The sequence below is a fragment of the Dongshaea marina genome (genome assembly GCF_003072645.1).
GTDB lineage: Bacteria > Pseudomonadota > Gammaproteobacteria > Enterobacterales > Aeromonadaceae > Dongshaea > Dongshaea marina.
The window spans coordinates 2,203,557-2,261,227 of record NZ_CP028897.1; the positions used below are offsets into that span (position 1 = coordinate 2,203,557).

At 49.7% G+C, this 57,671-nt stretch carries 49 protein-coding genes, 6 tRNA genes, 2 pseudogenes and 1 riboswitch (2 of these 58 cut by a window edge); of the genes and pseudogenes, 29 read left to right on the top strand and 28 right to left on the bottom strand.

Annotated elements, in window-relative coordinates; genetic code table 11:
- Positions 1 to 275: the 5' end (the start) of a TetR/AcrR family transcriptional regulator gene (locus DB847_RS10560; RefSeq protein WP_108650645.1), read on the bottom strand. 349 nt of this gene lie to the left of the window's left edge; only the first 275 of its 624 coding nucleotides appear in the window; its start codon is at positions 273 to 275; the stop codon falls past the left edge of the window.
- A gap of 305 nt (positions 276 to 580) precedes the next feature.
- On the opposite strand from DB847_RS10560, the gene DB847_RS10565 reads away from it, so the two are divergent.
- Positions 581 to 1,807 (top strand): multidrug effflux MFS transporter, encoded by a 1,227-nt coding sequence (locus tag DB847_RS10565; protein ID WP_108650646.1) that lies wholly within the window; start codon positions 581 to 583, stop codon positions 1,805 to 1,807.
- A gap of 292 nt (positions 1,808 to 2,099) precedes the next feature.
- On the opposite strand, the gene DB847_RS10570 is transcribed toward DB847_RS10565, so the two are convergent.
- Positions 2,100 to 2,489, bottom strand: coding sequence for a hemerythrin domain-containing protein (locus tag DB847_RS10570; RefSeq protein ID WP_108650647.1), 390 nt, complete (start codon positions 2,487 to 2,489; stop codon positions 2,100 to 2,102).
- Between the two features lie 186 nt (positions 2,490 to 2,675).
- Here DB847_RS10570 and DB847_RS10575 point away from each other — a divergent pair, with 186 nt between their 5' ends.
- From DB847_RS10575 to DB847_RS10585, 3 genes are all read left to right on the top strand, one after another.
- Positions 2,676 to 2,858 carry a hypothetical protein gene (locus DB847_RS10575; RefSeq protein ID WP_108650648.1) on the top strand — a complete coding sequence of 61 codons (183 nt, stop codon included), beginning with the start codon at positions 2,676 to 2,678 and terminating at the stop codon, positions 2,856 to 2,858.
- Complete coding sequence (locus DB847_RS10580) at positions 2,848 to 4,440, top strand: SgrR family transcriptional regulator (protein WP_108650649.1); 1,593 nt, start codon at positions 2,848 to 2,850, stop codon at positions 4,438 to 4,440. Before DB847_RS10575 ends, DB847_RS10580 begins: the two co-directional genes overlap by 11 nt.
- Positions 4,441 to 4,684: 244 nt before the next feature.
- Positions 4,685 to 5,209 carry a hypothetical protein gene (locus DB847_RS10585; RefSeq protein ID WP_108650650.1) on the top strand — a complete coding sequence of 175 codons (525 nt, stop codon included), beginning with the start codon at positions 4,685 to 4,687 and terminating at the stop codon, positions 5,207 to 5,209.
- Between the two features lie 150 nt (positions 5,210 to 5,359).
- Here DB847_RS10585 and gltS read toward each other — a convergent pair whose 3' ends face one another.
- Entirely contained in the window at positions 5,360 to 6,583 is a 1,224-nt protein-coding gene (gene gltS / locus DB847_RS10590; RefSeq protein WP_108650651.1) for a sodium/glutamate symporter, read from the bottom strand.
- Positions 6,584 to 6,984: 401 nt separating this feature from the next.
- On the opposite strand from gltS, the pseudogene DB847_RS25540 reads away from it, so the two are divergent.
- The 10 genes and pseudogenes from DB847_RS25540 to DB847_RS10650 form a co-directional block, all read left to right on the top strand.
- Positions 6,985 to 7,164 (top strand): annotated as a pseudogene (locus DB847_RS25540) (RnfABCDGE type electron transport complex subunit B); the annotation flags it as partial.
- 247 nt (positions 7,165 to 7,411) lie between these two features.
- Positions 7,412 to 8,047 carry an endonuclease III gene (gene nth / locus DB847_RS10600; RefSeq protein WP_108650653.1) on the top strand — a complete coding sequence of 212 codons (636 nt, stop codon included), beginning with the start codon at positions 7,412 to 7,414 and terminating at the stop codon, positions 8,045 to 8,047.
- Between the two features lie 89 nt (positions 8,048 to 8,136).
- Positions 8,137 to 8,427 (top strand): hypothetical protein, encoded by a 291-nt coding sequence (locus DB847_RS10605; RefSeq protein ID WP_108650654.1) that lies wholly within the window; start codon positions 8,137 to 8,139, stop codon positions 8,425 to 8,427.
- A gap of 1,320 nt (positions 8,428 to 9,747) precedes the next feature.
- On the top strand, positions 9,748 to 10,098 hold the full coding sequence (locus DB847_RS10620; RefSeq protein ID WP_159084529.1) for an STAS domain-containing protein: 351 nt from the start codon (positions 9,748 to 9,750) through the stop codon (positions 10,096 to 10,098).
- Positions 10,099 to 10,319: 221 nt separating this feature from the next.
- Complete coding sequence (locus tag DB847_RS10625) at positions 10,320 to 11,933, top strand: condensation domain-containing protein (protein WP_108650658.1); 1,614 nt, start codon at positions 10,320 to 10,322, stop codon at positions 11,931 to 11,933.
- Positions 11,930 to 18,076: a non-ribosomal peptide synthetase gene (locus tag DB847_RS10630; RefSeq protein ID WP_108650659.1), complete on the top strand. Its 6,147-nt coding sequence runs from the start codon at positions 11,930 to 11,932 to the stop codon at positions 18,074 to 18,076. Before DB847_RS10625 ends, DB847_RS10630 begins: the two co-directional genes overlap by 4 nt.
- Before the next feature lie 82 nt (positions 18,077 to 18,158).
- Positions 18,159 to 19,427 carry an MFS transporter gene (locus tag DB847_RS10635; protein WP_108650660.1) on the top strand — a complete coding sequence of 423 codons (1,269 nt, stop codon included), beginning with the start codon at positions 18,159 to 18,161 and terminating at the stop codon, positions 19,425 to 19,427.
- A 130-nt stretch (positions 19,428 to 19,557) separates the two neighbouring features.
- Positions 19,558 to 19,980, top strand: a complete 423-nt coding sequence (locus DB847_RS10640) for an ATP-binding protein (RefSeq protein ID WP_108650661.1) — start codon at positions 19,558 to 19,560, stop codon at positions 19,978 to 19,980.
- A gap of 48 nt (positions 19,981 to 20,028) precedes the next feature.
- The gene (locus DB847_RS10645) at positions 20,029 to 21,909 is read left to right on the top strand and encodes a SpoIIE family protein phosphatase (RefSeq protein WP_159084530.1); all 1,881 of its coding nucleotides are present in this window, start codon (positions 20,029 to 20,031) and stop codon (positions 21,907 to 21,909) included.
- Positions 21,910 to 22,342: 433 nt separating this feature from the next.
- Positions 22,343 to 23,218, top strand: a complete 876-nt coding sequence (locus DB847_RS10650; RefSeq protein ID WP_108650663.1) for a DnaB-like helicase C-terminal domain-containing protein — start codon at positions 22,343 to 22,345, stop codon at positions 23,216 to 23,218.
- A 285-nt stretch (positions 23,219 to 23,503) separates the two neighbouring features.
- Here DB847_RS10650 and corA read toward each other — a convergent pair whose 3' ends face one another.
- The 12 genes from corA to DB847_RS10715 form a co-directional block, all read right to left on the bottom strand.
- The gene (gene corA / locus DB847_RS10655; protein WP_108650664.1) at positions 23,504 to 24,451 is read right to left on the bottom strand and encodes a magnesium/cobalt transporter CorA; all 948 of its coding nucleotides are present in this window, start codon (positions 24,449 to 24,451) and stop codon (positions 23,504 to 23,506) included.
- A 188-nt stretch (positions 24,452 to 24,639) separates the two neighbouring features.
- Positions 24,640 to 26,508 carry an EAL domain-containing protein gene (locus tag DB847_RS10660; protein WP_108650665.1) on the bottom strand — a complete coding sequence of 623 codons (1,869 nt, stop codon included), beginning with the start codon at positions 26,506 to 26,508 and terminating at the stop codon, positions 24,640 to 24,642.
- Between the two features lie 135 nt (positions 26,509 to 26,643).
- Positions 26,644 to 26,769: transfer RNA gene (locus DB847_RS24355), tRNA-OTHER, on the bottom strand.
- A 14-nt stretch (positions 26,770 to 26,783) separates the two neighbouring features.
- Positions 26,784 to 26,859 (bottom strand) — tRNA-Asn (locus tag DB847_RS10670).
- Between the two features lie 14 nt (positions 26,860 to 26,873).
- Positions 26,874 to 26,949 (bottom strand) — tRNA-Asn (locus tag DB847_RS10675).
- A 14-nt stretch (positions 26,950 to 26,963) separates the two neighbouring features.
- A tRNA-Asn gene (locus tag DB847_RS10680) sits at positions 26,964 to 27,039 on the bottom strand.
- Positions 27,040 to 27,053: 14 nt separating this feature from the next.
- Positions 27,054 to 27,129 (bottom strand) — tRNA-Asn (locus tag DB847_RS10685).
- 14 nt (positions 27,130 to 27,143) lie between these two features.
- A tRNA-Asn gene (locus DB847_RS10690) sits at positions 27,144 to 27,219 on the bottom strand.
- A gap of 814 nt (positions 27,220 to 28,033) precedes the next feature.
- Positions 28,034 to 29,383, bottom strand: a complete 1,350-nt coding sequence (yegD, locus tag DB847_RS10700) for a molecular chaperone (RefSeq protein WP_159084531.1) — start codon at positions 29,381 to 29,383, stop codon at positions 28,034 to 28,036.
- 195 nt (positions 29,384 to 29,578) lie between these two features.
- Positions 29,579 to 29,821 carry a DUF1418 family protein gene (locus DB847_RS10705; RefSeq protein ID WP_108650668.1) on the bottom strand — a complete coding sequence of 81 codons (243 nt, stop codon included), beginning with the start codon at positions 29,819 to 29,821 and terminating at the stop codon, positions 29,579 to 29,581.
- Positions 29,822 to 29,851: 30 nt separating this feature from the next.
- On the bottom strand, positions 29,852 to 30,295 hold the full coding sequence (locus DB847_RS10710; RefSeq protein WP_108650669.1) for a TM2 domain-containing protein: 444 nt from the start codon (positions 30,293 to 30,295) through the stop codon (positions 29,852 to 29,854).
- 101 nt (positions 30,296 to 30,396) lie between these two features.
- A complete protein-coding gene (locus DB847_RS10715; RefSeq protein ID WP_108650670.1) occupies positions 30,397 to 30,612 on the bottom strand; it encodes a hypothetical protein in 216 nt (71 codons plus the stop codon).
- Between the two features lie 51 nt (positions 30,613 to 30,663).
- A riboswitch (glycine riboswitch) is annotated at positions 30,664 to 30,757 on the top strand.
- A gap of 95 nt (positions 30,758 to 30,852) precedes the next feature.
- Between DB847_RS10715 and DB847_RS10720 the strand changes: the two genes are divergently transcribed.
- Entirely contained in the window at positions 30,853 to 32,223 is a 1,371-nt protein-coding gene (locus DB847_RS10720) for an alanine/glycine:cation symporter family protein (RefSeq protein WP_108650671.1), read from the top strand.
- Between the two features lie 108 nt (positions 32,224 to 32,331).
- Here DB847_RS10720 and DB847_RS10725 read toward each other — a convergent pair whose 3' ends face one another.
- Both DB847_RS10725 and DB847_RS10730 read right to left on the bottom strand, forming a co-directional pair.
- Positions 32,332 to 33,972, bottom strand: coding sequence for a peptide ABC transporter substrate-binding protein (locus DB847_RS10725; protein ID WP_108650672.1), 1,641 nt, complete (start codon positions 33,970 to 33,972; stop codon positions 32,332 to 32,334).
- Between the two features lie 110 nt (positions 33,973 to 34,082).
- On the bottom strand, positions 34,083 to 35,558 hold the full coding sequence (locus DB847_RS10730) for an aldehyde dehydrogenase family protein (RefSeq protein ID WP_108650673.1): 1,476 nt from the start codon (positions 35,556 to 35,558) through the stop codon (positions 34,083 to 34,085).
- A gap of 283 nt (positions 35,559 to 35,841) precedes the next feature.
- Here DB847_RS10730 and DB847_RS10735 point away from each other — a divergent pair, with 283 nt between their 5' ends.
- From DB847_RS10735 to DB847_RS10760, 7 genes and pseudogenes are all read left to right on the top strand, one after another.
- On the top strand, positions 35,842 to 36,027 hold the full coding sequence (locus DB847_RS10735; protein ID WP_108650674.1) for a hypothetical protein: 186 nt from the start codon (positions 35,842 to 35,844) through the stop codon (positions 36,025 to 36,027).
- A gap of 122 nt (positions 36,028 to 36,149) precedes the next feature.
- On the top strand, positions 36,150 to 36,518 hold the full coding sequence (locus DB847_RS10740; protein ID WP_108650675.1) for a hypothetical protein: 369 nt from the start codon (positions 36,150 to 36,152) through the stop codon (positions 36,516 to 36,518).
- Positions 36,519 to 36,799: 281 nt separating this feature from the next.
- Positions 36,800 to 37,423, top strand: coding sequence for an NAD(P)H-dependent oxidoreductase (locus DB847_RS10745; protein ID WP_108650676.1), 624 nt, complete (start codon positions 36,800 to 36,802; stop codon positions 37,421 to 37,423).
- Positions 37,423 to 38,531: pseudogene (locus tag DB847_RS25545) on the top strand (monovalent cation:proton antiporter-2 (CPA2) family protein); the annotation flags it as partial. The gene DB847_RS10745 and the pseudogene DB847_RS25545, both read left to right, overlap by 1 nt.
- A gap of 45 nt (positions 38,532 to 38,576) precedes the next feature.
- Entirely contained in the window at positions 38,577 to 39,374 is a 798-nt protein-coding gene (locus DB847_RS25550) for an NAD-binding protein (RefSeq protein WP_234418609.1), read from the top strand.
- Between the two features lie 79 nt (positions 39,375 to 39,453).
- Positions 39,454 to 39,663 carry a hypothetical protein gene (locus DB847_RS10755; RefSeq protein WP_108650677.1) on the top strand — a complete coding sequence of 70 codons (210 nt, stop codon included), beginning with the start codon at positions 39,454 to 39,456 and terminating at the stop codon, positions 39,661 to 39,663.
- Between the two features lie 360 nt (positions 39,664 to 40,023).
- A protein-coding gene (locus tag DB847_RS10760) for an IS5 family transposase (protein WP_108650678.1) occupies positions 40,024 to 40,790 on the top strand; the annotation gives its coding sequence in 2 pieces (ribosomal slippage) (positions 40,024 to 40,399 and positions 40,399 to 40,790; 768 coding nt in all).
- 9 nt (positions 40,791 to 40,799) lie between these two features.
- On the opposite strand, the gene artM is transcribed toward DB847_RS10760, so the two are convergent.
- From artM to artP, 4 genes are read right to left on the bottom strand one after another with little or no spacing between them, the layout of a single operon-like run.
- Entirely contained in the window at positions 40,800 to 41,471 is a 672-nt protein-coding gene (gene artM, locus DB847_RS10765) for an arginine ABC transporter permease ArtM (RefSeq protein WP_108650679.1), read from the bottom strand.
- 9 nt (positions 41,472 to 41,480) lie between these two features.
- On the bottom strand, positions 41,481 to 42,155 hold the full coding sequence (gene artQ / locus DB847_RS10770) for an arginine ABC transporter permease ArtQ (RefSeq protein WP_108650680.1): 675 nt from the start codon (positions 42,153 to 42,155) through the stop codon (positions 41,481 to 41,483).
- Between the two features lies 1 nt (position 42,156).
- Entirely contained in the window at positions 42,157 to 42,888 is a 732-nt protein-coding gene (locus tag DB847_RS10775; protein WP_108650681.1) for a transporter substrate-binding domain-containing protein, read from the bottom strand.
- 56 nt (positions 42,889 to 42,944) lie between these two features.
- Complete coding sequence (gene artP, locus DB847_RS10780) at positions 42,945 to 43,673, bottom strand: arginine ABC transporter ATP-binding protein ArtP (protein ID WP_199911802.1); 729 nt, start codon at positions 43,671 to 43,673, stop codon at positions 42,945 to 42,947.
- A 569-nt stretch (positions 43,674 to 44,242) separates the two neighbouring features.
- Between artP and DB847_RS10785 the strand changes: the two genes are divergently transcribed.
- A complete protein-coding gene (locus tag DB847_RS10785) occupies positions 44,243 to 45,253 on the top strand; it encodes a GIN domain-containing protein (protein WP_108650683.1) in 1,011 nt (336 codons plus the stop codon).
- Between the two features lie 197 nt (positions 45,254 to 45,450).
- Positions 45,451 to 46,419, top strand: coding sequence for a GIN domain-containing protein (locus tag DB847_RS10790; RefSeq protein WP_159084532.1), 969 nt, complete (start codon positions 45,451 to 45,453; stop codon positions 46,417 to 46,419).
- Between the two features lie 42 nt (positions 46,420 to 46,461).
- Here DB847_RS10790 and DB847_RS10795 read toward each other — a convergent pair whose 3' ends face one another.
- The 3 genes from DB847_RS10795 to DB847_RS10805 are packed head-to-tail and all read right to left on the bottom strand — an operon-like array spanning position 46,462 to position 50,560.
- Positions 46,462 to 47,199, bottom strand: a complete 738-nt coding sequence (locus DB847_RS10795; protein WP_108650685.1) for a DeoR/GlpR family DNA-binding transcription regulator — start codon at positions 47,197 to 47,199, stop codon at positions 46,462 to 46,464.
- Between the two features lie 24 nt (positions 47,200 to 47,223).
- Entirely contained in the window at positions 47,224 to 49,659 is a 2,436-nt protein-coding gene (locus DB847_RS10800; RefSeq protein WP_108650686.1) for a formate C-acetyltransferase/glycerol dehydratase family glycyl radical enzyme, read from the bottom strand.
- A 4-nt stretch (positions 49,660 to 49,663) separates the two neighbouring features.
- On the bottom strand, positions 49,664 to 50,560 hold the full coding sequence (locus tag DB847_RS10805) for a glycyl-radical enzyme activating protein (protein WP_108650687.1): 897 nt from the start codon (positions 50,558 to 50,560) through the stop codon (positions 49,664 to 49,666).
- 125 nt (positions 50,561 to 50,685) lie between these two features.
- On the opposite strand from DB847_RS10805, the gene DB847_RS10810 reads away from it, so the two are divergent.
- On the top strand, positions 50,686 to 51,354 hold the full coding sequence (locus tag DB847_RS10810) for a transaldolase family protein (protein ID WP_108650688.1): 669 nt from the start codon (positions 50,686 to 50,688) through the stop codon (positions 51,352 to 51,354).
- A gap of 51 nt (positions 51,355 to 51,405) precedes the next feature.
- Here DB847_RS10810 and DB847_RS10815 read toward each other — a convergent pair whose 3' ends face one another.
- Both DB847_RS10815 and DB847_RS10820 read right to left on the bottom strand, forming a co-directional pair.
- A complete protein-coding gene (locus tag DB847_RS10815) occupies positions 51,406 to 52,890 on the bottom strand; it encodes a hypothetical protein (protein ID WP_325049160.1) in 1,485 nt (494 codons plus the stop codon).
- 185 nt (positions 52,891 to 53,075) lie between these two features.
- On the bottom strand, positions 53,076 to 53,720 hold the full coding sequence (locus tag DB847_RS10820; RefSeq protein WP_108650690.1) for a hypothetical protein: 645 nt from the start codon (positions 53,718 to 53,720) through the stop codon (positions 53,076 to 53,078).
- Between the two features lie 566 nt (positions 53,721 to 54,286).
- On the opposite strand from DB847_RS10820, the gene DB847_RS10825 reads away from it, so the two are divergent.
- From DB847_RS10825 to DB847_RS10835, 3 genes are all read left to right on the top strand, one after another.
- The gene (locus DB847_RS10825; RefSeq protein WP_108650691.1) at positions 54,287 to 54,886 is read left to right on the top strand and encodes a hypothetical protein; all 600 of its coding nucleotides are present in this window, start codon (positions 54,287 to 54,289) and stop codon (positions 54,884 to 54,886) included.
- 167 nt (positions 54,887 to 55,053) lie between these two features.
- On the top strand, positions 55,054 to 55,542 hold the full coding sequence (locus DB847_RS10830) for a hypothetical protein (RefSeq protein WP_159084533.1): 489 nt from the start codon (positions 55,054 to 55,056) through the stop codon (positions 55,540 to 55,542).
- Between the two features lie 256 nt (positions 55,543 to 55,798).
- Positions 55,799 to 56,254 (top strand): C40 family peptidase, encoded by a 456-nt coding sequence (locus DB847_RS10835; protein ID WP_199911803.1) that lies wholly within the window; start codon positions 55,799 to 55,801, stop codon positions 56,252 to 56,254.
- Positions 56,255 to 56,407: 153 nt separating this feature from the next.
- On the opposite strand, the gene DB847_RS10840 is transcribed toward DB847_RS10835, so the two are convergent.
- Positions 56,408 to 56,770 carry a DUF805 domain-containing protein gene (locus tag DB847_RS10840; RefSeq protein WP_108650693.1) on the bottom strand — a complete coding sequence of 121 codons (363 nt, stop codon included), beginning with the start codon at positions 56,768 to 56,770 and terminating at the stop codon, positions 56,408 to 56,410.
- A 108-nt stretch (positions 56,771 to 56,878) separates the two neighbouring features.
- Positions 56,879 to 57,028, bottom strand: coding sequence for a DUF2496 domain-containing protein (locus DB847_RS10845; protein ID WP_108650694.1), 150 nt, complete (start codon positions 57,026 to 57,028; stop codon positions 56,879 to 56,881).
- A 185-nt stretch (positions 57,029 to 57,213) separates the two neighbouring features.
- Here DB847_RS10845 and DB847_RS10850 point away from each other — a divergent pair, with 185 nt between their 5' ends.
- Positions 57,214 to 57,671: the 5' portion of a protein adenylyltransferase SelO gene (locus DB847_RS10850; protein WP_108652956.1), read on the top strand. Its footprint extends 1,159 nt past the window's final position; 458 of the gene's 1,617 nt are visible here — the first part of the coding sequence; its start codon is at positions 57,214 to 57,216; the stop codon falls past the right edge of the window.

The following is a 57,671-nucleotide window of genomic DNA, read 5'->3' on the forward strand; positions in this document are numbered from 1 at the left end:
AATGTCTCGAGGGGGAGCTCGGTTGAGGGAAGCAGTTCGCTGTCTTGATTGTCCTGCTCCACAATATAGGCTTTGACCGCCAGCCACAGGTTCGCTTTATTCGAAAAGTGGTGAAAAACCAGGCTGTTGGGGACGTCGGCACGTTCGGCCACCTTGATGGTGGAGGTTCCCGCAAAGCCGTTGCGGGCAAAAAGATGTTTGGCTGCCTTTAAGATTTTTTCACGGGTTTTATCCGCACGCTGGTGGGGCGCTGGCCTTTTTTTGACGCGGGGCATTTGGACTCCGGTTGACAGTTTTTTGTACAGGGCATTATACTGCAGCAACTATTGAGTAACCACTCAATAGTTGCTGCTCTAAGCTTGCTGAGTAAACACTTAGCTCGGCTTAAGCAAAATTTTTTACCCTAACTATTGAGTGATTACTCAATAGTTTTGAGGCGAGAGGGAGACAGAGTATGAGTAAACAGGCCAAAGCCATTGCTGCACAGGTGTTCAGGCGTGTATTCGGCGCTATCTGTAGCAACTCAGAGGATCTTAACCGATCTATTTATTTTCGATGATGATACTCATGGAGCTTTTCGATGAGCGATGTTCAGGCTAATTCCTTAACCAGGAAAGGCTTTTTAGATTCAAATCTTGTTTTTACAGCCCTGTTGGGATTTATGGCATGTCTTGGGCAGTTTTCTTCAGATACCTATGCTCCGGCGATGCTACAAATTGCCAGTGCGTTTGGGGTATCGATTAATCTTATTCAACTCAGTATGCCACTGTATATGCTGGGACTTTGTAGTTCACTGTTGGTCTTTGGCTCTCTCTCTGAAGCCTTTGGCCGCCGTCGCCCCTTGCTGTGGGGGCTTGTTATCATGCTGGTGGGCAGCATATTGTGCGTCAGCTCAATGAATGCCTATCAGCTTTTGGCTGGACGGGTGTTGCAGGGGATCGGAGCCGGGGCGGGGGCCTCTTTGTGGCGGGCGATGTTCCGCGATCGTTTTGAGGGGGATGCCCTTGCCAGGTATGGCGCTTACATGACCATACTCCTGACCTTTGTGGTTCCGGCGGCTCCCATGATTGGAGGATTTGTCAGTCATGTTCTAGGTTGGAGAGCGGTTTTTTGGATCATCATTGGCTACGCACTGTTGATCCTGTGTGCCATCTACTTTCTTCTGGCTGAGACTTCGGAACACCACCACATGGATAAGCTGAACCTGGGCCATATTAGCCGTGGCTACCTGAAAATCATCAGGAGCCGGGCATTTATCGGCTATTCGTTATGCTCTTTTTGCTGTTATGGAGGATACTTTTCCTGGTTTACCGTGGCCCCGGTATTGTTGATTAAACATACCTCATTAAGCTCTGCCATGTTTGGCTGGCTGTGCTTTTGGGGTGGGGCGCTGGCGATGTTTTTTGGAGGCTTGATTGGTGGAAAGCTGGTATTGCGTTTTGGTGCTGCAACCATGCTGAGACTAGGGTGGAGCCTGATGCTGATTGCCGGGATCCAGATGCTGTTTGGATACTGGGTATTTGGATTGACGATCATCAGCCCGATGATCGCAATGACGCTCTTCTATTTTGGGTCCACTCTGGTATTTCCCAGCCTGTTTTCCGGAGCGATGCAACCCTTTGCAAAGGGCGCCGGTTTTGCGGGGAGTCTTTATGCATTTTTGCAGATGAGCGGGGCCGTGGTGATCGGGGCTGTGGCCTCTTTTTTACCGGCCGATACACCTATCTCCCTGGGATTGGTGTTCGTGCTGGCACCATTGATCTCCCTGGTGCTGTTTGAGGGCGTTGTCAGGCCATCCGTAGCATGATCTAAAAACACAGCCCTCATCTCGTATGGGGCTGTGTTTTTTTATGCAAGCAGAACTAATATAGCTGATCCTATTACTGCTACATCTGTTGATGTGTGACCGCAGACACGCTATGAATCCATCCATGGAAGCTCCACTGCATCGGCTATCATCCCTGATAGCCTTTCCCAGTTCGGCATCCATACCTCTCGTTCAATGGCTTAAAACCATTTCACCCTTGACGCAGTGGGTCTGCTTATTCACCATTCAACAGCTACCCCAAGTGATCTATTATTTGGAGCCGTTATTTAGCTCATTTGCCCTGGGAATCATATAAGGGGTAGAGGCTGTTTTCCTCCTTGATGATTCTCTTGTGGATAGCTTTGACGATCGCATCAAACTCACGGGAGAAATCTTCTCCTACTAGAGGCTTATCCACATATTTCTCATAAAAATCAAAGATTAACTCTGATATCTCTTGCATCTCTTTTTTGAAGTCAATCGCAACTTGCTGGTTATCTCCACTGTCATTGAGGTTGGGGTAGATATATTGATCCTCTTTTTTCAGATGCCCGATGAGAACTCCTCTGAGCTGCTCCAGGGAGTCTTTTGATTTTTCAGAGTTGGCGCCATGGACCTTAATCTCAGAGAGTAGGCCGAGTATTTGGAAGTGCTCAAGCTTCAAGGTCCCAATGATGTCCATGGGTGTCACCGTCCGGATGATCTCTTCAGGTTTTAGTCTAGCCCAACGAAAGCGCTTGCGGTTGTGAAACGAGACGACTAAACGCGGGGAGTAAAAAGGGGAAGAGTGGTCAATTTTGTTCTCTATTTTCCAGCGGGCCACGGATTTAGAGTGAGGGGGTCTAGTCGCAAAACCAAGAGGCCCACGATGATATACTGCTATCTTGAAAAATATTTACGCATGACCCAACAGCCCCGGGGTGAAATTCGCTACCTGAGATGGCTACTGGATATGCCGCTGCAGCAGCGCCTGGAACGGTTGCATCAGATTTATCCTCAGTTGGAGCATAAGAGCTTTGTTCAGGAGCGTGGCAACAGGCATGAGTCGTAAAAGAAAGCTTGAACTCTATGAGATGCTGTTTAAACATTTTGGCCCCAGGGAGCAGCCGACCACCCTGGAGGAGGTGTCGGTGGTTTTTGGCTGCTCAGCTCGCCACGGCCGAACCCTGCTTCAACAGATGGCTTCCTTGCAGTGGTTGAGCTGGCAGGCTTCCCCCGGGCGGGGCAAGCGAGCCTTGCTACATTGCCATAAGGAGCCGATGAAGCTGTGTTATCAACTGATGGAGCAACTTCTGGAAGAAGGGCGACCGGAGGCTGCGTTTGCGCTGTTCGGTTTTAATCAGCGCCACTCATTCTCTGAGCTTAAGAGATATGTGGCATGCTCAACCCTTAAGTCCATTCAAAAACTGCGGATCCCTTTTCATCGCAGCATAGGCCAGTTACATCCTCACCATGCCCAGGAACGAACCGAGAGGCACCTGATTTTACATCTGTTTCAGAGGTTAGTGGATGATAAACAGGGGATACTCACAGGGGGAGTGGCTCATCACTGGGAGGTTGATGAAACAGGCTGCCAATGGCTTTTTTATCTCAGGGAGGGGATCCAGTTTCATGACCAAACGCCGATGACGGTGCATGATGTGGTGATGAGCCTGCGGGCTTTGACCCTGAGTTCATACTGGCAGCCTCTGTATAGTCACCTGTCTGAGATCGATATGGTTTCAGAGCATGTGATCCGAATTAACCTGTCCCATCCTGACTGGTATTTACCTGAACTTTTGGCTCGGGCGGAAGCATCGATCATGGCCTGGCGTCACGGCCGGATAGTTATGGCAGATGAAATCCCGGTGGGTTCCGGGGCCTTTATGCTGGATATTTTTTCAGTGCGGGTGGTTCGGCTCAAGCGGCACATGGCCTTTAGTGGCGAGCACGCATTGCTGGAGCAGATCGAGCTTTGGATCCATCCTGACTGGGCAGCAGAAAAGCCTTGCGCCGAGCACTATTTCTATCTTGATCAACCCAACCGGGTATATCGTGTCACCCGTAGCGATGTAGGCTATTACTACCTGTTGTTTAACAACCCCGCTCTTCGCTCTCAGCAGTGGGGTCAGGAGATCCTTGAGGTGGTCCGTCAACACAGGACTTGCTTTGAGGAGCCAGCGGTGCAGTTGACCATCATGAGTGAAAATACCAGCGTAGGGCGTGATTACCTGCAGCAGATAAACCGGGCCAGCTCCGGACATTCGCTAAAACTACAATGCGTTGAGCGACCTTTTGGTTGTTATCAGCAGGGGGTCGATCTGACCCTGGGGAGTATTCGCATCGAGGGAAGCCTCATCCCGAGTCTATTGGCCTTTTTCTATAGCTATCCTTTCTGGAGCTCGATTCTGTTAGCTGAGGAATATGCAGAGCTCGGTGAATTTCTACATCAGATCCGCGGCGCCAAAGAGAGGCCGGAGGCCGAGCGGCTCTGCCGTCAGCTGCTGTCATGGCTATCGGACCAGAGGATCCTCACCGTGCTCCGCAAGGAGGACTTTGCTATTACTGCACCTTGCTCACTACAGGGAATCGAGATCAATGATGCGGGTTGGTGTGATTTTACCAAGCTGTGGATCAAGGGGGAGACAGGTTAATCGGTGGGAAAGCAGCTGCGGACTCCATTTTTTCGGCCCGAATTGAGGTCAAAAATCAGCAAGCCTAGAATATAGGTAAGCTCAATGATTACGCGGATTGTGTGTTTGATTTTAGCTTGAATCGCGGCAAAATTAAGGTAGCGGGCAGCTCGTGTCGTCGGTGTGAGGTTAGCGTGAATGTGGTTGCTGCGGGGAGTTATCTAAGCCCATAGAGAAGGGCATCATGCTCTAAAGAGGGGTCGGTATGCGTTGGATGGAATCTAAAATCGTGGCTGCCGAGCGGGCGAACAGACACACCGATTGGAAAATTTCGGCATTGGTTGGTGTGCTCTCATTTGTCGTGCTGCTCCTTATTACCTGGGTGGTGCTCAAACAGTGGGAGTTTATCACCTGCGCGATCGTGGCGATGGTGATTGGCGGCGTCTACTATCGCGCCAGCTATCGCTATTGGTATTTGCGACAGGAGATCGCGATCGATGGCTCGGGAGTGTCTTTGATAGGGCGGGTGAATGCTCAACTTGGTTATGATGAGATCCAGAGCTTTTCCATCGTCTATGGGGATTCCAATCTCATCTATACCGAGCCTTATCTGCAGCTCAATGCCGAGCAGGGAAGGATGTATACTATCTCCATTCCCGATGGGATCGCCGAGCGGGAGATTATCCGAGCGTTGCCGAGCCGGTTAACCTATGCGAGTCGGTTGGATCCGCTCAGATTAGCTATCAATAGCGAAGAGACTGCGGACTTGTCTGCAGATGCCTTGCGGTAAGTGCCAAGGGAGCATATGCGTCCTCGGGTGATACGGCCGGAGAGTGTCTGCCCATTTTCTGCGTCGAGGGAGTGAGCTGAGGCTGCAGGGTGGTCCAGGAAGGGTAAGCACAGAGCCTCTCATCGTGCCGGATGGAGGCTCTGAATGGTCTTAGTGGAGAACGCTGATAAACCCTTGCAGCACTACCAGGTTTGCGATATCGATGAAGAAGGCTCCAACGATGGGCACAACCATGAAAGCCTGAGGTGAGGGGCCATATCGTGAGACCAGGGAGCCCATATTCATCACGGCGGTGGGGGTGGCTCCCATTCCGAAGCCACAGTGGCCGCCTGCCATCACGGCGGCATCATAGTTACGCCCCATCACCCGGAAGGTTACAAAGTAGGCAAAAAGTGCCAGCACCAAGGTTTGCACTACCAGAATAATCAGCATCGGAAGAGCCAGCTGGGCAAGCTCCCACAATTTAAGGCTCATCAGAGCCATGGCCAGGAACAGGGAGAGGGAGATGGTGCCGATGGCATCGACGGTTTCTTTATTGACCTTGTATCCCTTGGTGAACTCACACAGGTTGGTGAGAAATACCCCGATAAACAGCGCATAAACAAAATCCGGGATCCTCAGCCAGTTGATACCAAACCCGTCGACCCATTGCTTGACGTAGCTGGAGCCCGCCACACAGACCAGCAGCAGGAACAGGGTTTCGATGGCATTTTTGGCGGTGATCCTATCCTCTTCGCGATCGTTATAAGTTACCAGCTCAGGGTGCGCGATATGGTGCCGCTCTCCCGGGCCAAAGGAGGAGGTGAGTTTATGTTTACGGATCAGGCGTTGGGCAACGGGGCCGCCGATGATCCCTCCCATCACCAGCCCGAAGGTTGCCGATGCCATGGAGAGCTCCAGGGTATGCAAACCAAAATCATGGGCAAAGGTCTGTGACCAGGCGGCTCCGGTTCCATGTCCGCCGGAGAGGGTGATGGAGCCACCAATCAATCCGAGCAGAGGGTTAAGTCCCAGCACTGAGCTAAGCCCTACACCCACCGCATCCTGGATCATGATGAACAGGGTCGCCACGATCAGGAACAGGAAGACCCGCGAGCCCCCCTTGGCTAATAGTTTAAAGCTCGCGGCCATGCCGACGGTTGCAAAAAACATCTTCATCAGGGTGTCCTGGAGAGGGAGCTCGAAGGCGACCTGGATCCCCTGGTGATGGAGTCCGGTGATGATCAGGGCGACCACCAATCCGCCGACGATCGGCTCCGGAATATTATATTTTTTTAGGATCCCAATTTTCGCCGTGAGAAAGTAGCCGATAAAGAGCACGACGATAGCGATCAACATAGAGTCGAGGGCATCAAACTTAAGTATTGGATTCATGCAGATGTCCGTTTTAGTTTAGTGTTTACAGCTGCGAATTAGGCATATTAGCGTACTTTCTCCAGAACTCTTGCATCAGGTTGTCTGTTTGTCTAAATATCGAGCAGTAGTGGGGTTGTTCACAGGGGCGATCTGGGGGCAAGTTGAAAATATGCAAACGAAACAAAAGAGTTTGGATGGTTGTGACGGTAAAATGTGCGAAGAGGCAGCCTTAAGCCATCGCACAGAGAAAACTGCCGCAGGGAGCCGATAAATGGGTTGACTCTATCCCTGCGCTGCTTTAGCTTCTGCTGCAGTTTTATGACGCTGAGCGTGCGGAGGTTATTGTGTCCTGGTTATCCAAGCAGTCTGGCTCTGATGAGTATTCTCAGAACCTATCCAATTTTGATAATAAGCCTGCAGAGGTGGCCTGGATCGATGAGTCTCGTTGCATTGGTTGTATCAAGTGTATCCAGGCATGCCCGGTCGGGGCGATCGTTGGAGCCCGAAAGCTGCTGCATACCGTGGTCGCTGATGAGTGCATCGGTTGCCGCTTGTGTACCGATCCCTGTCCGACGGATTGTATCGAGATGCACCCCCTTGCCGAAGGCGAATGGGTGGAGATGCAGCGGGAGGCGGACAGCATCCGACGGCTGCACAATACAGCGGAGCGAAAGCAGCTGCATCTGGTTAAAACCGGCCGAGCCCGTCCCGTAGTCGAAGCTGAAACTTCCGAGCAGAAGACGCAGGCGCAACCCCAGGATCGCAAACAACAGGTTAGCGATGCGATCGCACGGATGCGGGCCCGAAAGATGGCGCAACAGCAGTCTAAACCGGGAGGGCCCAGGGATGAATAAGCAAAAGCGGGTCGAGATCCTCAAAAGGCTAAGAGATGATAATCCCAGTCCACAGACCGAGCTGAATTACAGCTCTCCCTTTGAATTGTTGATTGCGGTGATCCTTTCGGCTCAGGCGACGGATGTCGGGGTCAATAAGGCAACGGACCGACTGTTTCCGGTTGCAAATACTCCGGAGCAGATGTTCGCGCTGGGTGAAGAGGGACTCAAGGAGTACATTAAGACCATTGGCCTGTTTAACTCTAAAGCGAAAAACGTGATCAAGGCGTGTCAGATGCTTATTGAGAAGCATCAGGGGCAGGTTCCGGAGGATCGAAAAGCATTAGAGGCGCTCCCCGGGGTGGGTCGCAAGACCGCCAATGTGGTACTTAATACCGCCTTTGGCTGGCCAACCATAGCGGTCGATACCCACATCTTCAGAGTGAGCAACAGAACCGGCTTTGCCCCGGGAAAAAATGTGGATGAGGTGGAGCAGCGCTTGCTGAAGTTTGTGCCTGCCGAGTTTAAGGTGGATGTGCATCACTGGTTGATCCTGCATGGTCGCTATACCTGCCAGGCCCGCAAGCCCCGTTGTGGCTCCTGCCTGATTGAAGATCTCTGTGAATTTAAGCAAAAAGTTGATCTCTGATTGCTCGTAGTAACCGCTTTTCAAGTTCAGAGATCAGTTTGGTGCTGAGCCCTATACTATGGCTTCGTATCAGCCTGATGGAGAGAAGGATGAACAAACTGCGCTGGGCACTGCTCATTAGTTTTTTTGGGATCGCCTGTTTTCAGGCTCAGGCCGAAATCTACAACAAAGTATATCACTGTGTGAGTGGAGGTTGCTCCCTCGAGTGTCTCAATAAGCACGGGAACTTTGAGATCATGGGGCGAGGTGCCAGCAAAATCCTTGTGAGCTACTATCCCAGTGGCCTGAGTGAGTATACTTTAAAACGTGGCCCAGCCGGCGATGAGGTGGTTACTATAGGGAAAGAGCAGAACCGCTGTAAGATTATTGGCCTGAGATAGCCTTTTTGCTGCCTGATATAGTTTCGAATCATTGAGGCCTTTGTCCCAAAATTTGATGGTCGGTTGTCAGGGGGGCATTTAGGATCAGGCAGCCAATAGCTCCCTGGTTTGTACCACAGGTGTCGCTGAAGTCTGGATTCGACCATCACCGGCACGCTGTACATCCGAACCTCTCCCTAAATTATTTGCCTTCTCTGCGCCATGCTTCGCGTGGGGCTTTCACAGAGAACTTCCCCTTCAATCTCTATGGAGCCGGCTATCACCCCAGCTTGCCCATCCCAGCTCGGTATCCATACCTCGCGTTCAATGACTCAGTGAGCCATTTCACCCCTGCGGCAGAAGGTTGGTGAACTTGAAATCAGTACACCTTTGTATGAGCAACGGATCTGAGACATGACTGACCATCGCAGGTTTAACAGATTTGTCATGGATTAGAGGTAGGGCTTACAGCGTGTCACAAAAATCATCCGCAACCCAAATCAGAAAAATGTTTAATAAACAATCAGTTCTGACCGTGAGTAAAGTAAATGCTCAATACTCAAGTCATTCCTGCGACTCATCTTGTTATTCCTTTACCTCTCAGACAATCTGAGTACGATGTCTTCCTCTACAGCAACAGGTAGGATCCCTGCTAAATGGGATTGTTTCAGTGGCTCTTGAGCTCGTAATGAAATACGGAAAACTAAGGTGGTTAACGGTAGTGAAAAGTCGCTCTGGTTGTGTCGGTGACAAGGGGCAGTGGAGCTGTCTCAAAACGCTGTTCGTTATCTTCTTTAATTTCCCTAACTTGGAAAACCGGCTCCCGGCTGATTCAGAACTATCGCAACCATCACAGTGGATCATGGCACAAGTGGTAGAAATCGTAGTTGAGCGGGTTGGTTTCATATGGAGATACACCCGGGCTCACTACTATCTATTATCTGACAACTCATGGAGTAAGAAATTGAATTTTCCTGATCTATTTGTTCCTCACACGTCTAATATGATTCATATGAATCCTTACCAATAATAGAAGAGCACGTTATTAGTAACTGAGTGTAAACTTTGAGCCACGACAAGCTGGCTATTTTTGGATTTGGTCAACTCTTGTCGCAAAAGTGCAATCTTAGGTTGATTTTCGATCTTTCGCTCGTATAATTCGCACCTCAAATTAAATGTGAACTTTATTTCGATGTTTTTAGGAAATACAGTATTCGTTTCCAGAACGTTGCCAGTGGAATTGAATATTATAGGGAAGTAGTGCCTGATTATTGCTATCACTAGCCTTCAGTCTTTCTCACATGTCTCTAATGGAAGAATCGTATATATAGGATGAATGATATGTTGAATATTAATGCAGCCAGCAAGGAGTATTATTCTTTAATATCCCTTGACGGGGCTCTGGACATCAATAGCCATGAGAGTTTTACTCAGCAGGTAGAAGCGATCTACTCTGTGTCTAATTCTGACATCATCATGGATCTTGAGAAATTACGCTACATCAGTAGTGTGGGTCTACGAGCTTTTGTCTTGCTTTTTAAACGACTTGCTGCAAATAACCACAAGCTTGTACTCTACAAGACTCAACCTATGGTTAAAGAGGTCCTGGTTGTTTCGGGATTTTCAAAGCTGATGCCAATTCATGATGATTTAAGTGAAGCAGAAAAAGTGTTCTGCGAACAAATTCACTAAAACTGACTCTTTACCCGGCAAGGAAGGCTTGGATCGCCAGTGATCCGGTTTTTGCTTATGGAATAAATATCTATCTTTATTCATTTGTCCTGATATGTGCTGAAAATTTTTTAAATTTCAGTCGCCATGAGCATGGCGGCTGCCTTCGTATGTTTATATGAGAATTTATTAGTAATTTATTTCAATCTCAGCGCAATCTTTATTTTATATCGAGGTTTTAAATGCAAATTGCAGCCAGCCGTTACCTGAAAGGTATGTATCTTTCGTATCAAAAGTTAGATGCCGAGGAAAAGATTCGCTACCACCTTCCTTATCTTTTGAAATTGAAGGGCGAGTCAGTACTCGAACTGTCAAGGCTGCAACACTGCTACGAAAGCTTTATCGCTGAACATTATAGCCTTAGAAGTGAGTTTTTTATTAATGAGAATGGTGAGCTTATTCAGCGTATCAGGGATGATGTTGAAGCCAGGGTTATCAGTGAGGATCTCTCTCGCTATGATGACCTTATCAAAGAAGGCTTTGAGCTGGAAAACTCGCCGCTGTGTCGTCTCTATCTCCTTAACGGCGAGGGCGAAACATATCTACTGTTCCTGTTTCATCATATGGTTGTAGATGGCAACAGTATCCATGATCTGGTCAAGAGCTTTGTTGACCGCTACGAAGGGGCTGGCTCAGAGTCAGAGATTGCCAGAGTTGAGGATCTCCAGGGATACCTGGAGTTTGAGCAGGAGAGTATTCAGCTCGCTCTGTCTCATGAGAACGCAGAGTTAGCGCAGCACTCCAATGAGCTAAACCTTCCCTGGCAGCATGTCACCGCAGATTCTTTTCGGGTAATTGCGCAGACAAATAGCCTGGATCACAACCTTTATGCAAAGTTAGTCGAATTTTCTAAGCAGGAGCAGGTCTCAGTCTTCAATATCCTGAAGGCTGCCTACGGTATCCTGATCGCCCGTTACTCTCAAACCGATGAGTTTTTGATAAGCTATCCCTTTTTTACTGCAAAAAATCATTCCGTTCAGGGCTGCTTCGTCAATACGGTATTTGACACCTTTAAGCTTAAGCCGAGCTTCAGGGCGCAGGTCCATGCTCAGTCTATCGATGATAATCTGAAAATATCTCGCTATCTTCCGGCTCCTGAGGCTCTTAGCCGGGCAAAGTCGGTTGATGGTTATCCAGCCATCAGTATGACCATGACAGATCTCGGACACGCTCCCTCTGAAAAATGGCTGGCTTCACCTGTCTCTGTAAACCTTGGGGATAGTGATATCAATCTGGCGGTTCAGCTGATTGATGACACCCTCAGGTATCAGTTTATCTATTCAAATAAGCTTGAATCACCCATTTTGTCCCGGTTGGGTGAGCACTTTATAAATTTGCTGGCGAAGTTGCTTGCGGATCCACAGGCGGAGCTTAAGAGCATCGATTATCTCTGTGATGATGAGAGATCTCTGATGCTTGAGCAGTTTAACGACACAGACGTTGACTATCCAAAAGACAAACAGTTTATTGAGCTGTTTGCCGAGGCTGTTCATAATCACCCGGACTCAGATGCCCTGGCCTTTAACGGCAACAGCCTGAGCTATCGGGAGCTGGATGATGCATCTACACGACTCGCCAACTACCTGGTTGCCCAGCATGGTGCCGGGCCTGAGAAGGTGATCGGTATCCTGTTTGATCCCTGCTTTGAGATGATCATCTCTATCTTAGCGGTTCTCAAGTCTGGTGCGGCTTATGTTCCGATTGCCGTTGAGTATCCTCTCGAGCGACGCCAGTACATGCTGGAAAACAGCGAAAGCATTCTCCTGCTGACCCACTCTGATCTTCAGGGGAGATGAGCGCTGTCTTTTCCAATACCATAGCCTTGGATCAATTGAACTATGGGGCCCAAAGCGCTCGCCTTGATAGCTGTGCTCCTCTTAGCCAAAATCTGGCCTACATCATCTATACCTCAGGGACCACAGGTAACCCAAAAGGGGTGATGATCGAGCATGGCACACTAACTAATCTGTGTTTTTGGTTTAGCCATACCAATGATCTTTCTCCTTCGAGTGCGACAACTAAATATGCAGGATTTGGCTTTGATGCGAGTGTTGTTGAGATCTTTCCATCCTTAATCTCTGGTTGCTGCCTGCACCTCATTCCCAAGGAGATGAGGCTGAACCTGCCTGAACTCTATGACTACTTTAAGGCACACAGGATTGGTTTTTCATTTTTACCCACCCAGTTCTCAGAGGTGTTTTTGCAAAATCCTCTCGATGATCTCAAGCATGTGATGGTTGGGGGAGACAAGCTCAAGCAAGTCAATCTGGACTCACCAACCACGGTCCATAATGGCTATGGTCCGACCGAGGCAACGGTTCAGACGACAGATTTCGTTGTCGACCAGGAATATAGCAATATTCCTATCGGTAAGCCGATCGCAAACTACAAAGTCTATATTCTTGATGAGAACCTTAACCTCTGCCCATTGGGTGTTCCCGGTGAACTTTGTGTTGGGGGGCAGGGGCTTGCCAGAGGTTACCTCAATCGTCAGGACCTGACCGATGAGAAGTTTATTCAGCACCCGCAATTTGGGCGGATCTACCGGACCGGCGATCTGAGCCGTTGGAAAGCGGATGGCAATATTGAATTTCTCGGGCGTCTCGATTTCCAGGTGAAAATCCGCGGCTTCAGAATTGAGCTTGGAGAGATCGAATCTCGCCTGACCGATCTCGAACAGGTTAACGATGCGCTGGTGCTCGCCCTGGATGATGCCAATGGCAACAAATACCTCTGTGCTTATTACGTCAGTCACAATGACATTGATGAGACTGAGTTGCAGCGCGAGCTGTCCAAGCAGGTTCCTGATTATATGATCCCGGATATCTTCATGCACATGCAGGAGTTTCCTCTGACACCCAATGGCAAGGTCGATCGACGCGCCCTGCCAAAGCCGGATAAAAACCTGCTGACGCCTGAATATGTTGCTCCCCGCAGCCACAGCGAAACACTGCTCGCAAATGAGATCGCATCTTTGCTTCGTTGTGAGCGCGTTGGTGTAGCAGATGACTTCTTTAAGCTTGGTGGTAGCTCCATCACCACGGTTGCCCTAATCGGCAAACTATCCAGGTTAGGCTATGGCATCAGCATCTCGGATATATTTAAAAACCCTAAAGTTGAGGATCTCGCATCAGTTCTTGACTCATCTGGCAAGGTTGAGAAGATTTCACATGCTCCAGATCTTGAATATTACCCTGTTACCAGCTCTCAGCGCGGGATCTATTTAACGGAGAAGCTGCAGGGGCCTAGTACGACTTATAACCTTTACCTGAGTATCCATATCGATGGCACTTTGGATAAAGAAAAGCTCGGACTTGCGATTGACAGGCTTGTGGCGCGCCATGAGTCGTTAAGAATGTGCTTTGACTATATCGATGGTGAAGTTGTTCAGTCTGTACTGCCCCAGGTGACAATCAATAAGAAGATCAAGAAAATATCCGAATCTGAAATTGAGAGTCATATCTGTGATTTTGTTCAGCCTTTTGATCTGAAGAAAGGCCCTCTTTTTAGCGTTGCCCTGTTTGAAATAGAAAGAGACAGCAGCGTCCTGGTGCTAAATATGCACCATATCGTTGTCGATGGACTGTCTGTTCAACCTCTGGTCAAAGATCTCTTTGCTCTGTATGACGATGAGGAAATTAAGCTTCCTGAGATAAACTACAAGGACTACTCATATTGGTACACCCATGAGTACCTCACATCTGACTCTTTCCTGGAGAATAAATCCTATTGGAGGCAGCAGATCGAGGGGGCAAGTGCAATTGAGCTTCCTTATGAAAATGCTAAAACCGCGCTCAACGCTGAAGATCGCAATAATGAAACGGTTCGGGTAGATATTCCGTCCGAACTGGCCAAGAGGGTCGGGACATTTTGCCAGCAGCATAGCCTGACCCCCTATATGTTTTATGTCGGGATCTGTGGTCTTGTATTGTCAAAATATGCACGCACCAGTGATGTGGTATTTGGTGCTGCAGCATCCGGACGCCTAGATAGTGCTGTTGAAGATATGGTCGGCATGTTTGTTAATACCTTGCCACTGCGCTTGCCTGCCGAAAATGACAGTAGCTTTGAGACATATTTTTCAACGGTCAAAGAGAGCTGCCTGAACTTATTAAAACATCAGGGATATAACTTTGAGCAGGTCATTCAGGAGCTGGGAAGCAGCTATAACTCGCTGGTTGATGTCTTCTTTAACTATTTTGAGAGCGAGTCATCCTATACTAGTGCGGACTTAAAATATCAGGTGAATACACCCGATCCAGAGGTTGCGAAGTTTGATCTCACCCTGATGGTCAATAAGATTTCAGAGCGCTTTGTGTTAAGTGCAGATTACCGCTCTGCGCTGTTTAGCCAGGATATGATCATCCGTATGATGAATCATTTCCTGCAGGTTGTGGATCTTGTGCTCAGCTCTGACTATACAAAGGAACAGCTTAGTCAAATTGCATTGATTACCCAGCCCGAAAAGGCCCAGATCCAAGAGGTATTTAATGACACCTATCAGGAGTACCCGCAATCGAAGACTCCGATAGCCCTGTTTGAGGAGAGTGTTGCCAATAATCCTGATGGGGTCGCGCTGATCTTTGAATCTGTGAAATTAACCTATGCAGAGCTCAATCACAGGGCAAATCAATTGGCGCACTACCTGCTCGAAGATGCAGGGGTGATTCCGGGGAGTAAGATTGGAATCCTGGTCGATCGCTCCATAGAGATGATGATTAGTATGCTGGCTGTTCTGAAGACGGGGAGTGCGTATATCCCCCTGTCTAAAGAGTATCCACAAGATCGGATCGCCTATATCCTGGACGACTCACAGAGTTCACACCTGATTGTATCTGATCAATTCGAAAAACAGATGGGTGTGATCGCGGATTCAGGTCAGCATCAGCTGCTGAATATCAATCAAATCGACTATCAACATAAGTCAACTCAATCCACAGGGATCCAGTACGGCATTGAGGATGTGATGTATATCATCTATACCTCAGGGACAACAGGGAACCCTAAGGGCGTTGAAATCAACTCAGGGACAGTGACCAACCTGGCTGCGGGTCAGATCAACCGTTTTGGTGTGACTTCGGATGAGGTCATTTTGCAGTTTTCTGAAATTTCATTTGATGCCTCAGTGGAACAGATCTGGATCGCTTTTGTGCGCGGTTGTTCACTCCTGTTGATCCGTAAAGATAAGCTGCTCGATGCTGCTGAGTTTGAGAAATACCTGGTTGAGCATAAGGCAACCCATGTCCACGCTGTTCCTGCTTTTCTCAATAGCATTGATTTGACCAATAAGTCTTATCTTAAGCGGGTGATTGCCGGTGGCGATGCCTGTACGGTTGAGCTGGCTAAGAAGTTTGTGGCTGACTGTGATTTCATCAATGAGTATGGTCCAACCGAAACAACCGTTACCGCGGTGCAGTACCATATTCCGAGAGGCAGCGAGCTCTCGGCGATGAGTTCATTGCCGATAGGCAAGCCCCTGGCCAACTATAAAGCCTATATCCTGGATGAAAACCTCAACCTTTGCCCCATCGGGGTTCCGGGTGAGTTATGTATCGGTGGTGCATGCCTGGCCCGTGGCTACCTGAATCGACCTGAGCTGAATGCTGAAAAGTTTATCTACCACCCTGAGTTGGGTGAGTATATTTACCGCAGTGGCGATCTGGCTCGACTGAGATCCGATGGCAATATTGATTTTCTGGGGCGCATCGACTTCCAGGTCAAGATCAGAGGCTTCAGGATTGAGCTTGGCGAAATTGAGTCACGTATCATAGAGATGCCTGGTGTCACGGATGCCCTGGTGCTTGCCCTGGACGATGATCAGGGGATGAATTACCTGTGCGGTTATTATGTTTGTTCGACTGAATTGACTGATTCAGAGCTCACTCAAGAGCTTAAAACCCACTTACCTGATTACATGATCCCAAGTGCATTTGTGCGGATGGATGCCTTCCCATTGACACCCAATGGCAAGGTGAACCGAAAGGCGATGCCTAAGCCTGAGATCACATTTGAGAGTGATTATGTCGAGCCTCGTGACCATGTTGAGGAGAAACTCTGCATGCTGTGGGAGAAGGCTCTTGGATTACCCCGTGTAGGCATCTGTGATGACTTCTTCCGCATCGGTGGTAACTCAATCAAGGCGATCGGCTTTATCTCAGAGGCTCAAAAATTAGGCCTTAATCTGAAAATTAATGATCTCTTTAAAAACCCGACGGTCAAAGAGATCTCTGAAAATGTAGATATTCAGGCATTTGATCTCAATAGCAACCTTGATCAGATCAAGAGCAAATTGACGACACCACCAAGTGAGCAGCTTCAATCCGAGATAGAGCATGAGAGAGAAAAGGCTCTGACCCGTTCTAAGTTTTGGCTGAATCAGCTGGAACAGGGTGATATTTCTGAAAAAATTAACGGTTCTTCTGTTTTGGTCACCGGAGCCACGGGGCATCTCGGAGCGCATATCATTTTTGAACTACTGTCGCAGGGTAGGGAAGCGATCGCTCTGGTCAGGGGGCAAAGTGATAGCCATGCACGTGAGCGTCTGGAAGAGAAGCTTGAATACTATTTCGGTGATGACTACAAGCCGTTCCAGGATAAGCTGCAGGTGTTTGCAAGTGATCTTGAGAAGGCCGATCTCGGATTAACTCAGGAGTGCTACCAGGTCTTAACTTCACGACTGGATGCAATCATCCATTCAGCTGCAAATGTGAGTCACTATGGTGAGTATGAGGCTTTCTACCGAACCAACGTACTCTCGACTGAGAACCTGATCGCTCTTGCTGAAAAAGGCTCCCAGGTCGGTTTTCACTATATATCGACTCGCTCTGTTTGCGAGGGAGTCCTGATCAAAGACCGTCCGGTGGCCTCCTATGCCGAGTGTGATACCCCTGAGATTGAAGATAGTATTGATAATGTGTATTTGAAGACCAAGTTACTTGGGGAGCATAGGGTTATTGACGCAAGAACGCGGGGGATGAACGCCTGTATCTATCGTGTAGGTAACCTTGCTTTTAACTCTAAAACACTCAGGCATCAGTCGAACTTAGAGAGTAATGGTTTTTATCAGACCCTTAAGAGCTTTTTCAATATGGGGATGATATTTGATAGTTACCAGGTTGAGATGTCCTGTGTCGATAAAACCGCACAAGCGATTTGTAAGATCTTTGATAAAAAGGCCCTGCAGAGCGGTACTTATCATGTATATAACCCAAATCGGGTCAAATACGCAGAGCTCTTTTCTGCAGATGATAATCCGCTGTCAATCCAGGTGGTTTCTGTGTCCGAATATATAGATGCTTTAAAAGAGCGCGCTGAGAGTGAAATCTTTAAGGGCTATGTTCAGGATCAGCTGCTGCATTTAGGCTGGATTGAACATCAGTCTGGAGAGAGCACTCAGGCTATCCTGACCCAGGAGATCACCAATAAGGCATTGGCCATGCTTGATTTTGACTGGGGTGAGCTCACGGCAACGCATCTGGTTGATATGATGAAGAATGCCCTGAAATCACGGATTGATTATCTATCCGGACACACTCTGTTTGAGAATCTCGATGAGCAGACTGTAGCTAAGCTGGCACTGAAATCGAGGCTTTCATCCTACTCCGGCGATCAGAGAGCGAGCCTTGAAAGCGATAGTAACGGATTAAGCTTGCTGTACTCAGGATTTGCCAGCTTGTCGTTGGCTTCTCCCGGAGGCTGGGAAGGGACGGTGCGGATCTTGTCTGAGAATAGTCTTGTGAATACAGGATCATTATTGAAATCGACCATTACCTCCAGGGGACACCTCGACTCTCTGGTTGGGGAGTTTGGCTTGCTCAATATCGATGACACGCTGGTAAAAGAGATGCTATCCCAGGAGCCGGAGTTCCTGATGTCACTATTGGAGTCCGTTTCAGATGAGCGTGACGCCTATCGAAAAATGCTGGTGATGACTCATTAATCACCGGGTTCAAAGCCTCTGTATCTAAACCTCCGAGAGCTTCGGAGGTTTAACTTTTCAAGTTAAGGTAGAAGTTGTTAGCATGAATGTTGTGAAAAAAAATAGCCCGCTGGTCATCGCACTCCTGATGATGACCATCATTATTGATGTCATGGGCGTAGGTTTGGTATTTCCTGTGATACCGGAAATTATTATGTCCAAGACGAGTCCGTTCTTTGCCCAGTCTGTGGCTCCGGCATCTCGTTATTTCTATTATGGGCTCTCCATGGCTCTGTGGCCGCTGGGTGTTTTTATCGGAAGCTCCCTCCTGGGTAAGCTTTCAGATATCTATGGGCGAAAGAAGCTATTGATCATTACTATATTAGGGATTGTCTTATCCTACTTGCTATCCATAGCTTCTTTTTATGGTACCTCGCTGTGGATTTTTATGTTCAGCCGTTTTCTATGTGGCTTTTTTGGTGGAAGTTTTAGCCTGGCACAGGCGTTTATTCTGGATATATCAACCGACGATCGCCGCATGAAGAACTTAGGTTTAATCACCCTGGCGGCTTCGATCGGTTTTGTGATCGGTCCGTTAGTGACGACTGCTCTTAGCTTTTTTGCAAAGACACCTGAGCTATCTTCGGTACTACCATTTTGGTTTGGTGCTATCTTAGCGCTGATTAATGTTCTAAATATCATCATTTTTCTGCCTAAGGTTCCCAGGGCTTCGGTTCATCAGGATAAGCTTAATATATTCAAACTGATCTTCAGCTTTTCGGTCATGTTTACCGATAAGAGGGTTCGATTACTCGCACTATGCTTTTTGTTCCTTCAGTTAGGTTGGGGGTACTTTGCTCAATCATTACCTTTAGCTCTGGAGCAGATATTCCATTTTGCTCCTGCGATTGTGGGAGTATTCTTCCTGTTGATGAATGTTGGATACCTATCGTCAACCCTCTGGTTACAGGATAAAGTGCTCAAGAAGTTTGATGTGGTCACTGCCATGGTGTCGATTGCAATATTAGTTTCAATCATGCTTGCGATATCTGCTGTTTATGTTTCACCTTATGTGATGGGCTTTGTCGCATTTTTTGCCTCACTAATCGAGATTATTCTGTATACCGCAGTGATGTCTGAAGTTGCATCTCAGGTTGAAACCCATGAGCAGGGTGAATTTATGGGGGGAACGACATCCGTATTTGGTATCGCATGGTTCATGAATGCGTTTAGTATTGGGCCGGTTGTGAGCGAATCGATAACCGCACCATTTTACCTGGCTTCGTTAGGGCTGTTAATTTGTGGCCTGTTTGCCTACCTGTATAAGATGAAAATACAAAAAGGTGTACAACTTAAGACCGTAGAGGCATAGAAAGTGAGGGCTTCAGTTTCAGGCTGAAGCCTTTTTTATCAAGATGCTCAGCAATAGGATGGTGAGTAACTGATAGCTTTTTACCTGCTACTATGAGATGATTGAGATTATTTAATTTTTGGGAGTCATCATGGCTATTAAAAGGGAATACTTTGATATTGCCCGATATGATCTTAAGGCCGAACTGATCTCGCTTAAAAAGGAGATTCATCAATACACTGAAGAAGGAGTCCGGGATAGAGCTATTAAGGTAGAGCTAATTATTGAGGAGCTAATGACCAACTCCTTTAATTACTTGCTCCCAAGTGACTCAGAAGTGAATCTTTGTATCAGAGTGTCGGATGATTTAAGTCGCATCAAGTATACCGAGCATCCTGTAACTGAACTAGATGTTAATAAAATAGTCAATAATGCAAAAGAGGTTACCCGGGAGGCTCCACTGGATGAGGTGGGTGGCCTTGGCCTTTTGCTTGTCGAAAGTTTTAGTGATGACATTGATTGTCGATATGATACTGAAACCCTGACTCGTACCTTTATATTGAATATTTCATAACTGGATATTATCCATCGTATCATTTGTTATAGTCTATAGTTGGTCTTTATGTTAGACAGAAGAAAGAGTGCGTATCATAGCCTTTATAAAGCAAGCCGGATATTAATAACAATAACCGTTATTTTATTGTTTGCAGTTCTTTTTTATGTGCTGACTAGTTACATGCTTGATCGAAAGCGAGACGCCATTGACTATAAGCTGAACCAGTTGCATCGATTGTCTGATGGGATTAAAGAAAACATGATGACAACTGCAGACATGTTCCAGGAGATATATACTAATCCTACCCGCCTGAAGACAGATATCCCCGAGAGTACCCGCTTTTTTAAGCGTGTTGGCGATAGAAGTATTTACTTCTATGGCATAGGATATGCCCTTAATCCGAAATATAAAGATTATGGTGCCTATATCTATATGAATGACAATGACGAGATTGTTGTTGATAGTATGGAGGATATATATCATAAAACGGGGGAGAGTTATTATCAACGGCCATGGTTTATCCGGGCTCTTCAAGAAAAGAAAAGCTTTTTCTTATCTCCCCAGCCGAGCAAGTTCGGAAATTTGGACTATACAGTAACTTACTGCTTTCCGCTGATGTATAAAGATAGTGTGTATGCGGTTGGTGTGATTGATGTCTCAATGTCGGCATTTTTTAAAATCCTCTCCAAGGAGGCCAAATCGGACTCTGATGTCGAGGTTTTTTATGTGAGCCAGGAGTATGATGATCATCCAAGACAGTTTATTAGTCTTGATGATGATAAATCAAATGTTGCTACGGAACACCTGAATTGGTTATACAGCAATCAGAGCATTAAGTTTTCACAGTGGTCGTATGAAGGGGGCTACCTTTATAATAAAGCTATATTTATGAATGGTGCGTTTAGTTTTATTATAAAGATAAATATTATCCCTCTTATCTTCAAAATGATATTTATCTTGCTGCTGGTATCAATGTCGGTACTATTGATTTCCTATTACCTTAGGCGGTTCTCAAAGGAGACGATAAAAACAGTCACCCTGCCTATTGAAAGTCTCCTGGATGAGGTAGGGCGAATTGCGGCTGGAAACCTGGAAAGCCGAGTTTCTGTCGCAACCGGGATTTATGAGCTTGATAAACTAAGCTCGTCGATCGATAGCATGCGAAGTGATATTTGCTCTCTGATCCAAAAAGAGAAAGAAAATGAGCATATGAAAGCAGGAATTGAGCTTGCTTCTCGAATTCAGTCAGCTTTTTTATCTCAGTCTGAGAGTGAATCTAAAAACATTCGTGGCTCGTTAGATATTTACTCTTCCTATGAGCAGGGGAACATAATTAGTGGTGATATCTATTTGGTTCATCAAATAGAAGATACTTTGTATATTTTTATCGGTGATGCTTCTGGAAAAGATGTCGCAGCATCCATATTTTCACTGTTTGTTTTGGCTCGATTTAAAATATTGTCAAATCAACTCATGAACCCACAGGAGTTGTTGACAGAATTAAATGATTATCTGTGTGAATTTAACAGCGAAACCATGTTCATTACGGCGACATGCTGTAAAATCGACATGAAAACAATGGAGTGTATTATCTCGAATGCAGGGCATGCATGCCCTCTGCTCTACTCTGGCCTGCGCAAAGAGGTTCAGGAGATCAGCTGTGATACGAACTTAGTGCTGGGGGTCATTTCTGGTTATCGCTATACCCAAACCCGGATGATACTCAATCGGGATGAGGAGATAATTCTTTGTACCGACGGAGTGACGGAGGCGGTATATGAAGGGGAGTATTATGGGCAGCAGGGGCTGGTTAATTTTATTCATGGTTTTAACCGTCAATCGACCCTGGATCCCGCGAAAGCTCTGATTTCTGATGTCGCATGCTTTAACTTGGATGGAAAAGATAAAGATGATCGGACGGTGATCTGGATTCGCAATCCACGATAAATCCCCCGTGACTCGCTTGGTGAGAGATGTCAGATCTGTCTCTCTTGCCCTGATGGTCCTGCTAGAGCTCTTTCGGACTAACCTGGGTCATCACTTCAGCCTGAGATAAAGAATTTCTGGCTTTTCTAAGCTGACCCTCAGCAGCATGGATGCTGAAGTAGAGTACCAGGGAGGGCACTGCGAGTCAGTCTGCAAAGCCAGAGATTAGTCACAGTATTGATTGATTCCATTTATGGAGAAAATACTCTAGCAGTCACAGCTGTGAGGGTTGATCTCGGGCGCTAGAGCGGATAGGATCTTTTGCAAGTGGGCCCAGCGCTTCCCCCCTTCCAATGGGAAAGCTCCACGCGAGCATGGGTTATCACAATGAGTTTAACTTCTTTGGATCAAAACATAAGGAAGGGATTGTTTTGTCGGTGCCAGAGGAGTGAATATGCCCCCCTTTTTTCTATCTAAGAACCTGCAAACCCTGAAGAAGCTTGCCAACAAGCTTAAGCGTGCTCATGGGATCTCTCATGCCAGAGCCCTTGAGTTGGTCGCGGCCCGGGAAGGATACTCAAGCTGGAGCCTGTTACTGCATCAAAGTGAGCGGCATAAGGTCACATCCGTGGAACAGCTCAAAGCGCAACTCCATCAGACCAGCATGCTGATGGTCGCGGCGCGTCCGAATGCCGGTAAGGTTTCTGCTGCAATCAATTTTGCTTTGGAGTCAGCCAAAAGCGGTCGGCGGGTTTGCTATGTTTCACTCAATAGCTCACCTCAGGAGATCCGGCATAAACTTCTTTGCGTCCATTCAGTGATAGAGCATCAGCGGCTAACTAGCCTACCCAAGACGGCAGATCAGGAGCTGCAGCTTAAGATCAACCGGGGCGTAAGTGAGTTATCCAGGCTACCACTTCAGATTAATAGTGAATCTAAAAGCTGTTCAGATCTGTTGGTATGGTTGAAACAGGATGCGAATGCGCGAAGCCTGGTTGTGGTCGATGATATTCAATCTCTGCTCTATGGTTGTGAAGATAAGGAACAGACTCTGTTTAAACTTAAAGAGCTTGCACAGCAGGCAGAGATCACCCTGATGCTGATATCACAGCTTACAAACAGGGAAAGTGCTTCGGGGAGTGGAGCTCTCAAGCTGGGGGAGCTTCAATTAGGATCCATGATAGCCAGGCATTGTGAGTGGGTGATTGCTCTGCAACGGGCGAACCCGGCCTGCCGCCAATTAACCCTTGAGATGCTAAAGGCCCGTTATCCTGTGCTCGAGCGCTTTAGTGTCGACTTTGATCCCGAGACCGGGATCTGTCATTGGTAGCAGAGCTTGGGGGAGGGTGGAGCTTAGGCTCTGTTAGCGTTTCAGATTTGGTTCTGCAGTTGGCAATTTTTGCAACCTGCAAGGCATAAGATGTGTAGTGTAGTGACTCTACATGAGCATCTGATAACGCCGCAGGGTGGGAAAATAGCCACTGCCCTGTGGGTTGCTCCTGAAAAGGCCCTGATCATCGTTGGTTATCACTTTTAAATAACTCGATCTCATGATTCGCCTCGAACAAAGCACTTTCAGGGGCAACAGGTTCTAGATTGGAAGCGTTAACAGAGCCTACAGCCAACCTTTTTTCTTGAACAGTGAATAGGTGCCGACCGCCGAGCAGATCATCAGGATAATCGACATCGGATAGCCATAAGAGAGATTAAACTCCGGCATGAAGTGGAAGTTCATCCCGTAGATACTGGCGATCAGGGTCGGTGGCATGAAGACCACGGCCGCAACCGAGAAGATCTTGATCACCTTATTCTGCTCCAGGTTGGTAAAGCCCATGGCCGCTTCAAGCTGGAAGTTGATCTTATCAAACAGAAACTGGGTGTGGGGCAGGATCGACTCCACGTCATGAAGCATCTCATCAATCCAGCGAACCTTGTCTTCGGTGAGCTTCTGGCGCATGGTACGGCGTAAAAAGCGTAAGGCCCGGCGGGTATCATGCAGAGCCAGGCGGATCTGGCTATTGGCCTCTTCCTGCTCCACCAATTGTGACAGCATCTCAGAGATCTCATCCTCTTCGAACACCTTATCTGCGGTCTCTTCCAGCACCTGGTAGCCATCTTCAATCAGATCGGAAAGGTATTCTACCTTCAAATTGAAGATCTCCAGCAGGATATCCAGAGAGTCCATTACCTCGACACGCTCGTGGCGCATATAGTTACGCAGCAGGCGCACCAGGCCGATATCATCTTCGCGTAACGAGATCAGCAGGTTATCGCGCAGGGTAAATGAGACATGAACCCCACGGGTTTCCCGGCCAATACGTTGGGGAAACAGCGAGTGAACATGCAGACCATCCTTATCCCAATAAAAACGTGCGGATGCTTCAATATCATCCAACTCCTCTTTATCGGGAACCTCCTCAAAAAACATATTGTTCAGCCAGGAGCGCTCTTGGTCATCGGGTCGGTAGACATCTATCCAGATCGTTCCTGGAGGCAGAACATCTTTGGTCGTCAGTGGTACAACGTCCAGCACCTTGTTGTTTACAATATATGCAGTGATCATGGCTCCCCCATCTATTCTCTAGGGCTGGTTTTACTGGCTGCTGCACTATACCTGTATAGGTTGCTGATGTCAGGAGCTAATGAGACAAATTCCCCATTATTTTTCAGTTATTTGAATCCTGAAGGGCCCTGGCTAACCTGAGATGGACAAGGGAGTTGAGTGCGGGCCGGTTCGGCCCGCAAACCCGTTTATTTTTGCATCTGTAGGTGTTCAGGTCGTGCGATGAGGTAACCCTGAAGACCATCAACATACATTTTTTCCAGGACCTGTTTTTGTCCTAAATTCTCGATACCCTCGGCAATTACCATGCAGTCCATGCGGTGAGAAGTATCGATGATCATCCGTACAAACTGCTGGGTGTTGCCATCCTTTTCGATATAGCGAATGAGAGATGGATCCAGCTTGATAAAATCGGGGCTTAGCTCGCGGAACAGGCGGAACGAGCCGATTCCCTTACCAAACTTGGCAACGGCAGAGCGGCTGCCAAAGCGGCGTAGCAGATCAAACAGACGTTTGCTGGCAACCAGGTTGCGCTCCAGTACCTCCTCATCCATCTCAAACACCAGGTTGGTGGCGACATCCTGCTCACGCATCAGCAGGCGTTCGAGCCAGACGGTGAATGAACTGTTGTGGAGCACCAGCGGGGAGAGACGGATCCCCCAGCGCAGCTCCGGAGTAGTCTGAAGTTTGTACTGGTGGAAAATGCTCTCCAGGATCAGCTGTTCCAGTTTTACAATCAGCTCAAGGCGCTGGGCCATAGCAAACATGGTGCCGGTTGGCAGGACGTTATTCTGATTTCCCATGAAGCGGGTGAAGATCCCCTGATAACCCTTCATGTTACGATTGAGGGACTGGATCGGCTGGCTCATCAGGAAGATTGAGTGGTTTTCCAGAACCCAGTGAATGATCTTGTTCCAGTAGAACTGGCCTTCGGTGATCTGATCGATATCATTTTGCTGGAACTGCCAGCCATTGGCGATATCGGACTGGGCTTTGGCCAGGGCTATATCGGCACGGGAGAGAACATGCTCCGGAGTCTGGCCCGAGGTCAGGGTGGTCAGTCCGGTATGGGCGATACTGGTGAGCTCCTGAGCCAGGCTGTATTGATCAAAGGCGGCCTTGAGATCCCGACCGAGCTGCTGAGCATCGCCGGAAGAACCCTGTTTGAGCAGGATCGCAAAATCACCCCCTGCAACCCGGTACACCTTGGAGTGGGGGAAGCGTTTTGTCGTTTGAGAGAGGATCTTGGCGATCTCTTTCACATAGTCATCACCGGCCTGGTAGCCGCGCTCCTGGTTGATGTTATTAAGCTCGTCTGAGCGCACCAGAGCCAGCACCGTCATCTTGCTTTCCTCCTCCTCGGACAGCAGCAGGGTCAGATCTTTTTGGAAGGCACTGCGATTAAACAAACCGGTCATCGAATCATGGGTGGTTTGCATCATCAGGTTTTTAACCTGATTCCAGCAGATCTCCTGCTCTTCTTTGGTGCTGCTGACCAGTTCACCTATTTTTACTGAGAGCTCAGGGAAGGGGCCGGGGTTTGCCTGAGGATCGTTGAACTCATCTTTGAGAGCTTTCTCTACTTTTCGTAACAGACCTGACTGGAGCAGGGCAAAGATCAACCAGCTGATCAAAAGAGCGACACTCACCAGGGTGAGGGTTGAGAAGATCAGCGAGGCGGCGATGGGGAAACGTAGCTGATACGAAATTCGGTAGCTCTCATTTTGCAGGGTACTTGGTAATCGGTTGATCGGGTAGAGAATGGTGACTATGTTACTGGGGGCTATCTGTGATGAGAGCTCAATGACCTGGCGATTTTGTTTGATATCAAAGATGCTCAGGGAGCTCAGGGGCATGATGCTCATTGCATAATTGGCACTGCGCTTGATATCTGAATGGTCGGGGGAGGATAGTTCAGACTTAAGCCACTGTTCGGCGCTGCGTTGTTGATCATCGACAAGGTGGCGGAACTGGAACTGGATGATCAGGGTGATCAGAGCGGCCAGCAGCAAGGTAAGAAGAAAGCTGACGACAAGGTTTTTTCTGAACTCTTTCATAAGCGCACCAGAATCCTTTCTGACTCAAAGACTAAAACGGCTCGTTTAGACGCACTATAAAAAGTGTACTCGAAGATGAGCAAACTGGGGAAAAAACTTATCAATTCACTGAGTTAATGAGAGGTGGGGCAAATTTGGCTCCCCTGCTGGACTTGAACCAGCGACATATGGATTAACAGTCCACGTTCTACGACTAAAAATCGTAATTCTTATGAACAGCAATATAACAGTCCACCGTTCTACCGACTGAACTAAGGGGGAATCACTTTGTAAATTGGCTCCCCCTGCTGGACTTGAACCAGCGACATATGGATTAACAGTCCACCGTTCTACCGACTGAACTAAGGGGGAATCGCTTTGTAAATTGGCTCCCCCTGCTGGACTTGAACCAGCGACATATGGATTAACAGTCCACCGTTCTACCGACTGAACTAAGGGGGAATCGCTTTGTAAATTGGCTCCCCCTGCTGGACTTGAACCAGCGACATATGGATTAACAGTCCACCGTTCTACCGACTGAACTAAGGGGGAATCACTTTGTAAATTGGCTCCCCCTGCTGGACTTGAACCAGCGACATATGGATTAACAGTCCACCGTTCTACCGACTGAACTAAGGGGGAATCACTTTGTAAATTGGCTCCCCCTGCTGGACTTGAACCAGCGACATATGGATTAACAGTCCACCGTTCTACCGACTGAACTAAGGGGGAATCACTGTCTTGTTAAGACGAGGCGCATGTTAATCCCTGAGTTTTTCAGTGTCAACATCTGCAGTGGATATCTTTGAATATTCAGTGTTTATGCTGAACTTGTGTACTGCAACGCATAAATACCATGCAACGCCCTGGGATCCCTGGGTGATTTTCGTGACGGAGCCATCATTTTTGAAGGTATGAGTCCTGCTAAATCTGAGCTGATTGTTTTATGCACAAGGGCGCCAGGGCCCGTCATTAGCCTCTTGCCTGAAGTTATCCACTGTTTCTGTGGATAACCCTGTGGAACACAGTTGCCAAAAGCCGTGAAACGCCCGTGAAATAAGGGATTGAGCAGAAATGGCTCAAAAAAGGCACAAGTAAAAAATATTTAAAAATCAAATAGATAGATTAAGTCAACAAAGCTGTGTGACTCAAATGAAGAGGTTTGTGGTTGAGAGTTGGTTGAGCCAATTTCATTGTGAATTATTTCATGAAGCTCATGACTGTCAGAGCTTGGCTTTGCAGTGATATCGACGGATATCGAGGGGGTCTCTGTGCGCCTGCCGGGGCATTCAGAGGGGCTCATATGCAGGGAGCGAGCATACTAAAGCTCTCTTTTTACCTTGTCAAACAAATAATCCAGACAATGGCCCTTTTTTGGTGATTTTATTCGTGAAAACCTTGGTTGCCGGGTTTTAAGGTCTCGAATGGCTTCACTTTTCTGAAGCAAAACAGCCAGGCTGAGGAAGGCAGAGTGGTTGAAATGACAGGCTTGGCGGTTTTTTGAACACAGTCCGTACTGCCTGTCATTCCATCTCGGGGAAAGTGCTCAGTGGCAGGTCAGCGGGCCGGGCAGCAGCTCACGAGTCGCCAGAGTCAGGCCTGAGACCACCCCACCCAGGTTGTTGCCACGTTCTATAGGGATCCCGGGAAGCCAGCCCCGCAGAGCTTCAACAAACATAGGTGAGCTGGCGGCTCCACCGACCAGGTAAAGGCAATCAGGTACGCTAGCTTGCTCGGTTAAAAGCTCGCTGATCAGGGTGTGAATTTTACCAAGAATTGAATCACTGGCTTGCCACCAGTGCTCCCGAGCGATCTCAAGCGCAAGTTCATCTTTAATCACCAGGGAGCTGCTGGAGGTGTCTGAGAGCTCGATCTTGCATAACTCCGCTCGCCTGACCAGCTCAAAGCTTCGCTTGTTATCCCAGATGGTCAGCATCCGCTGAAACTTACTGTCAACGGGCATATCACGCAGTAGCTCCTGCAATGTTCGCCGGGTGTTTGGATCATAGAAGCGACGTTGGGCCGGAATGTCATTGATCGACATGGCATCCCAGAAAAGAGGGGCAGGGGTCGGACGCCCCTTGCTGTTTATTTCACCCAGGCCAAATTCCGGCATGATCTTTTCGATTGCCAGGGCAATATCAAAGTCGTTGCCACCGATCCGCATCCCGCGATGGGCCAGTGCCTGAGAGCAGCCGTCGGGATCCACCTTCATCAGGGAGAAGTCGCTGGTGCCTCCACCGATATCAACCACCAGGATCTCTCGTGACTGTTCCTGGCCATGGGCAAAGTGATGGCCGGCAGCCTCAGGTTCAAACAGAAATTCGATCTGCTCAAACCCGACCAGCTCAGCAGCCTGGCGAATGATCCCGGTTGCCTGTTGATTACTCTCACGGGCATTCATCCCCAGAAAATTAACCGGGCGACCAATCACGGCCTGGGTGACCTTAGCCCCAAGTTGTTTTTCACAGCGACGCTTGATCTCGCCAAGCATGATGGTGGTGAGATCGATAAAAAGATTGATCTGCTCACTCTTGAGTCCGAGCACTCCCAAAAAGGACTTGGGTGATTTAAGAAAGTAACCCTCTTCCGGGTGCTGCATATATTCATCAAAAGCTGCTTGCCCAAGATAGAGGAACTCCGAGGGACGAAACCCCTCCTCTTCGATGAGACGGTTGGCCCTGGCAAGCTCTAAACCTCGTTTCTGCTGGTAGAGGCGTTTAGATTCAGGCGTAAGGTAATCCAGGACAATTCGTGGCAGCAGGGCGCGATCCGGAGTATAGATAGCCGATTGCAGGTAGTGGGACTGGGAGTCCAGGGGGATCTGTTCGATCTTCCCGTCCCGCAGGATGCCTGCAGCACAGTTTGAGGTACCAAAGTCAATTCCAAGCTTCACGGCTACTCCATTCGTCTCAATTCGCTGACTGGGCGCGGGATCATAATTGAGAGTCATGGCGAAAGCAATTGGCTCGGGAACAGCTGAGCTCTGTACCCTTGGGGAGTCAGGCAAAGTAGCTGGTGCCTGAGCCTGGGGTGGCTGGCCAAGCAGGGCGGCCCAACTCAAAGCATGGGCTGGGATTGTCAGCTATTGCTAAATCTCCTTGTCCTGGCCTGTGCTTTTAATGATCCATTTGAGTAAAAAGATCCCGCTTGGGATCATAAACACCCCACCCAGCAGGGTGATATAGATGGCGTAGTTGGGGAATTGCCATTTTTCGGGCAGCAGCTCAACATTGAACAGCAGAGCCAGTAGTCCGATGATCAGTAACAGGCTGCCGATCGTATCTGTGATCAGCAGCCGTTTGGGAGGGTTAAAAGAGTCATGTTGTTTCATCAATCTGTCCCGTCCCAATGATCCTGGCCGTTAAAACCAGGGATGTTTACCAATGATATAGGTTTTCTCAAATTCATCGTCCGACTTGATGAGGTAGAGGATAAACTCGATAAACGCGATGATCCCGATAATCATCGAGGGGATCCCCAGCAGGATAAAGCCGAACAGGAAAACCAATAACATGATGACTCCCTGCTTGGTATAACCCAGATAAAATTTGTGAGCCCCAAAAGCGCCCAAAAAGAAGGCTAGCAGGGCGGCGGTGATCTTTTTTGCAGAGATATTGGCCGGGATCACTTCTGCATAGATGGCGGTTGCCTGTTTGTTGAGCTGGGTAAAATCAACATTGCCTCCGACCTGAGGCGGAGTTTCACTCTTCCACTCATCCTGATTGAACTGATAACGATTGCCATCTTCCCCCGAGATCAGGCCGCTCTGCTCGGTTGGGTTAAACTCCAGAATTGTCCCTTTCATAAGTGCTCCCTAGGCCATGAGGTATTATGTCCCGCCACTCTCCCCACTATAGTATTTAATACTCATTTGGGCACAATTATTTGTGAGTGACCCACCTGATGTTAATTACTTGTTTCGAAAGATTGAGCTGGAGTTAAATCAACCTGCATTTCCCCTGTTTGACTTGACTTAAAGCGCCGCTTTTTTGCAAAATCGCAAAACTTGCGCTGGATCACATCCTCGCGAGTCATGATAAGTTCGGATGAAGGTAGCTGGAGAGAGACACGTAAGTGTCCGCCGAAGAAGCAAGGTTGGCCATCCGCATCGCCATGGTGCATCGATGACGCCCTAATCTTTCAGGCGCCCTGGATCGGGTAGGGACAGTTACTGGACGAGCCTCTGGAGAGACCCATTGAGTTGGGCACCGAAGGAGCAAAACGGCATGCCGTTGAAACTCTCAGGTAAAAGGACAGGGGAATAGGATTGTATTCTTGATAGGCCACGCCCGTGGTTTTTTGGGTATAGTCTGATTCTCCTCTGTGAACTATGACGTGTTAGTTTTCGGAGGAATTTCCTGAATGGAAATGATTCACCATACATTACAAGCTGTTGATCGTTTTATCTGGGGACCGCCACTTCTGATTTTGTTGGTGGGAACCGGGGTTTATCTCACCTGGCGCCTGGGAGCGATCCAGGTCTTGCGTCTGCCTCTGGCGATGCGCTATCTGTTTGGAGGCAACAAGGGATCAGGCGATCAGGGAGACATCTCCAGTTTTGCCGCCCTTTGTACGGCACTCTCTGCAACCATAGGGACCGGGAATATCGTTGGGGTGGCAACCGCCATCAAGATGGGGGGACCGGGTGCCCTGTTCTGGATGTGGCTGGCCGCGTTTTTCGGGATGGCGACCAAGTATGCCGAGTGCCTGCTTTCGGTCAAATACCGGGTCAAAGATGAGAACGGCCAGATGGCCGGTGGCCCCATGTATTACATTGAGCGGGGCCTGGGGCAACGCTGGCTGGCAAAGCTGTTTGCCCTGTTTGGTATTGGAGTGGCCTGTTTCGGGATAGGAACCTTTCCTCAGGTCAACGCCATTACTCAGGCCGCCCATATCTCACTGCATATTCCGCTGTGGCTTTCAGCCCTGGTGCTGACGGTCCTGGTTGCCCTGGTGACCCTGGGTGGGATCAAGTCTATCTCTGCGGTGGCCCAGAAAACCGTTCCTGCGATGGCTGTGGTCTATGTTGCTGCGACTGTGCTGGTGCTGTTTTATAACTATCAGCAGATCCCGCAAGCTTTGATGCTGGTGCTGCATAGCGCATTTAACCCGACGGCAGCAACCGGCGGCTTTGTCGGGGCAACCATAATGATCGCGATTCAAAGTGGGGTTGCGCGGGGCGTATTCTCTAACGAGTCAGGCCTTGGGAGTGCGCCAATCGCAGCGGCGGCCGCTAAGACCGATTCATGTGTGCGCCAGGGGCTGGTCTCGATGACAGGTACCTTCTTTGACACCATCATTATCTGTACCATGACCGGACTGACCCTGATTTTGACTGGGGTATGGAGCGGGGATAGTGCGGGAGCGGCCATGACGACCCTGGCATTCCAGCAGGGTTTGTCGCCGGCGATCGGTCAGTATGTTGTGACCTTTGGCCTGGTGTTCTTTGCCTTTACCACCATCATCGGCTGGAACTACTATGGTGAGCGTTGTGTGACCTATCTCTTTGGGGTCAAGGGGATCCGCTGGTATAAGTATTTCTTCATTGTTCTGGTTGCCTGTGGCGCCTTCCTTAAGCTGGATCTCATCTGGATCATCGCCGATATTGTGAACGGGCTGATGGCGGTCCCGAACCTGATTGGGCTTATCGGCCTGCGTCATGTGGTGATAAGCGAGACCCAGAAATATTTCGCGGCCCTGACCGAGCAAAGAGCGGTTGAAAACATGGCCTGATATGGAAGTATGTCACTGCCGATTCAGAGCTTGAATCTGAAGGTGGTTTGACTGAATGCCTCGCGGCCCTGCTCCCTTATCTTGAAAGGGGTCAGGGCCGATTTGTATCTAACTGTGAGCTTTTATATAGAGGTTTTTACTATAGTTGGTTCCCGAAACCGGGCTGTAGCTATAGCCGCCTACATAAGGTTTCACCAGCAGGTTTTGAGTGAGGTACATGAAGGGGATCAGCGGTACTTCATCGGCGACGATTTTCTCCGCCTGCTGGTACTCTGTGAGCCGCTGCTGTGGGTTGAGATCGCTTTTTGCCTTGTTTAGCCATGAATCAAAGGCTTTATTCTTCCAATTCGTTTTATTTGCGGGTGCCTGGCTACCGAGTAATACAGGTAACAGGGAGGCGGGATCGTTCAGGCTCGAGGTGTAACCCAGATTCGCAACCGCATAATTTTCTGAATTAAAGTGCGCCAGAAAATTTTTCCATTCCGTATTGTCGTAACTGACCTTCACCGAGTCTCCAAATACCTGATGCCACATGGAGCCGATTGCCAGACTAATATGCTCAAAGTCAGAAGCCCGGATGGAGCTGAGCGGGATCTTCAGAGGGTGTTCAGGGCTAAAACCTGCTTCTTTCAAAAGTTCGCGCGCTTTGGTGTCCCGCTGGGCCTGGGTCCAGCTAAACCAGGCAACATCCGGCACTTTAAAGCCATGGGTATTGGAGGGGGTCAGGGTATAGGCGGGCCGATCGCCGACATTCATCAAAACGTCTTTTACGATGACCTCTCTGTTAATGGCATAGGAGAGGGCGCGGCGGACCCTGACATCATCAAAGGGTTTTACTCTGGTATTGATACTGATGAAGGATACCGAGATCTCCGGAACCTTGTGGATCTCATCAGGAAATTCCCGGCGAATTTTCTGATACTGCAGAGGGGGCACCAGGGTCACATCGAGTCCTCCGCTAAGGTAGCGGTTTAGGGCCGATTGTTGATCCGAGATCGACAGATAGTTCACCTGATTGATGACCGTCTTTTGATTGTTCCAGTAGTAAGGATTACGCTTCAATACGATCTTTTCATTGACCACCCATTTATCCAGGGTATAGGCACCATCGGTAATGATATGCTCCGGCCGTGTCCATTGATCCCCCCATTTTTCAATCACCCTGGCGGGAACCGGGGAGTAGATAGCCGAGGAAATAGCTTGTAAAAAGTAGGGGATCGGAGTGTTGAGCCGGACCTGGAAGCGGTAATCATCAAGAGCCCTGACGCCGAGATCTTTCGCAGGTTTTTTACCCAGAATGATGGCCCGGGCGTTGACTATGCCCAGCTTGTTCGCAAGCTCCCCGCCATTTTGCGCCGCGGTCATGGGATCCACGGCGCGTCGCCAGGCATACACAAAATCATGGGCCGTGACCTGGGAGCCGTCCGACCACCTTGCATCATGACGCAGGAAAAAAGTATAGGTTTTTCCATCCGGGCTCATGGTCCAGCGCTGAGCGATCCCGGGCAAGGCTTGTCCCTGGGGATCCCGGGTGGTGAGCCCTTCAAACAGATCCCCATCGACCCGGAATCCATAAAGGCCGGTTACCTTTTGAGGATCGAGGGATTGAGGCTCCGCCTGATTGTTGATCGTAACAACTTGCCGGCTGGCAAGCTCGACACCTGAAGGGAGATTGGCTGCCTGGGCAGTGCCAAAGGTCAGCAATACAGATGCCACAGAAAGTGACAGGGTTCTGTTGATTAGTCGCATGATTATCTTGAACTTCCTTTTAGAAAATAATCTTTCATTACAGATGCTCCGGCGGCTTTACTGGCGACCGGAGGTTATCGGTCAAACATCTCACACCATGAGACGACGGACTATTTTAGGTAGGGGACAAAGATCTGGGTATCCATACCGTAATAGACCAGGGAATCATCATCCGGTAGCTGAGGCTCGCCCAGGTTTCCATAAAAATCCGGACCTGAGGTGCCGTAATTCCACATGCTGTAGAGGGTATCAAACTGCGGTGAATAGCTTAGAAAGGTCTCTCTTGATTCGGTAAACAGGGCTGCGCCCAACCCCCGTCCATGCTTATTCACCTCCTCAATTAGCTGATCCAGATCGTCGTAGGGATAGATAAAGGTGATGGGGACAAAGGTCTCTTCATAGCCGGGAGCAAAGTTAAGCTCAGGGGCTTCAATGATTGCGGGCCCTACATAGTTATCCTGAATGACCTGGCCGCCGATTAATAGCCGTCCGCCGAGCTGTTGGGCTCTGTCTATGGTGTCGACAAAGAGGTTCACTGCGCTCTGATGGAAAACAGGGCCCACATTGTTGGCTTGCTCCAGGGGATCACCCACCCGGATCCGGTTTTTATACTCCTCAACTAAACGAGGCTTGAGAGTCTCATAATGGTCTGTGTGGATGTAAAGGCGGCGGGTGTTGGTACAGCGTTGGCCATTGGTGCAGAACAAGCTGAAGATTAAACGCTCGGCGCATTTATCCAGATTCGCATCCCGGTGCACTATGGTGGCATTTGCCCCGCCAAGCTCCGCCAGCACCTTTTTATCAAGAGTCCGGGTTGCTTCATACAAGGCATCTCGCATCTGTATGGAGCCCACGGCCTCGATCATTTTTATCTGGGGGTGCTGCCAGATCTGATAACCGTTTTGCTTATCGGTAACAACCAGTCTGAGAAGATCAGAAAATCCATATTTGGCCAGAACATTGGAAATAATCTTGCAAGATGCCAGGTTGGTCAGAGCCGTTTTCTCGTTGGGCTTTAATAGTACCCCGTTACCTGCTGCAAGAGCGGGCAGAGCCTTGGATGTGAATAGAATAATCGGGTAGTTAAATGCATTGGTAATATTGATGATCCCATGGGGCTGCGCCTTGGGATTAAACTCAGTAGCCTGTGAATGCATTCGCTCCAGGACTCCACTCAGAGCGGTCACATCCTCCCGGGCCTCCGCAAGGCTCTTACCAGTTTCAAGCAGGGAGAGATGAGTCAGCGAGAGGCTCTGCTCAAGGATCGCTTGTCCTGCCTCCTGGATAATGGATAGCCGCTTTGAAAATGGCTGCTTTACCCAGAGGCGCTGAGCTTTTTCAATCCTCTCTATGCTGGTTTGAATCTGCTGCCAATCAGCCATCTGAACAGCGGCGTTGGGGGTTTGGGTCGCAGGGTCTATGCTGGTCACCATGCCTAGCCCCTGGCCGGGGATAACCGGGTAGGTGCCGGGGTTATCCTGAGAAAGGTTCAGGCTCTCCAGCGTTGTTTTGAGCAGCTTGCTTCGCTCTGAGTTGCGAACAGGGGTGTGATGAGGGGGAAGTTTCTCTGAAAGTATGGTATTCACGCGGGTCCTCCGGCTAAAACATCATCCATTGATGTATGACAAAACGACAAGCAGTATAACAAGAGTGCTGTATCGAGCAACCAAAGGGGGATAGATTTCTCTTTTCAGCCCTTTATCCCCTCTCTCTTGAAGGAAATAATGGATCTCTGCCATTTGATTGATTAAAACGGACACATAGGGTTCTGTGACTTGTGTCACGTTTGAGTCTTTTTTAATCTAGAAATGCCTGACAAGAGAAGAGGTTGGTTCAGGTTCCCTGTTAGACAAAAGCACAGGAGGGCTTATGGAAAACATCGAACGGCAGATTGAAGCACTGGTCCCTAAACTGGTCGAGCTCAAGGCCCGCCAAGCCTATTGGTTTGGGCGTTGTCATCTGAGCTATCAAAAAGCACATCAGCAAAAACTGCAACTGCGGCAAACTCTTCTGCAACTCTTTGAGCACAAGCAACGCTTGTCTGCCAGAAAATAATCCACATCACCGCTGCCTGTTTCGGCAGCGTTCACCGGTTCTCTATCTGTTTTCAGATGTCATAAAGCGGCGGATAGCTGTTTTGAAACTTCCATCTTTCAGAACAATCAAGGAGATAGTCTATGGAGTGGGATATTCATCGACGAGATAAAGGCTTTGCATTCAGGCTGTCCGATGCAAACGACGATAAAAGTCGATTCAATCGCGGGGATCTGATTGAGTTGACTAAGGCGAATAACCATCTGACGGTAGTCGTAAAAGTGCTCAATAAACAAGGGAATATCTTTGAAGGCAAGGTGGTTCGCTTTGACAATGGCCGTGATCTGACCACGGGGGAGATCACCTATCCGTTTGAGCTTAACTCCGGCCAAGCCAGGCGAGCTCAGCGATCTTGGGATGATCTGCTGGGGATAGTTCCCTACGAGCGGGTGTGGTTTCAAACAGAGCACATCAAGGATCACCACGATACTATGAGTTTGATCGAGCTTTAACTTTGCTTGACCCCTCTCAAAAAGGGTGAGGTGTTTACCTCACCCTTTTTGTTTGTGTTGCCGGAACCGCGAAATGTTCGCCTGCTGATTAACAGGGCCAGCTGTTACAACACAAGCAGAAAATGGGTAATAAGGATTAAATCAATCAATAAAATTGCTATATTTCAATAAGATGAATGTGTTTCTTTTGAGTTGATGACAAGAGGCATCACAGTGATGGGTCCAATGATAGGTGATTGATACTGGTTGAGTCTTGTTCGGTTCATCATGAGGATGGGTTTATGGAGCTGAGTTCAAGGAAGATATTGCTACTGTTCGCGCACCCGTCGTTGGATCGCTCGCAGATCAACCGCAAATTATTTGAAGCCTCCCAAGAGATTGAGGGGGTGACCTGTGTCGATCTTTATTACGAGTATCCCAGATATCACATCGATGTTGACCGGGAGCAGCAAAGACTCCGGGAGCATGAGGTGGTGATCTTTATGTTTCCCCTCTATTGGTATTCAACCCCCTCGATTCTAAAAGAGTGGCAGGATCTGGTCCTTGAGTATGGGTTTGCCTATGGTGCTAATGGCTGGGCCCTGCAGGGGAAGCTATTTTTGTGTGCCCTGACAGCGGGAGCCCCCGAGAGCGCATTTCGTGCCGGGGGAGAGAACCACTATCGAATTGAGGAGCTGCTGCGTCCCATCGAGCAGATGGCCGTGACTTGTCGCATGCAGTATCTCCCTCCTTTTGCCCTGTTCGATGCCATTGGTTCTGCGCAATCGAACCGAATACAGCAACATGTTCGTCAATGGCAGGCGGTGCTGCGGGGGCTTCGTGAACACAGATTTGAGCTGAGCGAGATGCAGGCTGGCTTTAAGCTTAACGATATTGTGCGTCAACCCATGGATCCGGAGGGCTAATGGCTTTATTTATTCAGGCTTTAATATACCTGTGTGCCGCCGTGATCGCGGTTCCAATCGCAAAACGCTTAGGTTTGGGGTCTGTTTTAGGTTACCTGATCGCCGGGGTGATCATCGGCCCGGTGATTGGAATCGTTAGCAATGATGAAACTGCTACCTTGAATCAGTTTGCCGAGTTCGGTGTGGTAATGATGCTCTTTATCATCGGGTTGGAGTTGGATCCAAAGATGCTGCTCAAGATGTTCCATCGCCTGATGACTCTTGGTGGGTTGCAGATGGGGATCACCACGGCATTGATCATGGCTCTGGCGATGAGCATGGGACTTGGGTGGTCAGTATCGCTGGCAATTGGCCTGATGTTCTCTCTGTCTTCGACCGCGATCGTGTTGCAGACTCTGAATGAAAAGGGGCTAACCCGCACCCAGGGGGGCAGGGGGCTTTTTCGGTGTTGCTGTTTCAGGATATTGCCGTGATCCCTGCGCTGGCGTTGATCCCGCTGTTGGCGCTTCCTGAGTTGATGAATTCAGGAGACAGGCTCGTCGGGGAGGTGGCCCACCACTCGCTGGAGCTTGCAATTGTCTCTGAGTTACCTCGCTGGGGTTATGCGCTGGTGGTGCTACTGACGATCGGGGTGGTGGTGGGCGCGGGCCGATACCTGGCTCGCTACCTGTTTCGTTTTGTGGCGGATGCCAGATTACGAGAGGTGTTTACCGCGGCGGCCCTGATGTTGGTGATCGGGATCGCTGCCTTAATGACCCTGGTGGGTCTGTCGCCGGCATTGGGAACCTTTCTGGCTGGGGTTGTATTAGCCAATAGCGAATATCGCCATGAGCTTGAGAGCAATATAGAACCCTTCAAGGGATTATTGTTGGGGCTTTTCTTTATCACAGTGGGAGCCGGAATCGATTTTCAGGTGATGTTTGACGAGCTGGGTCAGGTGCTGGGGCTTACCCTGGGGGTGATCCTGGTGAAGGCCCTGGTGCTTTATGGTTTGGCTGTGGTGTTTAAGATCCGCTCATCGGATCGCTGGCTGTTTACCCTGAGCCTGGCGCAGGCTGGAGAGTTCGGGTTCGTGCTTTTAAGTTACAGCATCCAAAATAGTGTGATCCCGGTGCAGCTTGCTCCTGTCCTCTCTCTGGTGGTCGCTTTATCTATGCTGCTGACGCCGGGGCTGTTTATCGCGTTTGATAAACTGATCCTGCCAAGGTTTGATGGTGCTGAGGCCGAGCGAGAGCCGGATACCATAGATGAGGAAGGGACTGTGATCATTGCCGGGATTGGCCGGTTTGGTCAGGTCGTCAATCGACTGCTGGTGGCCAATGAGGTGAAGACAGTGGTGCTGGACCACGAAGCGGGTCAGGTCGAGAATATGCGTAAGATCCAGGTAAAGAGCTATTTCGGTGATTCTACCCGGCCTGATCTGCTGGAAACCGCTGGAATCGCCAGTGCCCGGCTCTTGATTATCGCCCTGGATGACAGGGAGCGGGCGATTGAACTGGTGAAATATGTAAAACCCAGATACCCCAGGTTGCAGATCCTGGCCCGGGCCTATGACAGAGGCCATCTCTATGCACTACGCTGCGCCGGAGCGGATCATATCCTGATGGAGACTTTTTTCTCCGCCCTTGAGCTTGGGGGGGACGCCCTGACCCGGCTTGGCTTTCATCCATTTCGGGTGGAGCAGCTTAAAGCGGCTTATTTAGATATTGAAATTGAAGGGCGCGAGCGCCTCTATGCCAGCTGGAAAGAGAATACCGAAGAGAACCGCTTTAATGCCTCTTACCGGGAGCTTTTCATGGCCCTGGAGCAGACCATGGGGGAGGCGATGCAACGGGATCGGGAAGATCACCACTCCAGGTTGGAGCGGGATTGGATGCCCCCGCCTAAGGCCTACCATGATGAGTTTGCTCACCCGGAGGATCCTACTGTGCCTAAAAGTGATGAATTATGAAGCAGATCACAAAGCTCAGGCTACAGAGAGATATGATTAAATGGATAAATCTATAAAAACAAAGTGGCAGGATAGAGCGATGAAACGATTCAGGCTGTGGTGGCCGAAAGGTGATAGTAGCTCGTCAGATAATGGAGGGCAGCCAGCCAACTGGCTGGGCATTGAGCTGGATAAGGAGACAAACGATCCGGAAGCCCAGGGAAAGCTGGAGTGGTGGGCAACCTTTGGCTGGGTGATCGGTACCTGGCTGGTGGTCGGCCTGGTGGCGGTTGCCATTCTCCAGTGGTGACTAACCAGGGATACCCCCTCGGCTATGCCGGGAGACTCGCATAGGTATACCTTTCCTGCGGTCTTATCAGTTGTATTTCGAAGCCGTCCTATCGACAGGCATAAAGCCATGTATGGGGCTCAGCTGCTGCGATTCTCATCCCTTATAATCTTGCCTGGTCCGGCGATATCCATCCATGGATATCTCTGCCAACTCGGCATCTGCTGCAGAAGGTCAGCTTAACAAAGCTCAAAGCAGCACTTGAACTTGAGGGGCGGGAATAACTACCCGGATTAAACCATAAATGCTCTAGGGGCTGTCGTCATGAGCGGACTAGTTTGAGTACAATATATTCTTTCATCATTAATCTGGAACTACACAATGAAGAGCCCAGCCCACCGACGCCATGACATATCAGACCGAGTATGGAGCCTAATCGAACCCCATATATTGGGAAGAAAAGGTGATTGGGGAAAGGCGGGTCGAGATAACCGACTCTTTATCAATGCTGTTTTTTGGATTTTAAGGACAGGCTCACCTTGGAGAGACCTTCCTCCCGATTATGGCGACTGGAAAAATACCCATCGACGCTTCAGTCGCTGGCGTGATAAGGGAGTTTGGGCTCGCCTCCAGGAACGTTTAATCCATGAGCCTGATTTTGAGTGGCTGATGATCGACGCCAGCCATATCAAAGTCCACCCAGATGCCAGCGGTGCTCAGGGAGGTAATCAGGATATGGGGATAACAAAAGGGGGCTAAACAGTAAAATCCACTTGGCTGTAGACTCTCATGGCATGCCTGTTAAGTGCTTTGTTACCTCAGGTACAACGGCAGACTGTTCTCAGGCCTTGGCTCTGATTGATAGTGTCGATGCTGAGTATTTACTGGCTGACAGAGGCTACGATACCAATGCCTTGGTCTCCCAAGCCGAGTTTCTGGGAATGAAAGTGGTTATTCCATCGAGGAGAAACCGGAAGGTGCTACGGGAGCATGATAAAGGTCTCTATAGAGTTAGGCATTTGGTAGAAAATGCTTTTCTTCATCTGAAGAGGTGGCGAGGAATCGCGACACGATATGCAAAAAATACCGCTTCATTTGAAGCGGCGGTTCAAATACGTTGTGTAGCACTATGGGCTGCCATCTTATGACGACAGCCCCTAGCGCGGCCCCTCAAAGGCCAGAACCTTTTTCTCAACCTGGCGAAACAGCAGGGTCAGTGCTCCGTTGACCGTCAGGTACAGGGCGCCGGCGATCCCAAAGATCACCAGGGTGTCATAGGTTTGGCCGTTGATCCGCTGGGCATACCCCATCAGATCCATGATGGTGATGGTGCTTGCCAGAGAGGTACTCTTGAAGACCAGGATCACCTCATTGGAGTAGGCCGGGACGGCGCGGCGGATCGCATAGGGTAATAACACTCTGAGGCTGGCCAGCTTGTTCATGCCCAGGGCCCGGCACACCTGGGTCATGCCATCGGGGATCGCATCATAGGTTCCCTTAAACAGCTGAGTGCTGTAGGCCGCAGTGTTGAGAGCCAGGGCCAGCATGGCACAAAACCAGGGTTGTGCCAGCCAGGGCCAGAGAAAGCTCTGGCGAACTCCTTCAAATTGGCCGGGGCCGTAGTAGATCAAAAAGATCTGCACCAGCAGTGGAGTACCGGTAAACAGGGTGATGATCCCCCGGCTCAGCCACTGGAGAACCGGCATCCTGGTGATCAGAGTGGTTGTCATCAACATCGCCAGCAGGCAGCCGACCAGCAGGGCGGCAAGGGTGAGTTCCAGGCTGGTCTGGAGTCCTTCCAACATCTGCCACAGGTATTGTTCGTTCATCAAGACTCCTTAAGCGGCGCTGAGCCCTTTGATCTGAAATTTCTTATCGATGAGCTTGATCAGTCGCTGGGTCAGCAGGGTGATCACCAGATAGATCAGCGCGGCGCTCAGATACCAGGTGAAGCTGTCGTGGGTCGTTGCTGCACTGAGCTGTGCCTGACGCATCAGATCCGTCACACCGATCAGCGAGACCAGTGCCGTATCCTTGAGAAGGACCAGCCATTGATTGGTAAGGCCGGGCAGGGCGTGCATCACGGTCTGTGGCAAAATGATCCTTTGCAGGGTCCGTATCCGGTTCATCCCAAGTGCCCTGGCGGACTCCCTTTGCCCCTGTGGGACCGCCTTAAGCGCCCCCCGCAGAGTCTGTGAGGCGTAGGCTGCAAAGATCAGCGACAGGGCGATGCTTCCCGAGACAAAGGGACTGATATCTATGTAGGTACCAAAAATCAGGTAGAGGATCTGGCTTGAGCCAAAATAGATAAACAGCACCACCAACAGCTCAGGTAAGCCTCGTAGCATGGTGACCAGTGCGGTCGCAGGCCAGGCGATGAACCTTGCTCTTGTCATCTCCAGCAGAGCAAACACGATGGCCAGCAGCAATCCTAGTAGCAGGCTGCTTACTGCAATCTGCAGGGTCATGACACTGGCCTTCACCAGGGTGAGGGAGTAGCCCGATAGCAGCATCTTAACTTCCAAAATATTTGTTGTAGATGATCTGGTATTGGCCGTTCTCTTTGATCGTGCTCAGGGCCTGGTTAAGCTGGGCCAGTAACTTGGTGTTACTTTTGTTGACCGCGATCCCAAAGCCATTGCCAAAATAACTGGGGTTGGTGACCGGCTTGCCGATGTAGTGAAGTTTACTGTCTTTTTTGACCCAGTCCGCCAGGATGGCTGTATCCGAGAAGATCGCGTCGATCCGGCCAGTCTTGAGATCGTTAAATGCGTCCAGATAACTGGCGTAAGGTACTGCCGTGACTCCAGGCATCTGTTCAAGCAGGTAGCGTTGGTGGGTGGTGCCGTTTTGCACGCCGACCCGCTTATCTTTGAGGGATTGCTGGCTCTTCAGGTTGTCACTGAGGGTGACAAATGCCGCGGCATTCTCATAGTAGGGCTGGGTAAAACTCACCTGCTTGCTGCGAGCTTCGGTGATATCGATCGCTGAGATCGCGGCATCATAGCGATGGAACTTAAGTGCGGGGATTAGGCTGTCGAAGGGGACGTTATGGAAGGAGCACTGGGCATTGAGCTCCTGGCACAGGGCGTTGGCCAGATCGACATCAAATCCTTTGATTTCATTGTTTTTATTAACATATTCGAAGGGAGCATAGGTCGCTTCCATCTCAAATTTGATTACCTGTTTTGCGACGACCTGAGTTGAGATCAGGCCAAACAGGGCTGCACAGATTAATTTTTTCATGAATCACTCCATCAGTGAGTAGGGGCTTTGGTGTTTGGACGACACCCGGCAACGAATTAATGGGTCAGGTATTGAGCAAAAGCCTGGGTTTTCGGGGACTGGAAGGTGCGTCGGCAACCCTGCTCTATGATGCGTCCATGCTCCATATACAGGAGGTGGCTTGCGATCTTTTTGGCAAATTCAACCTCATGAGTCACGACGATCTGGGTGATCCCGGTTTCACTGAGCTCGTTGATGATCTGCACTACCTGATTTGTGATGGCCGGGTCCAGGGCGGCGGTGGGTTCATCAAACAGCAAGACTTCTGGCTTCATCATCAGGGCTCTGGCAATGGCGACCCGCTGCTGCTGCCCTCCCGAGAGTTGAAGTGGCCACGCCTGAGCTTTGTCTGACAGGTGCAAGGTTTCGAGGATTGCCATCGCCTGCTCAGTGGCCTGCTTTTTACAAAGGCCCAACACCCGCACCGGGGCTTCGAGTAAGTTATTGAGAACGCTCAGGTGTGGCCAGAGATTGTACTGCTGAAACACCATTCCAACCTTACTGCGCAGGGCGAGCCCCTGCTTCTCGCTGATTGGTCCACAAAAGTTGAACTGCTGGCCCGCGATCTTTAGCACTCCGGATTGTCCCTGCTCTAACAGGTTCAGGATCCGTAGCAGCGAACTCTTGCCAGCTCCGCTGGGTCCTAACAGAACCAGAGTGTCACCTTTATTACACTCAAAGCTAATTTCGTGAAGAACCTGGTGTTCTCCGTAGCTTTTATTTAAACCTGAAACCTGAATGCCCATTCCAATATCCTGCATTTTTATTGGGAAGCTTCATACTACCTACAATGATGAGATATTCAATAGAAATGTATTAAAATTCATAAGATCCTATTTTTGTTGCCTGGTTACCAGATAAGAGAAGCTTACTGAAAAGAGATGAAATGAGTCATTCTTGAGGGGTAATATCTTTATATACAAAGGGTTACTGGATTGAATAGGGTTTTCCGAACTCAATTCTGAGTCTCAATTGAGCCAATGATCTTGATTTTATATTTCATGGCATTTTTCGCTATTTATGCTGGCCTGATTCAGGTTCTATTCTGAATCTCCGGCAGGTTTCCAGGCGGCCAAAACTATGCTTTATCTGAAGAATAAAATCCAAAGCCGTGTTGATTTGCAAGTGATTATTAACTGTTGAGTTCTGGCTGAGTAAGGCTTTCGGCTATGGTTGTTGGTTAAATGGGTTGATTTAACTTTTCAATGATGTAGAAAACTTGTGAAAACAGGGTTGTGTTTATCGATCTCAATGCTAGGATGGGATTTCGGGCACTTATTGCCCGGTACCAGGGAATCAGGTTGAGGGAAGATGAATGACATCACGTACAATGACATTTCGTTTGCTATTAAGCTCGCTGCCATTGCTTCTGTTGCCATGGAGCCAATCAACTCTTGCAGAGCCAAGGGATCAGGGCAGCCTACCGATGCCAGCTCATACCTATGAGATCACCGACTTTACCGGTATATCTGCCGATGGCGATACCCAGCTCATGATCGAGGGGGGCGAGCACTATTCGGTGAAGATCAGCGCAAACTTGCCACAGGATCCACAGGGACAATTCCGGGATCTACAGGTGGTTAAAAAGAATGGGCGATTGGTTATCTCTCAGGGCAAAGTCGATACAGGCTGGCTGTCCAAGGTTAAGGATGCCTTGGGGATGGGGGATGGCTCGGAGCGGCTACAAGTGAAGGCGGTTGTGACACTGCCCACCCTCAGCGAACTCAGGCTACAGGGGCATGCGCTGGCTTGGGTCAAAGATATCCGGTCAAAGGAGCTCATGATCAATTTATCGGATTCAAGTTATCTCAAGCAATTACAGGGTAATGTCCAGGCCCTTAGCCTGAAGATGACCGACCACAGCAGGGTTGGCGAGTTAAGTCTGGTAAAGCCTGCAGAGTCTGTCGCGATCAATATGCAGGAGAGTAGTTCGATTCGCTCTTTGGATCTTTCCCATGGGGTAAACCAGTTACCGGTACGACTGGCTGGAGTCAGTAATATTCGTCAGGCTGAGGGAAGGGTTGAGCAGTTGGATGCGAGATTCTCCGGCAGCAGTAACCTGAACCTGAGTGCATTACAGGCCCATCATGTCAATGTTGATGGCCGTGATACGGCCAATGCCAGGGTACAAGTTGTTAAACTGCTTGATGGGCAGATGCAGGGCTCGGCTCACCTGGATTATATTGAGATGGGGACGCCTCAGATCGGAGTTTCCAGTGGCCTGTTTAGTGCAGTGAACCCCGAGGCCACTGATATCTCAGAGCCTCTACAGATGACCCCGGCAACCGTCCGCAACCTGCAATACAGTCACGCCCTCGCCATTTAATCTCTACAGGCCGGTTGTTTGAACCGCTCACAAGTTTGTGAGCGGTCTCTTATGACCTCAAGCCCGAATGTCTTAATTTTTCAGGTCTTCTACGGATTGCTGCTGTCTGTCAGCCGAGTATAGTGGCGGCGCTGTTTCTCCACCCTATCGAGTATTAGGGGGCCGGAGTTTTCAATCTGCTCTGTATGGGCACAATCATGATCTATTTTCATAGGGTTTACTGCGTGATATCCGGAGTTGTTGCTCGCTATTTATTGTTGGTTGTTCTGTTTTCACTCTCTTTACCGGCCGTAACGGCAGCACCCCTTGATGTGGCTTGCTTCCCCAAGGGAGATGATAATATCTTTCATTTTCATCACATCCTGGTGGACGGCAATGTGCTGCTCAGGATTCAAAGTGGCCAGGACTATGCCTTTGATGCGGTTTCCTGGGGCGATAAAAGGCTGCTCAAACAGTTACAAATCCGTACTACTTCCGGTTCTCTGGTGATTAAGCGCCAGCCAATGTATGGATGGCTGAGCCGTGTTGGCTGTTATCTGTCATTCGGGCAGTGGGATCACGCTTGTCTGGCCCTGGCGCCAATCCAGCTGAGTGTGACTCTTCCCCAATTGGACTCTCTGAGCTTACGCGGTCGAAGCCAGGCATTTTTTAATCATTTTAATGCTAAGCGACTGGCGATTAGCTTATCTGATCGCAGTCAGCTCATGCACTTTGAGGGGCATGTCAGAGATTTATCCATTGAACTGGCGCAGCATAGCAAAATCCGCCAACTGAGTATTTTGCGTCATCTTCAAAGACTACAGCTAAGCCTGATGCAGGATGCCTCCATTCATCAGCTTTACCTTCCCCAGGGGGGGAATCAGCTGGATGTCAACATGGCTAACAGGAGCCAGGTTCGTCATCTGTATGGTTCTGTACAATCGATCAAACTAACTCAATCGGGTAGCAGTAACTTTAACGGTGAAGGATTACTGGCTGAGGAGATCAATCTGCTGGCCGGTGATACCAGTAATGCCAGGGTTCGGGTCGGTCAGCGCCTCAATGCCAGGTTGACCGGTTCGGCCCATGTTAGCTATCTCACACAGGGGAGACCCCAAATCTCCCTCGATCAGAGCCCTTTTTCTGCTGTGACTTCGTTATCTGAGACTTCGCAGTCTAACTCTTAGGATTTCACTATGAGCCCCGGGCATGGCTCGGGTGGCTCAAGTCTACACCAGCAGCATTTTAAGTTGCTGCTGTTCCAGCCACTGACGATCCCTGTCCGGGATCCCCCGGTCGGTGATCAGGGTATCAAATTGCTCAACCGCTCCAAGGTTTGCCGGGTAGATCTGGCCGAATTTCGAGGAATTGGTGAGTAAAATATTACGCTGCCCCTTGGCCAGGATTGCTCTGACCACATCGGCACGTAAGAGATCTTTATTGGTAAACCCTGTGCTGGGATGACATCCGTCAATACCGATAAAGGCCTTACTAAAATGCAGCTGCTCGATTCCCAGCAGCGTCAGGGGGCCAACCAGGCTATCACTCTGGCTCTGATAATTCCCCCCGAGCAAAATCACTTGGGCGCGGCCCTCTCTTAGGTGCTGGGCGATGGCACAGTTAGGAGTGATCACTGTGACCGCCCTGGAGTTCAGTTGGCGGGCAAGAAGGGCGTTGGCGCTGCCCCCCTCGATGAGGATCGACTCCCCATCCTCGACTAGCTCACTGGCCCGGACCGCCAACCTGAGCTTGGTGTCAAAGTGAACATTAAGTCTGTCATTGAGACTTTCCTGCACCAGGGCCTCGGCCCCACCGTGGATCCGGCGCAGGTAGCCCTGTTGCTCCAACGCCGAGAGATCCTGGCGGATCGTGACCTGGGAAACCCCGGTCTGCTCTGCCAGCAGTGCAACAGAGGCTTTTTGATGGGTCTCAACCAGTTGCAGTATTTGACAATGTCTTGGATGCATAATCGTTAGCCGCTTGGGGGCGTCTCATCCTAATGAGTGCTCGGTGCGGGCAATAATATCATTCTGAGCCTCCGCCGATAAAGCGGTAAAGAAGGCGGAATAACCCGCGACCCGCACCACCAGATCCCGGTAGCGATCGGGATAACGCTGCGCCTCCAGAAGCATCTGTTTGGAGACTATGTTGTACTGCACATGCCATCCTCTGTGATGATCGAAGAAGGTCGCCAGTAACAGCTTGAGCTTAAGTTTGTCGGCCCTGGACTCAAACCCGGCGGGAGAGATCTTCTGATTCAGCAATACCCCACCCAGGATCTGCTCGGTGGGCAATTTGGCGATCGAGTTAAACACTGCGGTAGGTCCCTGGGTATCGGTGCCCGATGAGGGGCTGGCTCCCTCAGCCAATGCTGCTTTCGCTTTTCGCCCATCAGGCGTCGCCATGGTGGCAGAGCCAAAAGGCACATTGGCCGAGATACTGGAGGTTCCTGCATAGTAGCCTCCACCAATGGGGCCGCGGCCATGGCGGGTATTGTGATAGTTCGCCAGTTCATCTATGTAGCTTTGATAGGCTCGCACCAGCAGGGTGTCGACGGATTCATCGTCATTGCCATATTTGGGAATCTGATTGATAAGATGCTGACGCAACTGCTCCCCTTCGGATCCCGAGAAGTCGTTTTCCAGCTGGGTTGCAAGCTGTGGCTGAGTGAGTTCAGAGGTATCAAACAGGGTTTGTTTGACAGCCATCAGGCTGTTTCCGAGGTTGGCTATTCCGACCTGCAGGCCTGAGATCCAGTCATAGACGGCGCCCCCCTCTTTAATACTCTTTCCCCGGGCCAGGCAGTCGTCAACCAGGGCGGAGCAGAGTATATCCGGAGCATTCTCCTCCAGCACAGTATCCACCACGCAGTCGATCTCGACCGATTTACGGGTGAAGTAACGACACTGCTGATCCCAGCAGCGCATCACCGACTCGAAGCCATCAAAGTTATTGAGGCTGAGCCCTTGTTGCTGGGGAAGAAACACCTGGCCCGTGGTTGCATCCCGTCCCTGCTCAAGGGCTGCAAGCAGCACCCGCGGAAGGTTAATAAAGCTCATGCCGGTGCAGCGATAGCCCCACTTGCCCGGGATCGCAGTTTCGATACAGCCGATAGCAGAATAGTTGTAGGCATCCAGCTTGCTGACTCCTAACTTAATAAATTCAGGGATCACTATCTCGTCATTGTTGAAGGCGGGCATGCCGAAGCCACAACCAATCACCTCAAGACAGGCATCGAGAAACTTGGGCTCCAGTGATGAATGATAGCGGACACTGAGGTTGGGCTGGGTGGATCGAAGTCGACCACAGGATTCTAAAATGGCCCAGGACAGGGAGTTGACCGCATCCTTTGCCCGGTTTGTCGTCGGATCCCAACGCTGACCGCCGATGGTGACATTCTGGTACAGGGGGCTGCCTGCGGATGCCTTTGAGTGGCTTCCCGAGCGGATCTTGTTGATTTCCAGTAGCTTGAGCCAGCAGCCATGCAGCAGCTCGATTGCTTCATCACGGGGCAGTGATTGGTTGATCTCCACGTCCTGTTGATAGAAGGGGTAAAGATATTGGTCCATTCGGCCAAATGAGACCGAGTGACCATTGGACTCTATCTGCAGTACCAGCTGGATAAAGTAGCAAAGCTGCAGCGCCTGGTGAAAATTCTGTGGGGGATGGGTTGCTATGTGGCGGCAGTGCGAAGCCAGTCGATCCAGTTCTGCTGCTCGCCAGGGGCGTTGTTCACTGCGACTCATCTCACCGGCAAGCTCGCTATAGCGTAGGATATAGTGTTGCAGTGCATCAAAAGTGATGGCAACCGCCTTGAGAAACTGGGATTGTTTTAGCCCCTCCTGAGTCGTGCGATCCCGCTCTTGTAGTCGCTGAGCTACCTCCTGCTGCAAGCCTTTGATCCCAAGACGCAGTACCTTAGCAAAATCCACTGCCAGGTGGGCATCGCCCGAGGTCATATTACCTTCAGCCTTGATGATGGTGCTCTTTAAAATTGCGGTCTGCTCATCATCGAATAGTGCCTGAGCCTTGTCCTGAACTGTGTGGCCCTGCCAGTAGGGAATGATGCTCTGCTCAAGTTGCAGCTTGTTTTGTTCGCTCAGTTTAAAGCCTGCGCCGGGCCGGTCGGAGAGATCATCGAGCTCAGCGGCCAGCCACTGCACTGTGTATTCCGGAAAGATCGGGGCGGCCCTGAGCTGACTTGCCTGATTGCCGACAATCAGTTCGTCGTTATCTATCCAGACTGTCTTGTTGCTGAGGTGATCTGCCAGAGCCAGGGCTCGGCGGATCACCAGGGGTTGAGCTGCCTGCTGTTGGTAAATGCGTGTGTAGCTCTCGGCGCGCTCGATACAAACCGGGGCCTTGGTGATATTAACCAGGCGCTCTTTGTGATTCTTGACTCTGTGGCTGAGGGTGGTCAGATCCATATTATTACCCCTTTAGGATAGGTGTGAGTTTAAGGCTTTGAGCATAGCGACAGGCAGATGCCAGCAGTTCTGGATCCTCCAGAGGTTCGACTGGCGCCGTATATTTAAGTCCCAGTTGTGGATACTTGGCGGCGCCCAGCAGGTGATAGGGCAACAGGTGGACCTCCTGGCTCAGTTGATGGGTCGCGATGAAATCGAGCAGGGAGTTGAGCTCTCTCAGGCTGGCATTAAATCCCGGGATCACCGGGATGCGAATCGTTAGCGATGCTCCCGCTTGTTTGAGGCGGATCAGGTTCTCCTTGATGACTGACAGGGATCCCTGGCACCAATCCCTGAACTTGGCATCATCTGTGTGTTTCAAGTCAGCCAAAAAACCATCGGTTAACTTGAGGACCGGCTCGATATAGTGCCAGGGCACAGACAGGCAAGATTCGATCAGGGTGTGGATCTTCTGATTTTTCAGTGCCGTGAGTAATTTACAGATGAACTGGGTTTGAAGAAGTGGCTCTCCGCCCGAGAGGGTGATCCCACCACCACTGCTCTCATAATAGCAGCGGTCTTTGAGCGCGATGGACAGCAACTCATCGATGCGTCTGGACTGGCCAATCACATTGAGGGCCTGAGAGGGGCAGATATCACGCAGGGGTTCGAGTTGATTCCCCCTGATCTTCTGGCGCTCAATGATGAGACGATCCTCGGTTTTACGGATGGCTGAGGTGGCATCGCAGCAGCGCCGACACCCCTGAATGCAGAGCCTTTCATCAAACATGAGCTGTGGCTTAGGCGAGCGGCTTTCCGGATTTTGGCACCAGGGACAGCTCAAAGGGCAGCCCTTAAAAAAGATCAGGGTACGGATCCCGGGTCCATCATGGGTTGAGAAACGTTGCGTGTTAAAAATCATCATCGGCCTCCTTTTCGATAAAAAGTATTTCACTTACGAATGAAAGTTACATTGATCCAGATCAATCTGGAGGGCCGGCTTTATTTTTAGGATAGGGTCAGTCTTTTGCATCGAAGGAGCTTCCCATGGAGTTTTATCTTGATAGTGCCGATCTCAACGTCATTGAACATTTCAACCGACTTATCCCGCTGGCCGGAGTGACCACCAATCCAACCATAGTTGCCAAACAGGAGCTTCGTCTTAATCAGCTGCTGCCAAGGCTTAGGGAGCTCCTGGGTCCTGAGGCAATCATTCATGCTCAACTGGTTTCTCAGGAGGAGTCTTCGATGATCAAGGAGGGGATGGCTCTGGCTCAATGCGATCCGAATCTGGTGATCAAGGTGCCGGTCACCGAGACCGGGCTTCGGGTGATCCGGGCGTTGAAGTCTCGGCAGCAACGGGTTCTAGGGACGGCTGTGTATAGTGCATCTCAGGGACTGATGGCCGCACTAGCTGGTGCGGACTATGTGGCGCCCTATGTGAATCGGATTGATACCCTGCCAGGTGATGGGGTTGCCACAGTTGCCAGCCTGCAGGATGTCCTTGAGGCGCAACAGCTTCCCTGTAAAATTCTGGCGGCCAGCTTTAAGAGCTCGGCCCAGGCGATGAAGGTGATCGAGGCTGGGGTTGCAGCGATCACCCTTCCGGCGGATGTTGCCTATCAGATGTTGAATCACCCGGCGGTCCCGGGCGCTCTGGAGCAGTTTGCTGAGGATTGGCAACACAGGTTTGGCCAGAGTCTTTCCTATACATAATCCCTGGATTGGGAGCGATGCTCAGGGGAGGGCCCTGAGCATCAGAGTCAACTAAGTTGAAATGGCACACCCGTCGGAGAATCCTCTGCCATCAGAGGTAATTTGGCAGCTGGCCCTCTGGGTATTAAAGTGGATGGCCTGCAGTTGCCAGACCCGCATCATGCCATGGCTGAGTTGGTGCTGGTAGACACAATAGAGTTTGCCGGCCTCACTTCCCTTACACGCCCTGGCATTTTTTAAGCACTGCACTTTTTCTGGCGGAACCGAGATTGCTGAGCTTCCCAGCCGGTACATCCAGTTGTTGGGGCCTGTTGCATCATAGGGGCTTGCGCCCTCCTTCTTGAGCATAGCGGCGTAGGCTGCAGGGGCCTCAGGGCAGAAAAACCCTTCATCAGAGGGGGATGGGGTGGGGGAAGGAGTGGGAGTGGGAGTGGAACCAATAGTATATTTCAGGGCATTAGATACGGCGTAGCCTGTGAGCGGAGCTCCTGGCGTCTGAGAATTTTGTGCCACCACCCGGTAGCAGTAACTGCCCTGGGTCACCCCCTGATCGATAAAGGGAACATAGCCGTAGAGATCGCCTGCGTCCGGAGCGGATGCTGTAAAGTAGCGAACCATTTGACCTGCGTGGGGGGGAAGCTGTGTGACCCGGTTGGCTGGATCATTCCAACTTGATGCAGTGATAGTGCTACAGCTTTGGCTGGCATCATTCATTTTAACCCGCTCTATCCGGTAACTCTGAGCATCGACACTCCCATAAAACCCAAGCTCAGCGCCCTGTGGGGTCTCCAGTATATCCACCAGGGTTGGGGAGTCCTCTGGATCCTGTCTCAGGATGGGATAGTTGCTGTGAAGAGTATCCTCCGTACATTGGATTGCGCCGGGATCTGTACTGTTGATTTTAATATTTGAGCACTGTACCAGTCTCATCAGGCTCATTTCGTTATTGTTGATGTGAGTCCCGCTGTTATCCGGGTTGTCCTGGGAGAAGTCTTTGCTGCCGGGCCAGTGATAGGAGGAGTTAAACTTATAGTTGTTGTAGTCCGTATGGTGGAGAAAGCCTCCCACCACAAAGGGCCGTTGATCCAGAGTGATAGCTAACATCTGTTGGGTTCTCAGGCTCCAGAACAGGATCCCGGCCACAGCAGAATGGTCGGGCGCTTCATGGAGAAACCCCGGAAAATGATCATAGTTATCACCACGCAGCAGGGGGTGTGCCGCCTTATCCAGGGGGTAGGGACCAACCTCGCCAATGATCAACGGGCGATTGAACTCGTTGCCAGTGAGCATCTGGTTCGCTGCATTATAGGCTCGGATGATCTGCTGCTTGGCTGTGTAGTTTCCATCTCCACCATCGGTCACATAAAAGTGAAGCGACAGGATATCGATGGCGGGTTCATAGCGCTTGTAATCTGCGGCATGCTTGACAACAGGGTGCATGGCGCCATCCATCACCAGTTGTTTTGCACCCAGGCTTTTAATATAGCTTGCAATTTGGTTATTCCACTGCAGGTAATCTTTCAGGTGGGGATACATTGCAGGTAAGCTTTCTGCATTGTTGAATAATTCATTCCCTGTCTCCCAGGCTAAAATTGCCGGGTCTTGGCCATAGCGTTCGATGAGAGGTTTAATGATAAATTTTTTATAATCGGAAATAATAGTTGGATTGGTATAAAAGTTATTTCGATGTGCATAATCACAGGATATTTTGCTGTGACCACTTATCCGAGAATCCAGCTCACAAAACTGTTTGATCCCCCCCAATCATTGAGCGCATTAATAATCGGAATGATCAGGTGGACCTTGTGCTGATTCGCTGCTTGTAAAACCTTATCCAGGCCATTTTTAAGAAAGCTATTATTTGGCACGATCTGGTTATTTTTAAGATAAAATGCATCACAGGGGTGGCCGGAATCACCCGCTGAGCCATCTCCCTGGCAGCTTTTTGCAAAACCGGAAAGAGTATCCTGAGTACCTCCCTCAATGGGGAAAACAAACAGGCGAATCGCGGTGTTTTGGCCATGGGCAAGGTGTGAAGCTGTCAGGATCCCGGAGTGGATCTCCTGCTCGCTCGGGAGGCGAAATTGAGCGGATGTATACTGTATCTTGCTGCTTCCCGGGCTCCCTGAGTCATAGTGACTAACAAGGTTGGCGTAGTCCTGAACCACACTGAGATTTGGGATATTGAAGGAGACAAAACGAAAAATCTTCCCGTTAAGCTCAAGGTGTTTACCGTTACGAGTGACCCAAAAGTTGCTATTTGCATCGTTTTTTACCTGAGCCTCAACTTGTTGAGCAGATGCATAGGTGAGGCTTAACCAACCGGTGAATACCGAAAAGCAGAGTAATAGAATAAACCTGGTCATAATAAGTTCCCTTAATCATGATTGAGTAATAATATAATTAAAATGAATTTATAATCTTGAAACCATCAGCCTAAGAGTAAAAGTCATAATATACATGAACATCTCTCATGGTTTTAACGAATACCATGCCAAGTCAGATTATCCAATCATCCAAAAAAAATCTAATAGTTATTATGGCTAAGCGTCAAAACTTAGCGCATGGCTATATAAATAAATCAGGGGTAAAATATAATATTTATTTTTTACACCATTAATTAAATGTTTCTAGTAAAGTTATAAGTTTTCTTGAATATTAAGGATTGGATTGACTAAATAACCGCCATAAATATTAAGGTTTCAAGTGGATCTTATTCTGCCTCTGTGTTGCGGATGTTCGCTGAACCAGGGCGCAGCTTGTATGAGTCAAGGAACTTGAGATATCACCTCTTTTGGAAAGAGGTATGAGGAGAGGGAAAGCTCGCCCGGGTGAATTGCTTCTGGCAGTGGAAGATGAGCACTTGGGGCCAAGACTTGCGTCTGGGCCAATGCCGGAGCAAAATGAGCCCCGTCTACGAAATGAGGTGACAATGGCTCAACAAATTGATGACCTGAAGGTACTGCTTCGGCAGAAAAAACTCTTTATTCTTAAGCCCCCCATGCTCAAATATTTTGCCACCCTGGGCGTGCTTGCTGGTTGTGCCCTGGCGGGGGTTGTCTGGTCACTGTGGCAAATTCAGCAGGGGACAGTCAGAGTTGGCTGGATTGGCCTCTTTTTCTCCGCAGTGGTCTTGCTACTGGTTGCTTATCCACGAAACTGGCGTGTGGATCGGCTGATCTCCCTTATCATCGATGATCATTGGATATATCTGGTGAACGGTCCTAAAAATCAGGCGCTCGGGATCCGGCGAGATCAGCTGGTGGCTTTTAATAAACAGCGGATGCCGGGACACGATGGTGCGATTTTGGGCTTCTCTTTGGATCTTCACCTTGGTGCAGAAGAACTTTTCCAGTTGCAGCAGCAGCTGGGTGCCCGACAAGAGTCCTGGTTTGAAGTGGGAGATCAGATCTACCGGATCGGTTTTACCTGTAACTGGCATGGCAGAAAAAAATTGATCCGTGAGATTGGCCGGCTGCTGGAGGGGGGAGATGATAAGCTCGATGAATTGAAGCTGGCCCTTTCAAATTGATATCGATTGATATTTTGTGGTGAGGGCTGAGGTTTTTCCGATAAAGGGAATGCTGATTTGGAAGCCAGGCTGGATTAAATGAGGTAGGGTTGCAGCCCATTTTGTTGGGCCGAACTGAGAAGTTATCCTCCTATGGCCGAGTCAACTTTTATTATGTGAGTGTTTCCATGAAGCGTATGCTGGTTATTCTGTTAACTTTTCTCTCCCTGAGCTTGCTTTGCCAGAATGCCATGGCCGAAGCTGCTGCGCCGTCCGCTGGTTTTTTCATTGATGGTGGAGTGGGTGGCATCTATATGCCATCACAAAATACCGATTTCCTTGGATATAACCTTCGTGAAGAGTCTAAAAGCGCCGCCATGGCAAGCCTGATGTTTGGTTACACCTTTCCTCGTGAGAGGTTTGAGAGTGTGCACTATGGGATCGGCCTCAAGACTTACGGGGTCTACGATGGCCATGATGGAGCGGGCTTCCCGATGCCGGAGATTGAGATCAGTAAGTATCTGACCGACAGAGTCAGGGTGATCGCCAATGTCGGGACTATTTTCTGGGTGTCTGATCTGGGAATGAAGCTTGGATATGACTTTACCCCAAGGCTGATGGGCTATCTGGGCTACAATTATCTGCCAGTTTTGAATCTCTTTGGGGGGATAGCTTAAACTCTCACGCAGCCAGCCTCGGGGTCCGCTACACCTTCTGAAGATAGCCCCGGTTTTACGGGGTTAACCATCCACCCCTGCAGGGGCACACCATGACGTCGATTCTCCAGAAAATCGGCGTTTTTTTATCGCACCTTGTTAATCGGGCCAAACACCCGGATTGGATGTTATAACCCGGGACGACTCGCTGCGACAGTCATCTGTGATTTGCTGTGGTAAGCTTAGCCACTTTCAATGAACAGGGCTGTGAATTCGGGTGAAACTAGGAGCTTGTGGGTTATGGCTGGCGATTGTCGGATTGATGGGGACCCTGCAGGGATGTAGCTCAACGGTCACAGCGCCACATGGAGTCAAGGCCTCAAGGCCACAGGCTCAGCCCGGCCCTGCAAGCTCCCTGAGTCATGCCCAGCAGCTCAGGCTCAACAAGTTGCAAGGCAGCTACCGGCATTGGCAGGGAACGCCCTATCGTTACGGGGGAGATTCTCACAGAGGCATAGATTGCTCCGCATTTGTGCAGCAGGTGTATCGCAGAGCCTTTCATGTCAGTTTGCCCAGAACAACTTTGGGTCAGGTGAAGCGCGGTGTTGAAATTAACCGCTGGCAGCTGCAGGTGGGGGATCTGGTTTTTTTCAGAATTAGCCGCGGGGTACGCCATGTTGGGATCTACATGGGGCAGGGGCGATTTATCAGCTCAGCCAGCTCCAGGGGGTGAGCGAGTCCAGTCTCGACAACTATTACTGGAGTCGTCACTACTGGCAGGCGCGGCGGGTCCTTCGCTCGCTCAGTTAGACAGAACTGTCCGTTACAAACATAAGCTCTCGACCACAGTGAGGCCGGTAAACTTCGGGCTCGGTGACTGCGGTTGTCACCAAAGGTGCATGGTGGCGGCAAGTTTTGGATTTTCACCAAAACGATTTGCGCTGTGTTCTCCCTCGGAGCAGAAAAAGACCAGCAAGATCAGTGGACCTATCAAGGGGATCAGCAGCAGTAGCATCCACCACCCACTGCGATTGGTATCATGAAGTCGCCTCACACCTACCGAAAGATTGGGAATGATCAGTACAAGCAGGTAGAGAGTTGCAATCCAACCGACCTCGTTGAGGCCGGTAAACAGGATCAGCAGCAGGCTGATAATGAAGTTCACCAGAGTAAACATCCAGTACTCTTTACGTTGAGCTCTTCCTGAAAACACGGCGTATTTTTTTAATACGGCCAAATACCAGTGCATCTCACTCTCCTCATGACAGATTTAAGATCCATGGTGACAAGCTCTATTCAATCTACTCCTGTGACACAAAGGCTGCAAGCCTGATAAGCCTCAATACATGGCAGTGGCCTATGAATCGGCGTCATTCTGGGAAGTAGAATTCAGCTCCCGAATCTTATACTCGAAGTCCTCGGTTACTATCTTGAGCGCCGCCAAAGCAAGTTGAGGCTCAATCTCATTGACCTCCAAAAGCTCAATGAGATCAACGGCAAGTTGAATTTCAGGGGGGCATCTTTGAGAGACATGATTGAGTACCTATCGGACAAAAGAGTAGTTTAACACAGATCTCGGCCCACACTTTATGCCATCATACCATGTCTTGTTCCCTGGGTTTTTTTACAGTGACTGAGCCACAGGAGTATGCCATGATAAAGGTAACTGATTCACATTCTCATGTACTTCTCATGTCATCACAGACTCTTCGTCACTCAATCGATCAACTTTCAGTGAGTAGCCGCTTTGTTGAGGAGCTGAGTGCTGATCCATTAACCAGTAATGAGCCACGACAGGTTTATTCAAGCCACTTCAGCCTGGTTGAGCCCAGGCAGTTTCGTCAACCTGAAATGGTCAGTTACTTCCCTGAAGTCGCTCAACTCATAGGTTTGTCGGAGAAGGCGTGCCAGAGCGATGAGTTTGTGCGGCTTTTTTCAGGGCAATCCCTTCTTCCGGGAATGAGGCCCCATGCCCACTGCTATGGTGGTCATCAATTTGGTAGCTGGGCGGGCCAGCTGGGAGATGGTAGAGCGATCAACCTGGGAGAAGTCAGGGGAGCGCAAGGTGTTCCCTGGCAGTTACAGTTAAAAGGGGCCGGGCCAACGCCTTATTCCAGGAGTGCCGATGGCTATGCTGTGCTTCGCTCCTC

Excerpts from the sequence above, each read along its gene's own strand:
- DB847_RS10795 (WP_108650685.1), bottom strand. The coding sequence starts at position 47,199 with ATGCATCCAAGACATTGTCAAATACTGCAACTGGTTGAGACCCATCAA.
- DB847_RS10710 (WP_108650669.1), bottom strand. The coding sequence starts at position 30,295 with ATGAAAGGGACAATTCTGGAGTTTAACCCAACCGAGCAGAGCGGCCTG.
- nth (WP_108650653.1), top strand. The coding sequence starts at position 7,412 with ATGAATAAGCAAAAGCGGGTCGAGATCCTCAAAAGGCTAAGAGATGAT.
- DB847_RS10635 (WP_108650660.1), top strand. The coding sequence starts at position 18,159 with ATGAATGTTGTGAAAAAAAATAGCCCGCTGGTCATCGCACTCCTGATG.
- DB847_RS10620 (WP_159084529.1), top strand. The coding sequence starts at position 9,748 with ATGTTGAATATTAATGCAGCCAGCAAGGAGTATTATTCTTTAATATCC.
- DB847_RS10840 (WP_108650693.1), bottom strand. The coding sequence starts at position 56,770 with ATGCACTGGTATTTGGCCGTATTAAAAAAATACGCCGTGTTTTCAGGA.
- artQ (WP_108650680.1), bottom strand. The coding sequence starts at position 42,155 with ATGCTGCTATCGGGCTACTCCCTCACCCTGGTGAAGGCCAGTGTCATG.
- artP (WP_199911802.1), bottom strand. The coding sequence starts at position 43,673 with ATGGGCATTCAGGTTTCAGGTTTAAATAAAAGCTACGGAGAACACCAG.
- DB847_RS10585 (WP_108650650.1), top strand. The coding sequence starts at position 4,685 with ATGCGTTGGATGGAATCTAAAATCGTGGCTGCCGAGCGGGCGAACAGA.
- DB847_RS10570 (WP_108650647.1), bottom strand. The coding sequence starts at position 2,489 with ATGGACATCATTGGGACCTTGAAGCTTGAGCACTTCCAAATACTCGGC.
- DB847_RS10645 (WP_159084530.1), top strand. The coding sequence starts at position 20,029 with ATGTTAGACAGAAGAAAGAGTGCGTATCATAGCCTTTATAAAGCAAGC.
- DB847_RS10785 (WP_108650683.1), top strand. The coding sequence starts at position 44,243 with ATGACATCACGTACAATGACATTTCGTTTGCTATTAAGCTCGCTGCCA.
- DB847_RS10605 (WP_108650654.1), top strand. The coding sequence starts at position 8,137 with ATGAACAAACTGCGCTGGGCACTGCTCATTAGTTTTTTTGGGATCGCC.
- DB847_RS10575 (WP_108650648.1), top strand. The coding sequence starts at position 2,676 with ATGATATACTGCTATCTTGAAAAATATTTACGCATGACCCAACAGCCC.
- DB847_RS10720 (WP_108650671.1), top strand. The coding sequence starts at position 30,853 with ATGGAAATGATTCACCATACATTACAAGCTGTTGATCGTTTTATCTGG.
- DB847_RS10825 (WP_108650691.1), top strand. The coding sequence starts at position 54,287 with ATGGCTCAACAAATTGATGACCTGAAGGTACTGCTTCGGCAGAAAAAA.
- DB847_RS10810 (WP_108650688.1), top strand. The coding sequence starts at position 50,686 with ATGGAGTTTTATCTTGATAGTGCCGATCTCAACGTCATTGAACATTTC.
- DB847_RS10790 (WP_159084532.1), top strand. The coding sequence starts at position 45,451 with ATGATCTATTTTCATAGGGTTTACTGCGTGATATCCGGAGTTGTTGCT.
- corA (WP_108650664.1), bottom strand. The coding sequence starts at position 24,451 with ATGATCACTGCATATATTGTAAACAACAAGGTGCTGGACGTTGTACCA.
- DB847_RS10725 (WP_108650672.1), bottom strand. The coding sequence starts at position 33,972 with ATGCGACTAATCAACAGAACCCTGTCACTTTCTGTGGCATCTGTATTG.
- DB847_RS10705 (WP_108650668.1), bottom strand. The coding sequence starts at position 29,821 with ATGAAACAACATGACTCTTTTAACCCTCCCAAACGGCTGCTGATCACA.
- DB847_RS10660 (WP_108650665.1), bottom strand. The coding sequence starts at position 26,508 with ATGAAAGAGTTCAGAAAAAACCTTGTCGTCAGCTTTCTTCTTACCTTG.
- DB847_RS10625 (WP_108650658.1), top strand. The coding sequence starts at position 10,320 with ATGCAAATTGCAGCCAGCCGTTACCTGAAAGGTATGTATCTTTCGTAT.
- DB847_RS10650 (WP_108650663.1), top strand. The coding sequence starts at position 22,343 with ATGCCCCCCTTTTTTCTATCTAAGAACCTGCAAACCCTGAAGAAGCTT.
- DB847_RS10830 (WP_159084533.1), top strand. The coding sequence starts at position 55,054 with ATGAAGCGTATGCTGGTTATTCTGTTAACTTTTCTCTCCCTGAGCTTG.
- gltS (WP_108650651.1), bottom strand. The coding sequence starts at position 6,583 with ATGAATCCAATACTTAAGTTTGATGCCCTCGACTCTATGTTGATCGCT.
- DB847_RS10815 (WP_325049160.1), bottom strand. The coding sequence starts at position 52,890 with ATGTATCCCCACCTGAAAGATTACCTGCAGTGGAATAACCAAATTGCA.
- DB847_RS10715 (WP_108650670.1), bottom strand. The coding sequence starts at position 30,612 with ATGCACCATGGCGATGCGGATGGCCAACCTTGCTTCTTCGGCGGACAC.
- DB847_RS10745 (WP_108650676.1), top strand. The coding sequence starts at position 36,800 with ATGGAGCTGAGTTCAAGGAAGATATTGCTACTGTTCGCGCACCCGTCG.
- DB847_RS10640 (WP_108650661.1), top strand. The coding sequence starts at position 19,558 with ATGGCTATTAAAAGGGAATACTTTGATATTGCCCGATATGATCTTAAG.
- DB847_RS10805 (WP_108650687.1), bottom strand. The coding sequence starts at position 50,560 with ATGATTTTTAACACGCAACGTTTCTCAACCCATGATGGACCCGGGATC.
- DB847_RS25550 (WP_234418609.1), top strand. The coding sequence starts at position 38,577 with ATGCTGCTGACGCCGGGGCTGTTTATCGCGTTTGATAAACTGATCCTG.
- DB847_RS10630 (WP_108650659.1), top strand. The coding sequence starts at position 11,930 with ATGAGCGCTGTCTTTTCCAATACCATAGCCTTGGATCAATTGAACTAT.
- DB847_RS10755 (WP_108650677.1), top strand. The coding sequence starts at position 39,454 with ATGAAACGATTCAGGCTGTGGTGGCCGAAAGGTGATAGTAGCTCGTCA.
- DB847_RS10565 (WP_108650646.1), top strand. The coding sequence starts at position 581 with ATGAGCGATGTTCAGGCTAATTCCTTAACCAGGAAAGGCTTTTTAGAT.
- artM (WP_108650679.1), bottom strand. The coding sequence starts at position 41,471 with ATGAACGAACAATACCTGTGGCAGATGTTGGAAGGACTCCAGACCAGC.
- DB847_RS10800 (WP_108650686.1), bottom strand. The coding sequence starts at position 49,659 with ATGGATCTGACCACCCTCAGCCACAGAGTCAAGAATCACAAAGAGCGC.
- DB847_RS10820 (WP_108650690.1), bottom strand. The coding sequence starts at position 53,720 with ATGACCAGGTTTATTCTATTACTCTGCTTTTCGGTATTCACCGGTTGG.
- DB847_RS10775 (WP_108650681.1), bottom strand. The coding sequence starts at position 42,888 with ATGAAAAAATTAATCTGTGCAGCCCTGTTTGGCCTGATCTCAACTCAG.
- DB847_RS10580 (WP_108650649.1), top strand. The coding sequence starts at position 2,848 with ATGAGTCGTAAAAGAAAGCTTGAACTCTATGAGATGCTGTTTAAACAT.
- DB847_RS10735 (WP_108650674.1), top strand. The coding sequence starts at position 35,842 with ATGGAAAACATCGAACGGCAGATTGAAGCACTGGTCCCTAAACTGGTC.
- DB847_RS10740 (WP_108650675.1), top strand. The coding sequence starts at position 36,150 with ATGGAGTGGGATATTCATCGACGAGATAAAGGCTTTGCATTCAGGCTG.